At 34.0% G+C, this 57,671-nt stretch carries 48 protein-coding genes (2 of these 48 cut by a window edge); 18 read left to right on the forward strand and 30 right to left on the reverse strand.

Features of this window, described 5'->3' with window-relative positions:
• Both EG348_RS01515 and EG348_RS01520 read left to right on the forward strand, forming a co-directional pair.
• Window positions 1–377, forward strand: the 3' portion of a protein-coding gene (locus EG348_RS01515; RefSeq protein WP_123980039.1) for a hypothetical protein. Its footprint begins 19 nt before the window's first position; the window shows 377 of its 396 coding nt (coding positions 20–396); its start codon lies off the left edge, out of view; it ends in the stop codon at window positions 375–377.
• 57 nt (window positions 378–434) lie between these two features.
• Window positions 435–650: a hypothetical protein gene (locus EG348_RS01520; protein ID WP_123980041.1), complete on the forward strand. Its 216-nt coding sequence runs from the start codon at window positions 435–437 to the stop codon at window positions 648–650.
• 271 nt (window positions 651–921) lie between these two features.
• Here EG348_RS01520 and EG348_RS01525 read toward each other — a convergent pair whose 3' ends face one another.
• From EG348_RS01525 to pckA, 5 genes are read right to left on the reverse strand one after another with little or no spacing between them, the layout of a single operon-like run.
• Window positions 922–1,518 (reverse strand): methyltransferase domain-containing protein, encoded by a 597-nt coding sequence (locus EG348_RS01525; protein WP_123980043.1) that lies wholly within the window; start codon window positions 1,516–1,518, stop codon window positions 922–924.
• Window positions 1,515–1,838, reverse strand: a complete 324-nt coding sequence (locus tag EG348_RS01530; RefSeq protein WP_262696697.1) for a glycine cleavage system protein H — start codon at window positions 1,836–1,838, stop codon at window positions 1,515–1,517. The genes EG348_RS01525 and EG348_RS01530 overlap by 4 nt, the downstream gene beginning before the upstream one ends.
• Window positions 1,839–1,884: 46 nt before the next feature.
• A complete protein-coding gene (gene gcvT / locus EG348_RS01535) occupies window positions 1,885–2,991 on the reverse strand; it encodes a glycine cleavage system aminomethyltransferase GcvT (RefSeq protein ID WP_123980047.1) in 1,107 nt (368 codons plus the stop codon).
• Between the two features lie 6 nt (window positions 2,992–2,997).
• Window positions 2,998–3,378, reverse strand: coding sequence for a glycine cleavage system protein GcvH (gene gcvH, locus EG348_RS01540; RefSeq protein ID WP_123980049.1), 381 nt, complete (start codon window positions 3,376–3,378; stop codon window positions 2,998–3,000).
• Window positions 3,379–3,399: 21 nt separating this feature from the next.
• Window positions 3,400–4,992: a phosphoenolpyruvate carboxykinase (ATP) gene (pckA, locus tag EG348_RS01545; protein WP_123980051.1), complete on the reverse strand. Its 1,593-nt coding sequence runs from the start codon at window positions 4,990–4,992 to the stop codon at window positions 3,400–3,402.
• 216 nt (window positions 4,993–5,208) lie between these two features.
• Between pckA and EG348_RS01550 the strand changes: the two genes are divergently transcribed.
• The 6 genes from EG348_RS01550 (at window position 5,209) to EG348_RS21595 (ending at window position 11,888) form a co-directional block, all read left to right on the forward strand.
• On the forward strand, window positions 5,209–5,811 hold the full coding sequence (locus EG348_RS01550; RefSeq protein WP_228414818.1) for a Crp/Fnr family transcriptional regulator: 603 nt from the start codon (window positions 5,209–5,211) through the stop codon (window positions 5,809–5,811).
• Between the two features lie 173 nt (window positions 5,812–5,984).
• Window positions 5,985–6,161 (forward strand): hypothetical protein, encoded by a 177-nt coding sequence (locus EG348_RS21590; protein ID WP_164463238.1) that lies wholly within the window; start codon window positions 5,985–5,987, stop codon window positions 6,159–6,161.
• Window positions 6,162–6,681: 520 nt separating this feature from the next.
• Window positions 6,682–9,672, forward strand: coding sequence for an ATP-binding protein (locus EG348_RS01555; protein ID WP_228414819.1), 2,991 nt, complete (start codon window positions 6,682–6,684; stop codon window positions 9,670–9,672).
• Window positions 9,665–10,279, forward strand: coding sequence for a response regulator transcription factor (locus EG348_RS01560; RefSeq protein WP_123980057.1), 615 nt, complete (start codon window positions 9,665–9,667; stop codon window positions 10,277–10,279). The genes EG348_RS01555 and EG348_RS01560 overlap by 8 nt, the downstream gene beginning before the upstream one ends.
• A gap of 284 nt (window positions 10,280–10,563) precedes the next feature.
• Window positions 10,564–11,679, forward strand: a complete 1,116-nt coding sequence (locus EG348_RS01565) for a hypothetical protein (protein WP_123980059.1) — start codon at window positions 10,564–10,566, stop codon at window positions 11,677–11,679.
• 68 nt (window positions 11,680–11,747) lie between these two features.
• On the forward strand, window positions 11,748–11,888 hold the full coding sequence (locus EG348_RS21595) for a hypothetical protein (protein WP_164463239.1): 141 nt from the start codon (window positions 11,748–11,750) through the stop codon (window positions 11,886–11,888).
• A gap of 404 nt (window positions 11,889–12,292) precedes the next feature.
• Here EG348_RS21595 and EG348_RS01570 read toward each other — a convergent pair whose 3' ends face one another.
• The 20 genes from EG348_RS01570 to dnaK all read right to left on the reverse strand — a co-directional run bounded on the left by EG348_RS01570 (window position 12,293) and on the right by dnaK (window position 36,276).
• The gene (locus EG348_RS01570) at window positions 12,293–12,724 is read right to left on the reverse strand and encodes an Hsp20/alpha crystallin family protein (protein WP_123980062.1); all 432 of its coding nucleotides are present in this window, start codon (window positions 12,722–12,724) and stop codon (window positions 12,293–12,295) included.
• Between the two features lie 85 nt (window positions 12,725–12,809).
• Window positions 12,810–13,166: a hypothetical protein gene (locus tag EG348_RS01575; protein WP_123980064.1), complete on the reverse strand. Its 357-nt coding sequence runs from the start codon at window positions 13,164–13,166 to the stop codon at window positions 12,810–12,812.
• A 79-nt stretch (window positions 13,167–13,245) separates the two neighbouring features.
• The gene (locus EG348_RS01580; protein ID WP_123980066.1) at window positions 13,246–14,298 is read right to left on the reverse strand and encodes a response regulator; all 1,053 of its coding nucleotides are present in this window, start codon (window positions 14,296–14,298) and stop codon (window positions 13,246–13,248) included.
• Between the two features lie 5 nt (window positions 14,299–14,303).
• Complete coding sequence (locus EG348_RS01585; RefSeq protein ID WP_123980068.1) at window positions 14,304–15,512, reverse strand: PAS domain-containing sensor histidine kinase; 1,209 nt, start codon at window positions 15,510–15,512, stop codon at window positions 14,304–14,306.
• A 137-nt stretch (window positions 15,513–15,649) separates the two neighbouring features.
• Window positions 15,650–16,525, reverse strand: a complete 876-nt coding sequence (locus tag EG348_RS01590; protein WP_123980070.1) for a universal stress protein — start codon at window positions 16,523–16,525, stop codon at window positions 15,650–15,652.
• Window positions 16,526–16,532: 7 nt separating this feature from the next.
• On the reverse strand, window positions 16,533–17,906 hold the full coding sequence (locus EG348_RS01595) for a L,D-transpeptidase family protein (protein ID WP_123980072.1): 1,374 nt from the start codon (window positions 17,904–17,906) through the stop codon (window positions 16,533–16,535).
• 301 nt (window positions 17,907–18,207) lie between these two features.
• The gene (locus tag EG348_RS01600) at window positions 18,208–20,712 is read right to left on the reverse strand and encodes a cation-translocating P-type ATPase (RefSeq protein WP_123980074.1); all 2,505 of its coding nucleotides are present in this window, start codon (window positions 20,710–20,712) and stop codon (window positions 18,208–18,210) included.
• A 536-nt stretch (window positions 20,713–21,248) separates the two neighbouring features.
• Window positions 21,249–22,166 (reverse strand): hypothetical protein, encoded by a 918-nt coding sequence (locus EG348_RS01605; RefSeq protein ID WP_123980076.1) that lies wholly within the window; start codon window positions 22,164–22,166, stop codon window positions 21,249–21,251.
• 223 nt (window positions 22,167–22,389) lie between these two features.
• Window positions 22,390–23,304 (reverse strand): hypothetical protein, encoded by a 915-nt coding sequence (locus EG348_RS01610; RefSeq protein WP_123980079.1) that lies wholly within the window; start codon window positions 23,302–23,304, stop codon window positions 22,390–22,392.
• 7 nt (window positions 23,305–23,311) lie between these two features.
• On the reverse strand, window positions 23,312–24,232 hold the full coding sequence (locus EG348_RS01615; protein ID WP_123980081.1) for a hypothetical protein: 921 nt from the start codon (window positions 24,230–24,232) through the stop codon (window positions 23,312–23,314).
• Window positions 24,233–24,634: 402 nt separating this feature from the next.
• A complete protein-coding gene (locus EG348_RS01620) occupies window positions 24,635–26,092 on the reverse strand; it encodes a transcriptional regulator (protein ID WP_164463240.1) in 1,458 nt (485 codons plus the stop codon).
• A gap of 444 nt (window positions 26,093–26,536) precedes the next feature.
• Complete coding sequence (locus EG348_RS01625) at window positions 26,537–26,929, reverse strand: DUF6691 family protein (RefSeq protein ID WP_410494144.1); 393 nt, start codon at window positions 26,927–26,929, stop codon at window positions 26,537–26,539.
• A gap of 99 nt (window positions 26,930–27,028) precedes the next feature.
• Window positions 27,029–27,592: a YeeE/YedE family protein gene (locus tag EG348_RS01630; protein WP_123980087.1), complete on the reverse strand. Its 564-nt coding sequence runs from the start codon at window positions 27,590–27,592 to the stop codon at window positions 27,029–27,031.
• Window positions 27,593–27,607: 15 nt separating this feature from the next.
• Complete coding sequence (locus EG348_RS01635) at window positions 27,608–29,026, reverse strand: MBL fold metallo-hydrolase (protein ID WP_123980089.1); 1,419 nt, start codon at window positions 29,024–29,026, stop codon at window positions 27,608–27,610.
• Window positions 29,027–29,099: 73 nt separating this feature from the next.
• Window positions 29,100–29,894, reverse strand: a complete 795-nt coding sequence (locus EG348_RS01640) for a sulfite exporter TauE/SafE family protein (protein ID WP_123980091.1) — start codon at window positions 29,892–29,894, stop codon at window positions 29,100–29,102.
• A 72-nt stretch (window positions 29,895–29,966) separates the two neighbouring features.
• Window positions 29,967–30,599 (reverse strand): Crp/Fnr family transcriptional regulator, encoded by a 633-nt coding sequence (locus tag EG348_RS01645; RefSeq protein WP_123980093.1) that lies wholly within the window; start codon window positions 30,597–30,599, stop codon window positions 29,967–29,969.
• Window positions 30,600–31,353: 754 nt separating this feature from the next.
• Window positions 31,354–32,229 (reverse strand): helix-turn-helix domain-containing protein, encoded by an 876-nt coding sequence (locus tag EG348_RS01650; protein WP_123980095.1) that lies wholly within the window; start codon window positions 32,227–32,229, stop codon window positions 31,354–31,356.
• Between the two features lie 346 nt (window positions 32,230–32,575).
• Window positions 32,576–32,794, reverse strand: coding sequence for a cupin domain-containing protein (locus EG348_RS21815; RefSeq protein WP_262696698.1), 219 nt, complete (start codon window positions 32,792–32,794; stop codon window positions 32,576–32,578).
• Between the two features lie 279 nt (window positions 32,795–33,073).
• Window positions 33,074–33,895 carry an alpha/beta fold hydrolase gene (locus EG348_RS01660; protein WP_123980097.1) on the reverse strand — a complete coding sequence of 274 codons (822 nt, stop codon included), beginning with the start codon at window positions 33,893–33,895 and terminating at the stop codon, window positions 33,074–33,076.
• 482 nt (window positions 33,896–34,377) lie between these two features.
• Window positions 34,378–36,276, reverse strand: a complete 1,899-nt coding sequence (dnaK, locus tag EG348_RS01670) for a molecular chaperone DnaK (RefSeq protein WP_123980099.1) — start codon at window positions 36,274–36,276, stop codon at window positions 34,378–34,380.
• A gap of 309 nt (window positions 36,277–36,585) precedes the next feature.
• On the opposite strand from dnaK, the gene ppk1 reads away from it, so the two are divergent.
• The 5 genes from ppk1 to EG348_RS01690 all read left to right on the forward strand — a co-directional run bounded on the left by ppk1 (window position 36,586) and on the right by EG348_RS01690 (window position 43,905).
• Complete coding sequence (gene ppk1, locus EG348_RS01675; RefSeq protein WP_123980101.1) at window positions 36,586–38,658, forward strand: polyphosphate kinase 1; 2,073 nt, start codon at window positions 36,586–36,588, stop codon at window positions 38,656–38,658.
• Window positions 38,655–39,539 carry an exopolyphosphatase gene (locus tag EG348_RS01680; protein WP_123980103.1) on the forward strand — a complete coding sequence of 295 codons (885 nt, stop codon included), beginning with the start codon at window positions 38,655–38,657 and terminating at the stop codon, window positions 39,537–39,539. The genes ppk1 and EG348_RS01680 overlap by 4 nt, the downstream gene beginning before the upstream one ends.
• Before the next feature lie 372 nt (window positions 39,540–39,911).
• On the forward strand, window positions 39,912–40,565 hold the full coding sequence (locus EG348_RS01685) for an NAD-dependent epimerase/dehydratase family protein (protein WP_123980105.1): 654 nt from the start codon (window positions 39,912–39,914) through the stop codon (window positions 40,563–40,565).
• Window positions 40,562–40,711, forward strand: a complete 150-nt coding sequence (locus EG348_RS21600) for a hypothetical protein (protein WP_164463241.1) — start codon at window positions 40,562–40,564, stop codon at window positions 40,709–40,711. The genes EG348_RS01685 and EG348_RS21600 overlap by 4 nt, the downstream gene beginning before the upstream one ends.
• 155 nt (window positions 40,712–40,866) lie before the next feature.
• Window positions 40,867–43,905 (forward strand): choice-of-anchor I family protein, encoded by a 3,039-nt coding sequence (locus EG348_RS01690; protein WP_123980107.1) that lies wholly within the window; start codon window positions 40,867–40,869, stop codon window positions 43,903–43,905.
• A 406-nt stretch (window positions 43,906–44,311) separates the two neighbouring features.
• Here the strand turns inward: EG348_RS01690 and EG348_RS01695 are convergent, their stop codons facing one another.
• Window positions 44,312–44,560, reverse strand: a complete 249-nt coding sequence (locus EG348_RS01695) for a NifU family protein (protein ID WP_123980109.1) — start codon at window positions 44,558–44,560, stop codon at window positions 44,312–44,314.
• Window positions 44,561–44,607: 47 nt separating this feature from the next.
• The gene (locus EG348_RS01700; protein WP_123980111.1) at window positions 44,608–45,717 is read right to left on the reverse strand and encodes an Mrp/NBP35 family ATP-binding protein; all 1,110 of its coding nucleotides are present in this window, start codon (window positions 45,715–45,717) and stop codon (window positions 44,608–44,610) included.
• 132 nt (window positions 45,718–45,849) lie between these two features.
• Here EG348_RS01700 and EG348_RS01705 point away from each other — a divergent pair, with 132 nt between their 5' ends.
• On the forward strand, window positions 45,850–48,672 hold the full coding sequence (locus EG348_RS01705; RefSeq protein WP_123980113.1) for a GH92 family glycosyl hydrolase: 2,823 nt from the start codon (window positions 45,850–45,852) through the stop codon (window positions 48,670–48,672).
• A gap of 202 nt (window positions 48,673–48,874) precedes the next feature.
• Here the strand turns inward: EG348_RS01705 and EG348_RS01710 are convergent, their stop codons facing one another.
• Both EG348_RS01710 and EG348_RS01715 read right to left on the reverse strand, forming a co-directional pair.
• Complete coding sequence (locus tag EG348_RS01710; protein ID WP_123980115.1) at window positions 48,875–49,588, reverse strand: phytanoyl-CoA dioxygenase family protein; 714 nt, start codon at window positions 49,586–49,588, stop codon at window positions 48,875–48,877.
• Window positions 49,589–50,021: 433 nt separating this feature from the next.
• The gene (locus EG348_RS01715; RefSeq protein ID WP_123980117.1) at window positions 50,022–51,272 is read right to left on the reverse strand and encodes a dicarboxylate/amino acid:cation symporter; all 1,251 of its coding nucleotides are present in this window, start codon (window positions 51,270–51,272) and stop codon (window positions 50,022–50,024) included.
• Between the two features lie 222 nt (window positions 51,273–51,494).
• Between EG348_RS01715 and EG348_RS01720 the strand changes: the two genes are divergently transcribed.
• The 4 genes from EG348_RS01720 (at window position 51,495) to EG348_RS01735 (ending at window position 57,219) form a co-directional block, all read left to right on the forward strand.
• Complete coding sequence (locus EG348_RS01720; RefSeq protein ID WP_123980119.1) at window positions 51,495–51,986, forward strand: BON domain-containing protein; 492 nt, start codon at window positions 51,495–51,497, stop codon at window positions 51,984–51,986.
• 6 nt (window positions 51,987–51,992) lie between these two features.
• Window positions 51,993–52,412 (forward strand): SH3 domain-containing protein, encoded by a 420-nt coding sequence (locus EG348_RS01725; protein WP_123980121.1) that lies wholly within the window; start codon window positions 51,993–51,995, stop codon window positions 52,410–52,412.
• Between the two features lie 85 nt (window positions 52,413–52,497).
• Window positions 52,498–55,266: a TonB-dependent receptor gene (locus tag EG348_RS01730; RefSeq protein ID WP_123980123.1), complete on the forward strand. Its 2,769-nt coding sequence runs from the start codon at window positions 52,498–52,500 to the stop codon at window positions 55,264–55,266.
• Between the two features lie 96 nt (window positions 55,267–55,362).
• Window positions 55,363–57,219: a CocE/NonD family hydrolase gene (locus tag EG348_RS01735; protein ID WP_123980125.1), complete on the forward strand. Its 1,857-nt coding sequence runs from the start codon at window positions 55,363–55,365 to the stop codon at window positions 57,217–57,219.
• Window positions 57,220–57,391: 172 nt separating this feature from the next.
• On the opposite strand, the gene EG348_RS01740 is transcribed toward EG348_RS01735, so the two are convergent.
• On the reverse strand, window positions 57,392–57,671 hold the final stretch of the coding sequence (locus EG348_RS01740) for an alpha-ketoglutarate-dependent dioxygenase AlkB family protein (RefSeq protein WP_123984993.1). 329 nt of this gene lie beyond the right edge of the window; 280 of the gene's 609 nt are visible here — the last part of the coding sequence; the start codon falls outside the window, past its right edge; its stop codon occupies window positions 57,392–57,394.

The raw sequence follows: 57,671 nt of genomic DNA on the forward strand, positions 1-57,671 counted from the left end.
AAACTATTAACCAAAAAATGGCTGTAGAGTATTTAAAATTTTTCTATCCACCAATCAGAACTGAGATCACTCAATTAGCAAAACAAAATAATTTCGCCGGAGTAATGCAGGCGACCATCAACTATCTAAAAGATCTTTTATCAGAGTCTAAGATTAACATCATTGGACATCATATTAAATTGATGGAATTCATTTACAAAAAAGGAAATTCTTATGTAAAAGATATGATTGAAAACCTTTTTGTAAGATCTTTTGAAAGCTTTAAAAAGCACACTAAAATCCAATATTGGAATGATCTTTACAATTATATGCCTGTAAAATTTCAGGAAATATATGTAGACCAGCAAAAGAAAGACGAAATATTCTTTGGTAAATAAAAATTAGATTTAAAACTCCCTAAACGTTTTGTTTGGGGAGTTTTTTATATTTATACAATGAAAATAAAAATTGCTTTTCTTCTTGTCTTTCAAATATATTTTATTAGCGCTCAGCTTTCTAAAAAGGTAATAGAATTAGCAAAACCATTAGATACTATTAATTATGCTGAATCTTCGCACATAGGTATTGGCGGGGAAGCAAGTGAAATTTATAATTATTTCAAAAAACTATCTAAAACAGCCAATAAAGATGAGCTGTACTTCTTTGCATAGAATGGAAGCAATTCGTTAAGATTCTATTCGAGTCTAGAACTTTTTAAAAGAAACAGATAAAATTGACAAAAATAAAAATAAGATCGTACTATTTATAAGGGGTATGAACTCTTTTTAAGATGAGATGAATGTTTAAAAAAGTATTACTACAAAAAAATTGTAGTAATACTAAAAAAAAATATACAATATTCAGATCTATGTATTTTGTTAATATACTCTGAGCAACGAATCCTTTCAATAGCTGAAATTTTCTGAATTGTTTCTATCATTATCATGAAATTTTCTTCCAAAAATTCAATAATCCATTGCAGGCAGTACCTGTTAAATCAAAACTGCTGGGAATTTCGTCCCATTTACTCCAATAAGTAGCCAAACGTGTTCCTATAGGAGTTTTATCAAGCTGTCCTTTTACATACTCTGAATAGTCATAATATAAATCCCTGTCCGGCAGCACCGTATCATCGATTAAACATGAGGTATCTATATTTTCATAAAAAGAATTAAAAAAGTAGAATGCATCATAATCCAAAAAAGAGATTTCATTGATATTAGAATGTATAAATTCTACATTCGTAATTTTATGCCTGTCAGCTATTTTTTTTGATATTTTGGTAAGAGAGGCTCTTTGCTCGACCCCAAAAAACATCCCTTTGGTAGAAGCCGCTCCGACCAGACAGAATTTTCCGGCACCTGCACCAATATCCAATACTTTACTATTCGGCTCTTCGGCGAGGTATTCGGCTGCCATTCTGGCAATAGCAATGGGTGTCCAGTGACGATTTGCTAATTCTTTTATATGACTGGGATACAGTTCATTAAAAGTACTGTCTTTAACATCAATATTTAATTTGAGTTGTTCAAAAATCATTGGGTAAGTTCAATATATTCTTCATAATTTAAAAATTCGCCTTTACTGATATCTGCTGAAATGCTTAAAAACCAATAGCTATACGGATCTGTGTTGATATGAGAAGGTTTTTTATTCAAAATAGTATTCACAGCTATAATTTCACATTCACAAGGAGAAATAAGAGGAAAAGTTTTATTAATTCCATAAACCGCACCCCATGAAACCGCTTCTTTTATCTTGCCTTCCGCATTGAATTCAACAAGGTCAATCTCTCCTATTTCCTTCTGAGCGAAATCAGTGATACCTATGCAAAAATCATACAATCCAATTTTTCTCATCCATAAATGGTTTTTTGTATAGTAAAGGTTTTTAGGAGTTAACATATTAATCGGAACTTTTTTTTATGAAAGGTGTTCTTACAATAATCGCCTTGACAGGTTTGTTTCTGATATTAATGAAAATTTCATCCCCGATATTTGAATATTCTGTAGAAATATATCCCATACCTATCGCTTTTTTTAATGTAGGCGACATAGTACTGGAGGTAACAACTCCAATCACTTCACGGTTTAAATTCCAAATTTCGTAACCATGACGCGGAATGCCTTTATCCTCTATTTCGAAACCCACCAGTTTTTTGGTGATTCCTTTTTCTTTCTCAATTTTTAAGAAACCACTGTGAACAAAATCTTTCGTAAATTTTGTGATCCACCCCAATCCTGCTTCTAATGGCGAGGTAAAATCATCAATATCATTTCCGTATAAACAAAAACCCATCTCCAAACGCAGTGTATCTCTTGCTGCTAACCCGACAGGTTCTATATTCTCCTCATTTCCTGCCTCAAAAATAGTTTCCCACAAGTGGGCTGCGTATCTGTTTTCTATATATATTTCAAAACCTCCTGCTCCGGTATATCCCGTAGAAGATAGCAAAACATTTGGAATACTGGCAAATTCACCAATTGTAAATGTATAATATTCCAGATCTTTTAATTTGATATCGGTCAGTTTCTGCAGAACCTTTACAGCTTTTGGCCCCTGAACAGCCAATAAAGAAATAGAGTCTGAAATATTGATAATTTCTACACCAAAAGAATTGTTGGAAAGGATCCAGCTCAGATCTTTTTGAATGTTGGAGGCATTAACCACCAACAAATAATCATCCTGCCCAATCATATACACCAGAAGATCATCCACAATTCCGCCTGTATCATTAGGCATACAGCTATACTGTACTTTTCCGGGAATGAGTTTTGAGGCATCATTGGACGTAATTTTCTGAATTAAAGGCAAAGCCCCTTTCCCCTGTATTGAGATCTCTCCCATATGAGAAACATCAAATACCCCTACTCCATTTCTTACAATTTCATGTTCATGGTTCACACCTTTATACTTAACAGGCATTTCATATCCTGCAAAGTCTACCATTTTCCCACCAAGGATATGATGTATCGCGTTGAATGCAGTTTTCTTGGTTTTTATAGTTTGCATACTCTCCTATAAATTTATTAAACATTTATATGTGTCCGATCTCAACAGCCATTCAACATCAAAAATATTCTCAACTTTAATCTTGATCATCCAGCCATCTCCATAAGGATCAGTATTGACCAATTCAGGGTTGCCTTCCAACTTGGGATTGATTTGCAGTATTTCTCCCGCAATAGGCAGAAAGAGGTCCGATACAGTCTTTACAGCTTCAACAGTTCCAAATACTTCATGTTGTTTTAAGTTTTCCCCAAGAGTTTCGATTTCAACATATACAATATCACCTAGCTCATGTGGGGCAAAATCAGTAATTCCTATATACGCTGTATTATTTTCCAATCTTACCCATTCGTGGTCCTCTGTATACAAGAGGTTTTCAGGAATTTTCATTTCTATCGTTCTTTATTTAATTTACTTACTTTGCAGAACAGGACCTCCATTAATAATCTCTTGACCTGCAAAAGACTCAAAATCTTTAAAATTCTCTGTAAACTTTGCTGCAAGACCCAAGGCCATTTCATCATATTTAGATTGGTCTGTCCATGTATTTTTGGGATTTAGGATTTCCGATGGTACTCCATCACATTGTAAAGGTATATGAAGTCCAAACACATCATCCATTGTAAAATCCGCATTCTCGAATTTTTTTTCCAATACTGCAGCAATCATTGCTCTGGTATAAGCCAGTTTTATGCGTTCTCCTGTACCATAAGCTCCTCCGGACCAGCCTGTATTAATAAGCCATACATTTACCTTGTTATCTTTAAGTTTTTTTCCTAACAGTTCAGCATATTTCGTAGGATGAAGAGGGAGAAAAGGTTTCCCAAAGCATGCTGAAAATGTAGTCTGTGGCTCGGTAATTCCAGCTTCAGTTCCGGCTACCTTCGCCGTATATCCTGAAATGAAATGATACATCGCCTGACCTACCGTTAATTTTGAGATAGGAGGCAATACTCCAAACGCATCGCAGGTCAGAAAGAAAATATTATTGGGTATTCCGCCAATAGATGGAAGTATCGCATTGTCTATAAATTCAATTGGGTACGCGGCTCTAGTGTTCTCTGTTACAGAAACGTTTTCATAGTCAACAATGTCAGTCCCTTCCAAAAAACGAATGTTCTCAAGCAGAGTTCCATACCGTATCGCAGAAAATATTTGAGGCTCTTTTTCTCTACTCAGACCGTAACACTTTGCATAACACCCACCTTCAAAATTAAAAACATGATCATCATCCCATCCATGCTCATCATCTCCGATCAGCTTTCTGGATGGATCTGCGGAAAGTGTAGTTTTCCCAGTCCCCGACAGTCCAAAAAATACAGCGGTGTCACCTTCTGTTCCTATATTAGCGGAACAGTGCATCGAAAGTACATTCTTCTCATGAGGGAGTAAATAATTCAATACTGTAAAAATTCCTTTTTTGATCTCACCAGTATAAGCACTTCCTCCTATAAGAATCACTTTTTTTGTAAAATTGATAATCGTAAAATTATGTTGAAGGGTTTTGTCAATCTTCGGATCCGCTTTAAAGCTGGGAGCTGCAAGGATCAACCATTCATGCGTAAATGTTTCCAACTCCTTTTCACTAGGCCTCAAAAACAGATTATTAGCGAATAAACTCTGCCATGGGTTTTCTGTAATAACTCTTATGTTAAGACGGTATTCTGATTTTGCACAGGCATAAACATCCTTAATATAGATATCCTTATAAGACAGATGGCTGGCAACACGGTCATATAGGCGATCAAAATCTTCTGGCAGAAAAGGGTGATTAATTTCTCCCCACCAGATTGAATCTGCGGTTTTTTCATCCTTAACAACATATTTGTCTTTAGGAGAGCGCCCCGTAAACTCACCTGTATCACAGGCCAGTGCTCCTGAGCTAGCTATAATCCCTTCACCATTTCTTAAAGTCTGGGATATTAACTGAGGGGCTGATAAATTCCAAAAAAATTCTTTAGTAGGTACAATGCCGATATTCTTTAAGTGATCAATATACTCCATCTCAAAATCAGTATTATTTATTATTTCAGCAAAAGTAGACTGTTTATTAGGAATTTATAATGATCTATCTCTCTATAAAATTTGATTTAAGTCAAGTTTCACTTAGCTTAAAATAGCGTATTTTTGTAACAAGCTATGATTTCAAAATTTCTTTTCAATAACCAATATCTCTTTGACGAGCTTCCCCAGTATGATAAGGAGATGCTCAAAGCAACGATGCAGAATAAGAATTACCGGAAAAACGAAGCTATTTTCACCGACGGAACAATGCCCAGCGGTATTTTTTACTTAAAAACAGGTAAAGTAAAGAAATATAAAGTGGATAATGACGGCAGAGAGCAAATCATCTATATTTATAATACCGGAGAATTTTTTGGGTATTCCGCTATTTTAAGTAACGAATCTTATGGAGACACTACACAGGCTATCGAAAGTTCTGTCATTGCTTTTATATCAAAAGAGGATTTTTTAAAGATCCTTGATCAATCAGTTGTGTTTTCAAGACTGCTTTTAAAAAGTTTGAGTCATGAGTTCAGTGTGATGGCCAATCTGATGACCGTTCTTTCCCAGCGCACGGTAAGAGAAAGGGTGGCACTCAGTTTACTGATTTTGCACAAAAAATATAAATTGAATGATACAGAAGATACTGCGTTTATTACCCTCTCCCGAACAGACTTAGCAAATATGGCAGGAACGGCTAATGAAACTTTGGCACGTATACTTCATGATTTCAGGCAGGAGGATCTTATCCGCATGGAAGGACGTAAAATACAACTGCTCAATATTAATCAGCTTACTCACATAGCAAATTTTTATTAATGCCCACCATTTTCAATTAAATGATACTAATACAATATTTGTTAGCTAAATATCCTTATTTTCTATAGGATTATTAATCACATAGTTTTGATTGGGTAAAACATTTAATGGCATTAAAAAAGTACTGTATCTAAATTGGCATAATATTCTTATTCTATAAAAAAAATAATAGTATGAATACAATAAAAAAATTAGGTTTATTAGCGCTAACTGGATTATTTGTTTTTTCTTGTGCGCCACAATTAAAATCTAACGGAAATCATGGACTTCCACCTGGACAAGTAAAAAAAATAACCGGAGCAAAATCTGCTAAACAATATGCACCTGGTCAATATAAAAAAAATAAATAATAGCTAATATTTTACTTGAGCAAAATTTCATTTACGTTTTCTGGATTTGTGCAGACACCATATTAATCACATGAAAATCAGTGAATTAATTTTTTTAAAAATTATAAAAGTAATTAAAGTTAAGAGATATAAAACGTTGTTCAATTAAACAACGTTTTATATTAACTATGAAATAAATTTATCTTAAAATATTATCGGAATTTTATGAAATAATTAAAATAAAAATTAGTATTTGTCTATCTGACATGAATACAATCCTATACTATATCGCTATATTTATTGATATTCACTCCAAAGAAATAGTCTTCCAATGCAGCTATTCCATAGTGATAGTTCCCAAAAACATATTCTCAATACAACAATTCCAATCATAGAACCACTGATTTTCGCAGAAACGGCTTCCAAAATTCTTAAAATAGTAAAAATTCATTTATTGTTATTTTATTATCATTTTTTTCATCTATATATTTGCTTCACCTTTAAATGATAAGATTTGTATAAAAATATTATTCTCTTAATCTTGATTTTTATTTTTTTTAAAGTTTCCAGTCAGAAATATAATATCCAATTATACAACACAGATAACGGGCTTCCACAAAACAGTGTAAAAGATATTATAAAAGATAGATATGGATTTATATGGCTAACCACTGAAAATGGAATTGTAAGATATGATGGAATTAATTTTTTAGTTTATAAGAATTTTCCATTAAACAGTCAGCGCTTCACTTATTTCTATGGTTCTACTAAAAAGGATAGTATTTTCACTAATGGTGACTATGGCAATACAATTCTATTGAATGAAAAAAAGCCTGTAATATTTAAAAATCATAAAAACAATCAAAATTTTATTTCTCACGAAAATAGTGATTACCTACTGTATTGTTCCAATTACAATTATGGTGCTTCTCCAGACATCAACTATTACATAAAGCTACAAAAAGGAATGTATTATATAAAAGAAAATTCTTTGTTATATAAGCCCTATCTAGCAAAAAAAAAGGAAAATCTTGCAATAAAAGTATTCTACAAAAATATTATCAGAATTTTCGCAATTGATGAGTCTATATTTTATTTAGATTTTAAAAATCATAAAGTAAATCAGATAGAAAAAGGAAAAATTATCAATAATTATAATATTCCACTACTTACCGATATCAAAAGTAAAATTTTTTGGAGCCAAATCAATAATCAAGTTTTTATTCTTAATGAAAATACTCTTTATACCTGTTATTACAAAAGCGGACAGCTGAAAATAATCAAGCTAATCCAAATGAATGACGATATAAGTAAAGATAACCTGAGCAGCATCTACTACGATAATTTTTACAAAAAACTATATCTTGGGAGTAGTACAGAGGGACTTCAAATCATAAATTTTTCAGAATTCTCTACTACTAAAAATAACTCATCGCCATCCGTATTTTATTCCACCCTACCTTATAATAACAATTCAGTAATATCTCCTATTGGTGAGGTTTATGATAGAAATGGACTGGTAAAAAACTTTCATTTTAAAGATGCTATTTTCTTTTTCATGACTTATGATGAAAAAGAAAATATTATTGTTAGAAAAGAAGGAGATGCAATAATGTATAAAAAAGAAAAATCTTACACCGATCTTGCTTCTATCCCGATAAAGGATTTTTTTTTAACAGATTTTTTCTTCGACGAAAATAAATACTATGCACTGATTGTAAAACCTAAAAAAAAAGGTACAAAAGGCTATTCCGGAATACTTGCTGTATATAAAGGGAAATCATTTTCTTCAATAGATAAAAAAATCATTTTTAATGATGAGCCTACAAAATTTATCCGTCTTGACCAGAATAATATCTTGGTTGGAACTATAAAAGGTTTGTACAAAGTATCACTGAAAACAAATAAAATATACAATCTAAATGCCAAAAAAGATATATCCGTCCGTAATATCATAAAATCTAAAAATGGGCATTTTTGGATAACAACGATAGGAAAAGGTTTCTATCTGCTCAGAGGAAACCGACTGATTAAAATGCCTTATGATATTAATGGCAACATTTCATCATCACATACAATTTTGGAAGATATGAATGGTTTTTTTTGGATACCTACCAATAATGGGCTCTATAAAACATTAGAAAGCCAACTTTTAAAATATGCTGATGATCAAAAATATAAAGTAAATTATTATCGATATTCAAAAGATTCAGGTTTTAATACTAATGAATTTAATGGCGGAGGTAATATATCCGGTAATCAGTTAAAAAATGGCGAGTTCGTTCTTCCTTCATTAAATGGTCTGGTTTTCTTTAATCCTCTTAAAGTTAAAAGTTATTATCCCCAAAATATATACATCGAAAGAGCTTTGATTGATAATCGGGAGCTTTATTTTAAAAATAATTTATATATAGATCAGGAGTCTGACCACACTGAAGTATTTATTGATGTTCCCTATTACGCAAGCCCTGATAATATGATAATAGAGGCCAAATTAAACGATACTCCTCAAAAAAAATGGCAGCTTATAGGTAAAGACAGGAAATTCTATATTTCTAATCTGGGATACGGAAATTATACTTTCATTGTAAGAATGCTTGTTAATAACCGTGGAAAATATGTCTATAAAAAAATAAATATTATTATTCCACCTTATTTTTATCAGACTCTTTGGTTTAAAGTGATAGCAGTTTCCATCATGTTATTGCTGTTGAATTTTCTGATAAAATGGAGAATAAGCTTTCTTAAAAAGAAAAATTATGAGTTGGAAGGAATTGTCAACCTTCGCACAAGAAACCTTTCCGACACTGTAGAAAAATTAAAAGCGACAAAAATACAGCTCCATAACGAGATTGAACAACAGAAAAAACTCATTGGTACCATTACCCATGATATTACTACTCCAATAAAATTCATTGCTCTCACCGCAAAAGAAGTGCTGGAAAATAAAGATTTTAATAAGCATCGGGCGGAAAAGATACTTACTTCTATCTATAAATCATCGGATCAGCTGTATAATTTTACAATCACTTTAAAAGAATATGCCGACATCTACAGTCATAGGTCTGATACAACAGAATCTTATTCTCTCTATAAACTTATTGAAGAAAAGATAATATTTTTTAATACCATCGCGGAAAATAATAATACTGTAATTATAAATAATGCAGATCCCTCTTTATGTACGCAGATTAGTAAAAACATACTAGCCGCTATTGTTCATAATCTACTGGATAATTCTGTAAAATACACACAAAATGGCATTATAACAATAAATAATACGATTGAAAATGAGAACACTATATTACTGATAACAGATACAGGTATCGGTATGGATGATCATAAAATAGAATACTACACAAGACTTCAGGATAATATCGAAAGTGAAAAATTATTATTACAAAAATATGGTATGGGGTTGCATCTCGTATTACAATTATTACAAATGATTGAAAGTAAAATTGTTTTTAAAAAAAATGAATCACAGGGAACTTCTTTCAAACTAATTCTAACAAATAAAAAAAATGACTAAATATATTCTTATAGCCGATGATCATGACATTGTACTGGCGGGAACAAGTTTAATTTTAGAATCCAGAATAGAAAATGTAATTATCCATCAGGCTGAAGATTACCCGGAAGCTATTGATAAAATTTCTAAACAAAAATATGATCTTGTTATTTTAGATATCAATATGCCGGAGAGCAAAAATAAAAAAATGATTTCTGAAATTAAAGAGCTTGATCCTACTATAAAAATCCTCATATTTTCTGCCTATGAAGAAGAAATAGCTGTGCAGTATATAAAAGAAGGAGCCAATGGATACCTCAGTAAACTCAGTAAGGTTGATAAAATCTCGGAGGCCGTAAAAAAAATATTCTCCGAGGGCTATTATTATCCATCAAGCATTGTAAACCAGCTTTTACAAACCTCACCCTTGGATTCCATAAAAAATCTTTCAGAAAGGGAATATGAAATTTTTATTTTAATGGTAAAAGGATATGGTAATTTAGAAATCTCAAATACGATGAATATCCAAATGACAACGATTAGCACCTATAAAAAAAGAATCCATAATAAATTAAAAACTAACAACCTTGCAACCCTTATTAAACTTTACGAGACCTATATATCCTAATATGATAAACTAAATGGTCAGAAATTTATTTTATGAAATTATTAAAAACAAAGCCGCTTTGATAATTTAATAAAATAAGCAATTATTTGGATCAATATGTAAAGAGCCATGTAGAAAATTTTCTACATGGCTCTTTCTTTTATTCTACATAGTGTTAATTTTCTTGTAGAAGTATTTCTATAATTTTACATCATTATAAAGTATACATAAAGTGTTCAACTGATATATCCTATATACCATAAACAAAGGATTAATAGATTACCAAACAACTAAAAAACTAATAAATGCACAAACATTTTACAACATTATTAAAAGTAGTAGGATTTCTAACTGCTTCTATTGCTTTTGCACAAACAGGAAATATAGGAGTGAATACTGCAAATCCCGGATCTACAATAGATATTAACGGATCTTTGGCCGCAAATTATACTGCAGTAAATACGACACCTTATAATTTGACTGCAACAGATTTTTACGTTTCGTATAATGGTATATCAAATGCTGTATTTAATCTTCCATCTGCTATAAGTGGTATTGGAAATTTCAAAGGGCGCATATACACAATCAAAAACAATACAAATTTTACAATAACAGTAAATCCCGCAAGTTCAGAGTCTATCAATGGAAACACCAATCTTTCAGTACCTGAAAATCAAAGTGTACAATTGATCAGCACCGGCCTTGCCGGAGCTAGTTCTACATGGGAAATTGTCTCATTGGGCACTTCTTTAACAGCCAATAACGGCCTTACAGCTTTAGGTGGTCAAATGAAGCTTGGCGGTACATTGTCTCAAGCTACAGATATTGCGACAGCGGGAAATAACCTAAGTATAAACGGAACAGGAAAAGTTTTAGTAGGCACAAATATTGTTCCAACAGGCGCTGCAAATGCTAAATTCATTATCGATAATGGTACAACGAACGGTGCTTTACAAATTAAAGACGGCTCACAGCAATTAGGATACGTATTAACCAGTGACGCTAATGGTTTAGCAACTTGGTCATCTACTGTTACTACAGCATTTGCTAATAATTGGACCGCTTATACAGGAACATTGGTCAATCCTTTTACAGGACCAACAGGTGGTGGAGGTTTAGCTACAGGAATATCAGTAACTATCCCGGCCAAAGGTTGGTATTTTTTCCGCAGTGGCCTAGCTATTAATTCCGACTGTAACGATTATGCCTTTTACATTAATGGTATTGGAGATGTTTGGAGAAGCTATTGTGGTTCTAATACAGCAGCTTTTATGTTTCCCAGAGATCAAAATCGGGTATTATACTTCGCAACACCAGGAAACTATGCAATCTTGGCTGGCAAAACTAATGGTATAGTGCCAGTTAGTTTCAATGGTGGTAATCCTGTGTTCTATTTGGATTTTGTAAAGTTTCAAAACTAGTATTTAGATTCATTGCAAGAATGTATACCTAGAGTGGAAAATTTACAGTTCCTGCCAACGGATACTATATGTTCTATCGATCAACACAATTTGATAATGCTGGAGAAACTCTTTGTATGGCTTCCGCAGCAACAGCAGCAGCCGTTAATAGCGATAGTATCTACCAAGTAGTTGATAGTTCTTTTTATGGTTACAAAATCGTTAATTAAATTTTAAACATAATATATAGTTTATTACAATACTGAGATCCCAAGGTTCTAATAACACAATGAAAACAAAAAATATGTAAACCCTCATTTATATGTTTTTAATTAAAAGTAACTATCATAAATTTTGATGGTTATTTTTAATTAAAAAAAATGGCATTTAAAAATATCCATATTGCTTGAAAACTGTAGAGATAATAATTCCAAATAAGTCATATTATGCTAATTTTACAGAATTATCTGCCAATATTTTGAAAAATTCCCCTCTCCTTTTTTTAGGATATTTATGGCAACTCCATTTGAATTTTCACCCTTAATACTTCTTGTGCACACAATCTATTTTGACTGATACTTTGAATAATCTCCTGAATGCGCCATAGAGTTGTATGAATTAATACTGAAAAATTTTAGCGTATTTTGATCTCTTTTACTTCTTTTTTATCCAGATTAGTTTTACTAATAGTAATATTTAATAATCCCCCTTTATAATTGGCTTTTATGTGATCTAAAGTAATATTGTCGGGTAAACGGAAACTGCGGGCAAATGAGGAAGCTGAAAATTCTTTTCTTACATAATTTTCTTTTTCTTCTTTTTTCTCTGCACTGGTTTCAGCACTAATGATCAGTGATCCGTCTTCAACCGCTACTTTGAAATCTTTTTTCTTAAATCCCGGAGCTGAAACTTTCACCTTATAGACACCGTTTTTGTCAATAATGTTAACTGTTGGTTCTAATTTAACCAACTGATTAACACCATCATCATTCTTCCAAAAATCTTCTACCAGAGATTCTAATAATTGAGATTGATCTGATGGATTGGCTTTTTCTAAAGTTTTCATAATACAATTATTTTAAGGTTTATACTCCAAAGGTATAATGTAAATAATTTTTAAATCATGACTGTCGTTGCGTTTTGAAATGATGTTAATCACTTTTTTTCCAGGCATCGAGAATTTCAATTATTGAGGAAATGGCTAATTTTGAGTCTGGAATGATAATATATTTCAATCCGGCATCCTGAATTATTGATACATCCACGGGAACCTGTTCCTGGAAGCTGAATATAAAATATTTGATACCAAAGGATATAAGTTTCAAAATAAGACTATTGGAAACCAGCTTTTCCTGATCAATGATTATGGCAGTATCTTTTGCTTCTGCAAAATGGACTGTCGTTTCACTTAAAGGATCTACTATAATCGTAATTTTATGCTTTTTACGATTAGCCAAAGCAAGAAGCTTTTTATCTTCCTGGCTGATATGATAAACGATGACTTTCATACTGTCTGTTCAATCTTCAAATGTATTGAACAGCATAGAACTTACAAATGCATGAAATCATCATAAAAAGTGATAGAGATTAGTTTTTAAGCTTTTGAAGTCTTAAAACATCAAGTATGGTAATCTTCCCGGCACTTCTATCTATTAAATTTTCTTGTTTAAAATCACTGAGAATTCTGCTTACTGTTTCGATAGCCATTCCAGCCATAGAAGCGAGATTTTCTCTTGAAATTTCAAAATTTTCAGTGTGAGGATGTTTTGTATGAAGTTTAAGTAAAACTTCTGCCATTCTTTTTCTCACAGAAAAATACGCAAGCTGCAATAGCTGCTCTTCATGGGTAATAACATTTTGTGCAAGAATTTTAATAAATTTCTCCGCTACATCAGGATATTTATACAGTAATTGGTCAATTACTTCTCCGGGAACCGAACAAAGTGTAGCATCCTCCAATACCTTAGCCGTCTCTTTATATTCTTTTCCTGCAAATAATGAAGTGAGTCCAAAATATTCTTCCGGACTATAGACTCCTGTCATGAGTTCTTTCCCATCTTCCGTCATTTTTGTTGTTTTCACTGAACCGGATATAATTAAATAGACAGCATTTGCTGCATCACCCTCATAGTATATAATCTGCTTCTTTTTAAAGGACTTCACTTTTCGTTCATCAAAAGCTTTCTTTAGTTCATCAAGTCCGTGTGAACCCTGAAATAAATTTGTCATTTGAGTAAGAATATTGCTGTAAAGGCTTTTCTGACGTTCTTTCTTTTTCAATCGGCTTTCAATAGCACTGAGGAGTTCTATGTCATCAAAAGGTTTGGTAAGATAGTCATCAGCACCCATTTCTATTCCTTTTCGGACTTCTACCCGATCGGTTTTTGCCGTTACAAAAATAAAAGGAATAAGTGCAGTATCCTCTCTCTTGCTTAAAAGATGTAAAACCCCATACCCGTCAAGCTCCGGCATCATAATATCACATAATATCACATCCGGGATATGTTTAATGGCCAGATCTACTCCCTGTTTGCCATTAGAAGCCTGAAATACTTCATAATTGGCAAGCTGAAGAATCTCTGAAGTACTTTCGCGGATATCATCATTATCTTCGATAATCAAGAGGCGTGTTTTTTCCATTGGAACTAAATTGGAGTATTATTAACTGACTTTTTCTGAAATGATAAGGTAAACTCGGTACCTTTACCTGATTTACTTTCAAAAAGGATCCTACCATCCATAAGATTTACATACCGCTGCACAATATTGAGCCCTAACCCAGTTCCGGGAATATTTCCTATATTATGCGCTCTAAAAAATGGCTGAAAAAGACCGGATTGATCTTCTTCAGGTATTCCTATTCCATTATCTTTTACTGAAAACATATATTGATCTTTATTTATTTCTGTAGAGAATTCAATCAACGTATGTTCTCCTGAATATTTTATAGCATTGCTTATTAAATTCATTAAACAATTCCTTAATAAATTTTGATCCAAATTTATTTCACTCTCTGATCCTGTATGCTGATAAATAATAATTTGGTCCTCTTTGGTTATGAGTTGCATTTCTTCCGTAAGTTCTTCTGAAAATTTAACAATATCAAATGAGTCATATTGAGGTTTTACAATCCCTGTATCCAATTTTTCTAAGGAAAGAAAATCATTGAGAATGGAATTCAAACTGGCAATTGCATTTTTTATCTTATGAAGATGTTTTAATATTTGGATATTGTCTGAAGTTTGAAGATATTTTTCAATAAGTACGGCAGAAAGCTGCATAGAACTTAAAGGAGTACGAAATTCGTGCGATGCCATTGAAACAAAACGGCTTTTCATCCGATTGAGTTGTTTCTCTTTTTCCAAGGCCATACTAGCCTCTTCTTTTGCTTTTTCCAATTCATGAAGTATTTTTTTTAGGGATTTTGTTCTATTCTCTACCAATTCTTCCAGCTCGCCGGCGTATTTTTTAAGAGATTCTTCCGCTTCTTTTTCTTTAGAAAGATCGTGTATAAAACCTGTATAGATCACCCTATCCTGATATTGCACTTCGCTTACAGCAAGCCTGAAAGGAAATTGTGTACCATCTTTTCTCAAGCCCCTAACTTCCCTTCCTTTTCCAATGATTTTCTTTTCTCCAGTATCCTGATAATGAATAAGGTAACCATCATGCCTGCCTTTATCGGGTTCCGGCATCAGTACTGAAATATTTTTATCTACTAACTCTTCTTCTTTATACCCAAATATTTTTAGCGCAGAGGGATTCAGACTTTCTATTCTGCCTCTGTTATCAATGGTTATAATACCATCAATCGCTGTTTCTATAATAGCATGCAAAAGTTTAGTATTTTCCATAATCCATATCTTAAACCATTATTTAAAGTTATGAATTTTAGTACACTAAAGGCATCTGAATGTGAAAGAATGTTAAAATATTAAACTTTTATTAATTATTATCAATAAACAATATTTAAAAAAAAATGAAATTTCATTTAAAAAAACAGCTGATCAATTTCCGGAATGATTAATAGTGGAATTTCTAACTCAACAGCCTGTCTTGCAGCATGACTGCTTTTAGTAAATCTTTCGAGAAAACTCCTGTGGTCATGTCCCATTGCCAAAATATCAATCTCTTTATTTTTCAGGATATCTAAACCGTAATCTATATTTTCGCTGTAAATACAGTTATAACAAACTTTACCATCAAGAGCCTTTAAAAAGACTTCTTTTTTATGTTCATAAGAAGTATCCTGAATCACATCATTATTGCTCTGAATAATGTGAGTAATTAAAAGTTCGGCATCAAAGTATTGGGCAAACATAATCAATGATTGAGCTATTTTTATATCTTTTTTATTCAGATCTGTTGCAAAAGCGATCTTTTTTATTCCCTTATATTTATGGTTTTGAGGAATTAGAAGGAGCGGATGTTGTGTATTTTCAATCATTTTAAGACTGTTGCTTCCAAAAATAAACCGGGCAAGCATCCCATCTCCCTGCATCCCCATTACAATAAGCAATGTTTTATTATTGTCTGCTGTATTATTTATTAACTGCACAGCATCACCTCCCTCGCAAGAGTAATATATAGACGGATGATAAGGAAAAGCCTCATCTCCCCATAAAGTTTTCTCTTTATCTTCAAGTACTTTTACCAATTTTTTCATCTCCTTACTGTTTTCATCCTGTAAAGCCGGATATTCATATAAGGCCCACGCAGTCTGTCCAAGCATAGGACTATCAACCGGCAGTGCAAAGGCATGGCACAAATTAATATTACATTTTAGCTCATTAGCCAGATGAAGTGCATACAATGCAGCATTTTTTGCGGGCTTTGAATAGTCTATAGGTACTACAATCGTTCTCATAATTCTATTATTTATCTTGGTTAAATTTATTTTCGAGTGAATCATCAAAATGGTAAATGTCTTTATACAGTACAGGTTTTCCATCTTTTATCAGGCAGGTCAGATAAGTAATAATGATGGGAACCGGTTGCTTTAAAACAAAATCTTTTCTTTGGTACTCAGCCATTGCATTTTCTAAAACAGGAATCTTATGTTCCGAATGATCATATTTTAATATGAGAGATGCGAGCTCTTTGGCATTTTCAACACGAATGCACCCGTGACTCAAAGCTCTATCATCTTTTTTAAACAATTGTTTCTGAGAAGTATCATGAAGATATACTCCATAAGAGTTATCAAATCTAAAAACCACTGCTCCCAGTGCATTATCACATCCGGACGATTGTCTTACACTATATCTGTGAGGATTTTGGCGGATCTCTTTTAGTTTTGACGAAGTTATTTCAACTTCATTACCTTGTTTATTGTAAACTGAATAATGATGATCTTCCAGATACCTGCTGTTTTTTAAAATTTTTGGAAGCATTTCTTTTATAAATATACTTTGGGGAACTCTCCAGTCAGGGGCTGTTGTAAAATAAGTAACACTGCTTTCCAGGACCGGAGTTTTGGTAGTAGGTTTTCCTATAATTACTTTGAAATCAAATACACTGTCTTTCTGGTGAAATTCTAATGTATAGGAAGGAATATTGACTAATATATACGCTTGATCTCTTGTATTGATCCATCGCAGGCGTTCCATATTGATAACAATCTTTTCAATTTCAGGTTGAGGAGCCAAGCAATCGTTTTCTTCATAGAGTCCATTTAAATAATTTTGAAGGTCTGTATAAGCTTTAATCTTAGGCTGAACTTCAAGGATCACCTTAAGAAAATCTGTCTGCTGTTTTGCAAATAGTAATACTTCCTCTGAGCGAAATCCATTAATATCCTTAGTATCAATATATGCCGAGTTGTATGAAGGATTGTATTTTCCAAAATGCAGATTATTAATAAACGTTATTAAGGCATCTGTCATCAGAATATCGAACACAGCTAACTCTTTTTGATTTATTCCTACAGGAGTATCTCTCAATTTTCTTAATTTCTGAAGAGAAATTGCTTCCCAATGATAATCAGATAAAGTGAGTCCGAATCGGTAGGAATACGTCAGTAACAACATTGCTAGTTCAGGTTGATCTGACTTCTGTTTATCATTTATCCAAGCATATTCATAGTCATTTTTGGTATAAAACTGAATGATTGATTTTGGGTAATGCAGCTTAGAGAGAGTAACGCTATCTTTAAGTGAAGAAGCAATCTCATTAGTCATTTTCAAATCCTGAGCCCGGGTGATAATTGCACAGCAAAGAATAATTGTGAAGGTCAAAAAAGCTTTCATGAGTAATAATTTAGCAGTGTAAATTTCCAAATTACTGCCTTGCTAAATAATGACTACTATCACTAAAAATAATGATTCCAGCTATAATTTAAGTTTCATCAAAGCTCTCCAAAAACTTAATATAAAAAGCTTGAATCTTGTATAAAGGGTTGAATTGAAGAACTGACCAACATCACTAGGGTTCCATTAAGATACTTTAGGGTATTCTAAAGAGCCCTTTTTAGTTAAGTTTCATTGTCCTGAATTTATTGCTTTTAAATAATGACTTTGATTATTTAAAAATATGATATTACTAAATATCCTAATTTTTCCTTTTCCTTTTTACATATTTATAAATCTCAAACCATAAAACAGAAAGAGTTGCAATGAAAACAGCCATCCCCAATTCGCTTATACTAAGCGCCGTTACTTTAAAGAATAGAGAAATAGGTTTTACATATAATATGACTAAAAGCATCATCATGACTGAGGCAGAAATGCCAATAAGTAAAGGATTACGGTTTCTAAAACTTTCCAGCACACTATAAAAGAATGACCGGTTGACAAAGCTCAGTAATATATTGGCAAAGATTAAGGTACTGAATACCATTGCCCTTGTCTTTTCTTCACTACCACCCTGCTGAACTGTAAACTGATACGCAAATAGAACTCCTAGGGTGATTATCACCCCTTGTACAATACTGATTCCCAGTTCATTTAAACTTAAAAAAGTGTCTCCAATAGCTCTTGGAGGCTGTTTCATAGTGTTTTTTTCCATTGGTTCATTTTCATAAACAATAGAACAAGTTGGTCCCATGACTAACTCGAGGAATATGATGTGAACGGGGGTAAATATGTGTGGAAATACCCATCCTAAAAATAAAGGTAAAGACACCGTCAGAATAATCGGAATATGGATGGAAATAATATATTGGATCGCCTTTTTAATATTGGTATAAATTCTTCTACCTGCAGCAATTGCAACAATCAGTTTTTCTAAATCATCATTAGTAATTACCAGCGCTGCAGCTGATTTAGCGATTTCGGTTCCTTTATTTCCCATTGCTACACCAATGTGGGCAGCTTTTAATGCTGGGCCATCGTTTACACCATCTCCAAGCATGGCTACCACTTCACCTTTCTTTTTCAGGGCATTTACTACCGCAAGTTTGGCATCTGGAAACATTCTGGTAAACAAAACTGTACGTTCTGAAAGTTCCATTAGCTTTTCTTCAGAATGGACTATAATATTACTACCATTGATTGCAGGAGCATCATTTTTAATTCCAGCCTGAAGCGCAATTGCATTCGTTGTATCTTCATTATCGCCAGTAATGACTTTTACCTTAATTCCTGCATCATAAACACTTTGAAATACCTCTTTTATCCCTTTTTTTGGGGGATCATAAAACACAGTCAGCCCTAAAAATTCAAAATCAAAATTCTGTTGGCTTTTTGGAAAGCTGTTTCCATCAAAATGGGACTTAGCAACTCCCAAAACACGATAACCTTGCTGTCCAAATGTTTTGACAATATCTCTTATCTTATTTTTTTCCGCCTCTGAAAGATTAGAAACGCTAAGAATAGCTTCGGGAGCTCCTTTAGTAGCGATGATTCTGTCTTTATTTGTATTTTCAAAAAGATGGGTCATCATTGGAGGCTTCCCTTCAAGCGGATATTCATGAAACATCCTGTATTCTTTTCTTATATCATTGTTTTGAGTCTGTTCATACGTTTTGTGTAAAGTGATTTCCATAGGGTCAAAAGGGACTGGCTCACTGCTCCACATTGCATAATCAATCAGTTCTTTCAATTCGTCAGACTCAAATTCCTTTTCTTCATAAATCCTGTCGGAATGGTAATCATACAAATGTTGAAGCTTCATTGAGTTCTCAGTAATGGTTCCTGTTTTATCGGTACAGATAACCGTCGTACTTCCCAGGGTTTCTACAATACTGCTCCGCTTAATAATAATTCCCTGACGCATCAGTTTCCACGCACCCAAAGCCATAAAAGTTGTAAAGGCTACAGGAATTTCTTCAGGCAATACTGACATTGCCAGTGTTAATCCACTAAGTAGACTCGTAACCAGATCTCCGGTTTTAATATAGCTGAAGATGCAAACCATCAAAAAAATAACGATACCGATAACTGCCATCCATTGTACAAACTTCCGAATCTGGATCTGCAATGGCGAAATTTCTTCTTTTATATTCAGTATTGATTCTCCAATTTTACCAACACGTGTTTCTTTTCCTATTTTATCTACTTTAAAAACAGCCAACCCCGAAACCGTAACTGTTCCGCTATAAACAAGATTATCCTCAGATTTGTTATCTTTAAAAACTGAAAAACTTTCGCCGGTAAGAGAAGATTCATTCACGGAAAAATCATTACTGTGTACAATTACTCCATCAGCATTGATAATCCTTCCTTCCTCGGTGATGCATAAATCACCTACAACAATTTCATGTGTCGGAATTTCTACTGCCTTTGAGTTTCTGATAACCGTACTTAAAGGTTCGTTGAGTTTCTCAAGTTCCTCTAAAGCTTTCTTACTGCGGTTATCCTGATAAAAAGAAATAGCTGTCACCGCCAAAATTGCTACAAACATAAAAGCAGCCTCACCATAATCTCCCACAATCACATAAATGAGGGAAATAATGATAAGCAAAATAAGCATAGGTTCTTTTAAAATATCAATAAGCAAATCAAACCATGTATTCTTACGTATATTCTCCAAGCGATTATATCCATATTGTTTTCTGGAAGTTTCTACTTCATCTTTTGTAAGACCTCTAAGACCTTCAGGTAAGTTGTAAGACATATCAAATAAATAGGTTATCTAAAAATAAACAATTATTTATATACAAATTGAATTTCCATGCCTGACCAGTATCAGGTTTCATCGTGATACTGATCATAGTATATTCTGGAACGTTTCCGGAATTTTGAATGATCAATTAAGATATAATGAAAACAAATGCCGAACTACAAAAAAAGGTTCTCTTCTGCTTTTCTAAATAATAAAGACCTTCATTATAAGTTCCAACCTCAAGTAAAACTTTAGCAATATAAATACAGCTAGTCACTTTTCCTTTTAAATAATTGTTTTTTTCAAAGATCTTGAGGGTGTTGTTTGCTTTTTTCGGTGATTCACTAAACTTTATTTCTTTAAAGTTTTTGAAGAAATTTTCAAGTATTAAGTCTATTTATTTCTCATTATTTGCTTTCGCATGAAAAAATGATATATTTATAAAAATAATATATATACAACTTCATATTTTATATGAATAAAAGTATTATTGGCTACCTCAATATTTTTCACCCTGAAAATCTAATCCCAAGTTGAAAGAAGATTCATTAAGGTACAGATAACTGCTGCATTGAAAAATTCCTATTTTCTATCAGTGAATTTGGTACTGCTATCCGAACACTTGTTGTAGGAAAATCTCCCGCGCCATAGTTCATTGTTAAATAAACACGGTCTCCCGCATTCAAATGGACGATGCAATTAACATTAATCGGTGTATTACCCAGCTGAGCGATAACATCCATAATGTTTCCTCTGTTTCCACCTATTATATTAGAGATTGCCGTACCATTTTTGGTGATATTGAGGTTAATTCCGGTCCACTGGGAAGTACCGGATAAGGCTCCCACACTACCGAAATAGGCATAGCCTTCTATTTTGTAAACACCTGATTCCAATATCTGCCAGTAATCCCCTGCATCATTCCATGTTACTGATCCGCCCTGATTGACAATCATATCACCTAATGCAAAAGGAACAATCTGGGGGATGCTGTTATTAAAATTTGTGAAAGCAGTTCCAGTGTATGTTACCTGGTCAGTAGCTCCAAGTGCAGCAATAGTTGATGTGGTTTTATCAATAAAGGTAGATAATTCCCAGGTTGTTCCAGAAACAGTACCTCGGCTAATCAACATAGCATATCCAGCTGGATTTAGTTTAAAATTAGCCACTCCAGAACCTGTCTGGTTATCAATAAGCTCTGTCCCGTTGGCTGCGATAGTAAGCTGTGCACTGCCGGTATTTTTAATGTAATAGACCCTTCCTTGTATATTTCCGGCTGCCGGTGCAGCAGCAGTGGCAGCAGGCAAGGTAAATGTAGCGGCTGTACTTCCGTTAAATGCCATGTAATAATCGCTAGCTCCTAATGTCGTCGATGCAGAAGACAATTTATACTGTCCTGCAAAAGATCCATTGACAGTAAGTGTACTTCTTGGTATAGTAGTATTTATTCCAACTTGCGCATGCAATAATGCAGTAAATACGAATGGACTTAAGTAAAGTAATGACTTTTTCATTTTTTTTAATTTTTGTGTGTTTAGAATATTAAATGCCTGAATTGAAAAAATTAATCTTGTGTTATTTTTGAAACTCTTCAATATTACTCTGTTTAAGAAAAAGAGTAGCAGGAGTTTTTAAAGGAATATTTTGGTTTATATTGTTTTTAGAACCTTATTAAGGTATTTGCCTATTTTAAAGTTTGGTCACAATTAGGTAACCGTAATTATCACTTCCATTGGGTTGATTCATAAAACATGACTGGGTACTGTAGCTGTCTCCTCCTGCATAGTTAACAAATAAGGCCACTTTTTCATTCGCAGCAGTACTTTGATAAGCTACAACAAGCTTTTGTGGATTTGCATAAGCATAACTACTAGTATTAATTCCTCCCGACGCATTTCTTCGGGCTATTGCATAATCCCTGGAAATTGTATTAGTAGAATAAACAGAACTTCCGCTACCAGCAGTTGCAAATAGTGTATTTATAGCAATTTGCCCGGTATTGGAAGATGTTGTTGATAACCCATTACAGTATGCGGTTTGATACATCTCAAAAAGATAAACACCAAGTTCAGGGATTGTTAAATAGCTTATATTACTTACAGACTGTGCATTGACAGTTCCTGAGGTATCTGTTCCGAATCCAAAACCCACTGTATTGCCTTGGACATCTGTCCCGGCCGGAAAAGGTATATTGGTGTAAACATTGGTATTGTAAAGCGAAAAATTACCGAAAGACAAACTCCGTTTAAAATAAAAGTATTGAGTTGATGTAGGTTTAACTTTAGCTGCTCCCGCATCATCAACGGCCAGCGGACTATATGGAGATGACAAAACAGGTAAATTTTCGTGCTTTATATCGGTTTTTACATGCAATAAATCAGTAGGTGAAGAAGTTCCTATATTAATACCGGTATTTCCGTTATTGTGAATTTTGAATAATTCCGAATTATCTGAATTATTAATTCTTAAAGCTTTAGTACCCAACGTATTTCCATTTGAAACAATATCTAAAGCCGCTGAAGGATTACCTATATTAATCCCCATTTGTCCCCACGCCTCAGTACAAACTGAAATGAGAGCTATAAAAAATATTCTTTTCATCATTATTGAATCATAATTTAGAAATATTCATTGTTATTTTATTGGATAAGCCGGCAGGTGTGGCTAATGAGCAAACATTTGAAGTAAAAGTATCTCCAAAACCATAATTTACAAAAAGTGCTATTTTTTCGTTTGCTGCCGTTGTTTCAAATACTAAAAAAACAGTGTGGGGAATTGCAAAATTGTAAGGACCAGCAATTACAGTACCTGTGTCATTTCTTCTGGGTAAACCATTATAGCGTACGACTGCCTGCCTGTTGTAACTGGTACTTGCAGAATTTGCCTTGAATAAAGCCGTTCCTATTCCCAGCATGTTACTTGATGAGTCTGCAGGGCTTCCGGTACAGGAAGTATAATAATTTAAATTTATTTTGTAAATACCAGGATCCGGAAATGAGATATACCTTACATTTGAGGATGAAATGGCAGTACTGTTTACATTTAAAGTAGCTGAAGTATCGGTACCAAATCCAGCAATGATGGTATTAGTAACAGATTGGGCAGAAGTAAGTGGAATACTGGTATAAACTCCCGTATCTGAAAGTGGAAAACTAGATGTTGTAACGGTTGATGCCATCTCCATATAAAGATATTTGGTAGGTTCCGGGACATATGTCCCAACTGTTCCATCACTCTTTATAGCCAGAGGAGATACACTTCCGGAAACAACGGGAAGATTCTCATACCTTATACTTCCGTTAGTATGCAGCTTTGCCGTGGGATTAGTAATATTGACTCCAACATTTCCGTTGTCAAGAACAGTAAAAATTTCTGCTCCACTGGAGTTGTTTACTTCAAGTGCTTTAGTTGCATTTGTGTTTCCTTTAGATTTAATATCTAAAGTAGCTGTGGGATTAATTTCATTAATACCTACTTGCGCAAGTACAAATACTGACATCAGTACACTTGTAAAAAATATTATTTTTTTCATTCTATGCTGTTTTTAGGGTTAGTAAAAATAAGGGTGACATTCTAGAAAATAAACAGTATGGTCTAAATTCTATCGTATAAAATATCTTTTATGCGACATATATCGAAGACAGAAAACATACCTTCGTTCATAAGATAAATGACCGGGATACAGTAAAATTTTTTTTTTTCATCGCATTACATAATAAGTTAGTGTTTATCAAATTTTATAACAAATAGCTGTTCTGAATGAACGTAAATAGAATGCTGTTTGCTTAAAATTCTCGTAACAAATCTATAATAATGCTTTAAAAAAATTCACACTGCATTTGCACTGCACTATGTAACAAATTAATTAACAGTGTTTTAAAATAACATCTCTTTGTTTGAGTTTTTAATATTTTAGTTTAAATAAAAGAATTCATTAGTGTTCCATAACCCATTTATTAAAATCTATATCTCCGGAAAGGTTTAACTTTTTCCGTAATCGATATTTTTTCGATTCAACAGTCCTTAATGAAATATGGTCATACTCCGCTATTTCTTTATTAGAAAAGTTTAATTTTATAAAAGCACATAATCTCATATCATTTAAGGTCAGATTATGATATTTTGAAGTAAGATTATGATAAAATTCTGGATGTAATTCTTTAAACCTGTTCATGAAAGAAGGATCAGAATTTCTAGCAAGATGAATCAACTCTTCATATGTATTATCCAATTTTCGTTTAAATTCTTCTACCTTCTGGCTTATTAAATCATCTTTTAGTTTCTGCCGGGTTTTATACCTATTATAAATAAGGTAAATTACAATACCGCTGATAAAAATAATAGTGAAAATAATGTAATAAAGATTACGATGAGCTCTTTTCTCATTTTCTTCCTGCTCAGTAAGCATTTTTTCGATAACAGTATTAACTGCTGCATCCTTTTCTTTTTGTAAACTATCATTCAATTTAGAATATTTTGATAAATATTCATTTTCCATATCAAGGTCATTAAGTCCCTTATATGCTTCCGCAATTAATTTATAGGATTCTAATTCTCTTCTTCTTAGCTTGGCTTTTTGAGTAATTTTTAAAGAATTCAAGAGATAGTCCAGAGCTTTACCATAATTCCGTTTCTCTATGTTTAATCTGCCAAAAGCCCGCAAAACATTGGCTTTACCCTCAAGAGGAATCTGCTTTGTGAACAGTAAATTGTTAGCCTTATTAATGTAATATTCCGCAGAATCAATATTATGGTCTTTGTAATGCCTTTCTGCAATAGTAATGTATAGCATAGGCATTGGAGACCTCATGCACTTATGTTCAGTACTATATACAGAATCCATCATACCCAGAAATTCAAAACTTGATCTTTTCCAGTCATAAATAGAATAAAGTCTTTTTTCCCGTTCTTTCGTGTTTTTGATTTTTTTTGCAAACTCCAAAGCGATATCAAAGTACTTGATGGAATGTTCATATAATCCCAATGAATAATAGTTTTGACCATAAGTATTATGTAAATACGCCTGCAGCCCGTCATCCTCATTTTTACTAAGCTTCATTGAAGCTATTTCAATAAATTTCAAACTTTCCTGGTTTCTTTTCATTGCATTAAGAACATTGGCAATATTGATATACCCCCTTATTTCACCCTTACTATAGTCTATGTTTTTACTTTTTTCAATAAATTCTCTCTCTTGCACAACCACTCCATTGAAATTACCTGCCCTTAACAGCCTATTAAAGGTATTGATTTGCATACTATCAATTTCATTGACTGTGGATTGGGCTTTAAATTCAAAAACAAAAAAAAGCAGAATAGAAAGAAGTACTTTGTCTAAATTTATTTTTTTAATGATTGAGCGATCTATCTTTTTGAGTAGACGTTGTTTCATAAACATTACATTTTTAAAAGGAGCAGACATATAATGAAATATGTAAATCTACTTAATTAATATGTAAATAAAATACAATGAAAATAGTTTTTTAATTAATTATTTACAACAATACATACGTATATGTAAATATAAATCACCACAATTATAAAGCTGCATAAAATGAAAGATATTTAGCAGATCATTCTCTTCATATTATTCATTAATACAATCTAAAAGTGAATATTTAATGAGTCTAATGAGTAATTAATAGGTTTTTGTATCTTCTTTATTACTGTTCCTCTTTCAATCTCTTAGTCCTTATCAAATATCAAATTTTCTATTTATAGAAGTTTGTCTGTTTGGTTACCACATCCGAATGACTCTGCAACTACATGAAGTAGACATTTATTCTCTAGTTTCTACTTCATATAGTTGCAGAATTTTCAAACGACATTCTAGAAATCAATGCGGCAGCTTATCTCTGAAATATCCGTACGCCCAGGTTCCGAAAACAGCACTCATCAAAGTAATAATAACAGCAAAAGCTCCTGTTCCGATCTGTGCAAAAAGAGGTCCCGGACAAGCTCCTGTAATGGCCCAGCCAAATCCGAAGATTAAACCTCCGTAAATTTGTCCTTTGTTAAAAGTTTTAGGAGCAATTGAAATTTTTTCTCCATAAATGGTTTTTATTTTGAATTTTTTAATCAGCCAGACAGAAATCATTCCCGTTAGAACTGCACTTCCAATCACTCCGTACATATGAAATGATTGAAAACGGAACATCTCCTGAATTCTGAACCAGCTGATGATCTCGGCTTTTACAAACACGATTCCGAATAAAATTCCTACGATCATGTATTTCAGATTGTGAAGCCATTCGATTCTATGGGTTTCGTTTGTACAAAAATTGTCTTTATTCTGTGTATCTTTTTGTTTTGTCATTGTTGCATCAGTTTAATGTGAAAGAATAATCGGCAGAATGACATTAGCCATTAAAAAACCACCGATCATAAAACAAATTGTTGCCACCAAAGACGGCCATTGAAGATTGGAAAGTCCCATGATAGCGTGTCCACTTGTACATCCTCCTGCATAACGGGTTCCAAAACCGACCAAAAATCCGCCGCCGACCATTGTGATGATACCTTTTAAGGTTAATAGGCTTTTAAAATTCATTAATTGAACAGGAACAAGGTTGCTGTAATCTGTAATTCCATAGGCTGCCAATTCGGTTTTAAGATTTGGACTAACTGCAATTTCTCCCGGATTCATCAGAAAATGGGCCGCAATCATTCCGCCAAAGAAAATTCCGAGGACAAAAAATAAGTTCCATGATTCTTTTTTCCAGTCATATTTGAAAAAATCGATATTAGCCGGAATACATGCTGCGCAGATATGCCGTAATGATGAGCTTATCCCAAAAGATTTATTACCTAAAATCAATAGTATAGGAACGGTAAGACCGATGAGCGGACCTGCAATATACCACGGCCAAGGTTCTTTTATAACATCTAACATTGATTAATTTTTTATTTAAATTGAATTTAACATTTTACTTTGGCAAACAAAATCACTTTTGGGAACACCGGTTTGTAAGATGGCATTAAAGCCTCCTTCAATTTCGGTAAAATTTCTGAAACCTCTTGCCTGAAGAATACTTGCCGCCATCATGCTTCTGTAGCCTCCAGCACAGTGAAGGTAAAAATGTTCCGTCGATTCAATATGGCTAATCCATTCATTGATATAAGCTAAAGGCTTATTGTAGGATTCATCCACGTGCTCTGCCTGGTATTCGCTTTCTTTTCTTACGTCTATCGTTATTACATTTTTATCCTTGATTTCATTTTCAAACTGCTGCGCGGAAATTCTATTTACAGTATCAGTTTCTTTTCCGTTGTTTTTCCAGGCTTTAAAACCGCCATTCAGAAAACCTAAAACATTGTCGAAACCTACTCTACTCAATCTTGTAACCGTTTCTTCCTCGTTGTTTTCATCGGTAATTAATAAAATTGATTGTTTTACATCTACAATCAAAGCTCCGACCCAAGGTGCAAAATCTCCGTCTAGTCCGATATTAATGGATTGAGGAACAAAACCTTTAGCAAACTCGTCATTATTTCTCACATCCAGAATTAAAGCTCCTGAATGTTCTGCTATTTCCTCAAATTCATCAGGAGAAAAAGAACGAAGACCTTTAGATAGCACTTCATCAAAACTATCGTACCCTTTTTTATTCATCGCTACATTCATCCCGAAATAAGCTGGCGGAGTAAGAAGTCCATCTGTAACGGCTTTTATAAAGCTTTCTTTATCTTTTTGGTTGAGCGCATAATTGCTCTTCTTTTGATTTCCTAATGTGTCTACTGTTTCTTTTTGCATATTTTTTCCGCAGGCAGAACCAGCTCCGTGAGCCGGATAAACAATAATTTCATCGCCCAGAGGCATAATTTTTTGGTATAAACTATCGTAAAGAAGTCCTGCCAACTCTTCCTGAGTCATGCTTGCAGCCTTCTGAGCCAAGTCAGGACGACCAACATCTCCCAAAAATAAAGTGTCACCGCTAAAAAGTGCTTTTTCCTTCCCATTTTCATCGATTAATAAAAACGACGAACTTTCCATCGTGTGTCCAGGCGTATGAAGAACTTTAATTTTGATTTTTCCGATTTCAAAGATTTCTCCGTCTTTAGCAATGATAGCTTCAAACTCAGGATTTGCCGTTGGTCCATACACGATTGACGCATTGGTTTTTTTGCTCAGATCTACGTGACCGCTTATAAAATCTGCATGGAAATGGGTTTCAAAAATATATTTTAATTTTACACCATCTTTTTCGAGTCTTTCAATATACGGCTGGGTTTCTCTGATAGGATCAATGATTGCTGCTTCATTTTGAGAAACGATATAATAAGCTCCCTGAGCCAAACATCCTGTATAAATTTGTTCTATTTTCATTTTATTATTTTATATACTGCAAATTTCTATTTTTCATTTTCCTACTACAGCCACTTTTGTTACATAAGAATTGTTAAAGAAAAAGTTCCTTAATGATAATATAAATTCCCATCACCAGAATAAACCATCCGAACCCAGGTTTTAGTTTTTTGCCATCAATTTTTTTGGATAATTGTGCTCCAATGAGGATGCCAGTAATTGCAATTGCAGAGACTGTTCCCAAAAAACTCCATTCGATTTTAAGATGATTCATTGATGAAAAAAATCCGATCAGCGAATTCAAAGAAATAATGACTAGAGAAGTTCCGATAGCAACTTTCATAGGCGTTTTTAACAGATTGACCAATGCTGGAATAATCATAAATCCGCCTCCTGCACCTACCAAACCAGTCAGAATACCAACAATTGAGCCTTCTCCTGCGGCCAAAAGTATTTTGCTTTTTTCAGAATGAACGGTTTCAGTTTTCAATTCTAAACTTTTCTGTATCATTTTATAGGAAGAGACCAACATTAAACCGGCAAAGATTAAGAGTAAAAACATATCTTTGGTAATCACCAAATTGTTGATGTGAAATACTTCGTCAGGAATTAAAGGTAAAAGGTAATTCCGTGTCAGAAAAATGGAAATAATGGACGGGATTCCGAAAACTAAAGCTGTTTTCAGATCAACCAGACCTTTTTTAAAATAAGAAAAAGAACCTACCAAACTGCTGATTCCGACGATGAAAAGGGAATATTCTGTAGCGAGAAAAGCGTCAATACCAAACAAATATACCAGAACAGGAACGGTAAGAATACTGCCGCCACCACCTATTAATCCTAAAGAAATACCTATAAAAACCGATGCTACATATCCAAAAATTTCCATTTTTCAACTTTTATGAAGCAAAAATGGATATATCCGGTAATCTGTACCGCTACTTTTGTTACACAACAAAAGTTAAATAGAATCGGAAAGGGTGATCTTGTTTCTTCCAAGTTTTAGTTTTCCGGAATCTTCCAACTGTTTCAGAAGTCTTGACACTACCACTCTAACTGTACCAAGCTCATTGGCAAGTTGCTCGTGAGTAATGATGATGATCTTTGAATCAGACAGTTTTGATTTTTTATGAAGCAAATGTAATAATCTTTCATCCACTTTTTTGAAGGCAATAGCATTGATAATATCCAGCAATTCTTCAAAACGTTTATGATAAAGCCTAAAAATATAATCCAACCATTCAGGATACTCTTTGATGAAAAGCGAAACTTTTTCCACAGGTAAAAAAAGAATCTCGGACTCTTCTTCTACCTCGGCTTTTACAATGCTTTTTTCATTGTGCATTCCACCAAGGAACGACATAATACAGCTTTCACCTGCTTTTATATAATATAGTAAAATCTCGCGTCCGTCTTCTTCCGTTCTGATGACTTTTAGCAATCCCTTCATCACAATCGGAATGGAACGGATGGATGCATTTTCATCCAAAATGATGTCCCCCTCCTGATACGTTTTCCTGATACCGTTTTGGTAAAGCTTATCGATTAATTCTTGAGAAGAATTGAATTCGGAAGATAATATAGTATGTTCCATTGAAGCAGAATATACAACGAATCTACACTTATTTGTCGAATTGTTATATATGATTTTTAAAGATTTCCTAAACTATTTGAGTTTTATAATATACTCGAACTATTTTCACACCTCCAAATTCAGTTTAAGAAAATCCCTTATATTGCACTGATCGGAATCAGATGGAATCAATAATCTGTCAAGTTTTCTTGTTTCTCCCATATTACGCTAAGCACCTATATTTGAAAGATATATGAACATGTTTTATTAAGAAATTCTAAATCATTAATTTCTAAAAAAGTATTTATTATTTTATTCGGTACAGAATATTCATAAGTGAGAGGTAGAAAGTTTTTATCCCAATCATTTTTTGTAATAAAACCAAATTCATTTTTTAAGAGAATATCTATATATTTTACAAACTCTTGTGAACTTAAATAATATTATTGATCTTTCATTATTGGTGATGTGATGTACAGCAAAGTATCAGAAAATAGAATGAAGCTTTCTTCTCAAAAATGCTTCTTACCTGATCATCATCAAAAGAAAAAATTATTGTAGTGTAAATTGCTGATGTTTTGACAAAGGTGAATACTTTGATATATGATCTCAAATATGATATACCATGCTTATATCAACAATTTGTTCATTGTAATTGATTTACTAAATCGAAAAAGGTTAGCTTAAAATCTAACCTAATTTGGTTATATTTTATTTTTTGATAAAGCTATATAATTTGGCATTGAATTTTTCCAATTCTTAAATGGATGGCTATCTAAAATTGTTTTCTAAAACCAGTAGGTGAAATCCCTGTATGTTTGGTAAAAAATCGAACAAAGTAAGCATCGTCTTCGTAATTCATATGATATGCTATTTCTTTCACACTCATTGTAGTATGTACCAAAAGTCGCTTGCATTCAAGTACAATACGGTTTTTTATAATTTCGTTAGAAGTCTCTTTACTAACTAATCCTATCTTTTTACTTAGATTTTTTGGGGTAATGCAAAGAAGATTCGCATAATCTGCAACAGTATGAAGCGTTTTATAATGCAGTTCTACCAATTTACTGAATTTTCTTAAAAACAGAACATCAGTCTGCTGTTCTTTATCCGATAACTGATGCTGCTGTTTCCAGATACGTGTAGATTTCAAGATAATTAATTTTAACAATGTTCTTAGCATTTCTTCCGTACCGGAATCTTCGTTTTTCAATTCTAACTGAATATCTCGAATGATTTTTTGCATTTCATCCGACTGTTCTTTGTCTAAATTTATAAAGGGTATTTCAAATACATTATTGTACAAAATACCATCACAGGCTACTTCCTGATCGTGAATTTCCACACAATAAAAATCTCTGTTAAAATGCATAAGCTGCCCTCCAATAGTTTCACAAGGCTTTAAAATGACATGAGGATTAATGAATAATAAGGTGTCAGTCCTCATTTCGATCTCCTGAAAATCCACTTGAACAATAGCACCTTGTGGAATAAACAGGACTTTGATATGCTCATTAATTTTTGATAAAGAGTCGTTCTCAATGGAGGCTTTACTGAATTCTAAATTGCCAAATTTTTTGTATGAAAATTCCTTAATCATTTTAGGATCTGAAAGATTATTGTTAATTCTTACTTTACATATTTGCAGCAAAAATAAGAAATTAAAAGGCTCCAATCATCCTAATCTTCGTAGCTTTATTTCGTCTTAATTCTCATTTCTTTCATTCGCAATCCAAATGTTCAAGAAAGGATCAATTATTCCTACTGAAAACCCTAAATAAGATTCTGGTATTAGTTTTATGGTCATTTTCTACACATTTTCCAGTAATGAAGAACTGATCTATTTACAAAAAAATGGGTAAATTCTAACCTTAAAAGTTAAAAATTACCCATTGACAGTTTATTAGCATCCCCCAATGCACCTATTCTAACCTTTTAAAATGAAAAGATATACTTAATTCGCAATAGCCTTTGATAAGTTTTAAGTGAATTCTAGATTATTTCTTGAATACAAGAAGCGGCCTATTCTTCTTAACGATATAAGTGGCAAGCTCAGAAGCTTTAGTTTTACCAATATTCTTTGCGGAGTGATTCTTTCCGGCAGGAACAAAAAGTACATCACCAGCTTTAAGGACAACAGGCTTTTCGCCCTCTAACTCATATTCAAATATGCCTTCGAGCACATAAATAACCTCTTCTCCTGGATGTGAATGCATACCGACAGCTGTCCCTGGCTCTAGGTCTATGCGTGCCTAGATAGTTTCGTATCCTACAGCCTCAATATTATGCCTTTGAAGGTCTGTACGCTTCACGCCGGATTGTTGTGCATCTGCGGTACCTGATATTAATGTTGTAAATAATCCGATTGTTAAAATTAAATTTTTCATGATCTTTAAATATTTGTTTGTTGTTTGATATTACAAATTTGGCTTAATTATTAAGCCCTAACAATGGAAGGCTTTCGCTTTGAATTGTATTTTTTGTCTCTGTTGTTTTTATTCTTTTATAAATGATAAAATGTCTTCATTAATTACATCTGCATTGATTGTTGGCATACCGTGAGAGAAGCCAGGATAAATAATCAGTTTACTGTTTTTTAAAATTTCTGCAGATTTTACTGCTGTGGTCTCATAAGGTACAATCTGATCGTCATCTCCATGAAGAACCAAAACAGGTATTTCCAAACTTTTTAGATCTTCAGTAAAATCCGTCTCAGAAAATACTTTGATACAATCATATTGAGCTTTTATACCGCCCATCATTCCCTGTCTCCACCAATTATCCTGTATCCCCTTCTTGATGGTCGCACCCTCTCTGTTATAGCCATAAAATGGTACTGTAAGATCCTGATAAAATTGTTGTCTGTTGTGAAGCGTACCATGTCGGATATCATCAAATGCTGAAAGAGGAACTCCATTGGGATTATTTGCATCTGCAATCATATAAGGTGTGATCGCACTTATCAAGACTACCTTATTCACTCTACCCTGCCCATATTGCGCTGCATATCTTACAGCTTCACCTCCTCCGGTTGAATGCCCAACATGGATAACATCCTTCAAATTCAAAAATTCAACCAGTTCTGCGACATCTGCTGCATATGTGTCCATATCATTACCCTTATAAGTTTGAGTAGATCTTCCGTGACCTCTTCTGTCGTGGGAAATTACCCTAAAACCTTTATCCAAGAAAAACATCATTTGTGCATCCCAGTCATCAGATGATAATGGCCATCCATGATGAAAAAATATTGGCTGTCCTTCTCCTAGGTCTTTGAAATAAATTTCCGTTCCGTCTTTTACTGTAAACTTGTTCATGTCTTTACTATTTGTTTATTATTAATTGTTTTTGATGTTGCAAAGTTGGGTTAATTTTAATGCCGTATCAATGGATGCTTTTCTCTTTGAATTGTACTTTTTGCCCAATCATATTTTATGAAGATTTAAAACAAAAACAGTTTTTTAAGAATGAAAATCGGTACCACTCAATAATTGAAGAGTTGCAAATGTGTGACGGAAACAGTGAAAAGTAATATTATTTTTAATACCGTCGCTTTCAATCCATTTCTTCAAGGGGTAGAGAAACCCATGATGGGGCAGGCAAATCTTCAAATACTAACCTTTCAGGATTTTAAGGCTCTCCCCATAACTGAAATACTTGAGATGATATTAGAGTATATTTTACTCCCTTAGTTTTTTTCTGAGTAAAGTGTAATATCAGAATCTAAAAAACGAAAAAACCGCCTTAAACAATCGTTTAAAGCGGTTTTATAATATTTAGCTATTTTTGCTAATCAAATTTATTTTACTTCTTCGAAGTCTGCATCCTGTACATCTTCAGCACCCCCTGCATTTGCATTACCTCCAGGGTTTTGAGCTCCTGCTCCTTCTGCCTGTTGTCCTGCTGCATACATTTCTTCTGAAGCTGCCATCCAAGCTGCATCTAAAACTTCTGTTTTAGCTTTTACATCATCACCATTTTTAGCTTCGAAAGCTGTTTTCAATTCTGCGTGAGCAGCTTCGATTGCTGCTTTTTTGTCAGCTGATAATTTATCACCAAACTCTTTCAATTGCTTTTCAGTCTGGAAGATCAATCCGTCAGCTTTATTGAAAATTTCAACTTCTTCTTTTCTCTTCGCATCAGATGCAGAGTTTTCCTGAGCTTCTTTTTTCATTCTTTCGATTTCTTCGTCAGAAAGACCTGAAGAAGCCTGAATTTTGATAGACTGCTCTTTACCTGTACCTTTATCTTTAGCAGAAACGCTAAGGATACCATTCGCATCAATATCGAAAGTTACTTCGATCTGAGGAACTCCTCTTTGTGCTGGTGGAATATCAGTAAGATCAAATCTACCGATCTCTTTATTATCGTTGAACATTGGTCTTTCACCTTGTCCTACTCTGATGCTTACAGCCGGCTGGTTGTCAGAAGCTGTAGAGAATACTTCAGATTTTTTAGTTGGGATCGTAGTGTTTGATTCAATTAATTTAGTGAATACAGAACCCATAGTTTCGATACCTAAAGAAAGTGGAGTAACGTCAAGAAGCAATACATCTGTTACGTCTCCTGTAAGAACTCCTCCTTGGATTGCAGCACCAATTGCTACTACTTCGTCAGGGTTTACTCCTTTAGATGGTTTTTTACCGAAGAATTTTTCAACTTCTTCCTGAATGATAGGGATTCTTGTAGAACCTCCAACCAAGATTACCTCGTCAATATCAGAGATAGAAAGACCTGCATCAGAAAGCGCTTTTTTACAAGGCTCCATAGATCTTCTTACTAAGTCTGCAGCTAACTGCTCGAATTTAGCTTTAGTTAAAGTCTTCACTAAGTGTTTAGGACCTGTAGCTGTAGCTGTGATATATGGTAAGTTGATTTCAGTTTGTGGAGAAGAAGACAATTCAATTTTAGCTTTTTCAGCAGCTTCTTTTAATCTCTGTAATGCGATTGCATCAGATTTTAAATCTACACCTTCTTCAGCTTTGAACTCGTCTGCCATCCAGTTGATAATTACATCATCAAAGTCATCACCTCCTAAGTGTGTATCACCATTTGTAGACAATACTTCGAAAACTCCGTCTCCTAAATCTAGGATAGAAACGTCAAAAGTACCACCTCCAAGGTCATATACAGCGATCTTCTGATCTTTATGAGCCTTATCCATACCGTAAGCCAATGCAGCTGCAGTTGGTTCGTTGATAATTCTTTCTACTGTAAGACCAGCGATTTCTCCTGCTTCTTTAGTAGCCTGTCTTTGTGCATCGTTGAAGTATGCAGGAACAGTGATTACCGCTCTTGTTACTTCTTGTCCAAGATAATCTTCAGCAGTTTTCTTCATTTTCTGAAGCGTCATTGCAGAAATTTCCTGTGGAGTATATTCTCTATCGTCAATTTTAACTTTTACAGTGTCATTCGGACCTTTTACAACTTCGTAAGGTACTCTTGAAATTTCACTTGCATCATCTTTAAAATGAGTTCCAATAAATCTTTTGATAGAATATACTGTCTTTTTTGGATTCGTTACAGCCTGTCTTTTTGCAGGATCTCCTACTTTTCTTTCACCATCTTCTGTAAATGCTACAATAGAAGGTGTTGTTCTTTTACCTTCTGCATTAGGAATTACAACAGCGTCTTTACCTTCCATTACAGCAACGCAAGAGTTTGTTGTTCCTAAGTCAATTCCAATTATTTTACTCATAATATTTATATTTTTTCTATTTTTAATTATTAATTACAATCTCTATTTCTCAATATCTGTACCATATAGTTTTTTGTGACAAATTGACATATTAAAAAATAAAACCCCGATATAATCGAGGTTTAAAAGTAGATAGTAGGAAATTTTTTCACTTTTTTCTAAATAAATTTCATAGAATTAATACATTGTTTGTCATGATAAGTCTTTATCTACTTATTTTTAATATGATGAAAATTAATCAAAGTTTAACCTAGAAAAGTAGTTGAAAAGCATTTGATTTATTATTTTTGATAAATTATAAACTAGAGAATGTCACTACACTTTAATCCGAGAGATATCACATGGCTTGCCTTTAACGAAAGAGTTTTACAGGAAGCGATGGACGAAAATGTGCCTTTACATCTTAGAATCCGTTTTTTGGGGATTTTTTCCAACAATTTAGATGAATTCTTCAGAGTGCGGGTTGCCGGATTAAAGCGTGCCATGGATTTTAAGGAAAAAGTGATCGCCGAATCTTTCTATCAGCCACCTTCCAAGATCCTTCAAAATATCAATGAAATTGTTATTAAACATCAGCAGAATTTCGATAAAACCTGGAAAAAAATTCAGGCTGAAATGGCCGATCAAAAGGTTTTCATTAAAAATTCTAAAAACTTAACGGCAAAACAAAAAGAATTTGTCAGAGAATATTTTGATGATGTTGTGGAAGCCAATGTTATTCCTATTCTTCTTCACGAGAACACGCCAATGCCTTATATGAGAGATAAAAGTCTTTATTTGGGTGTTGCGATGAGGAAAAAAGACTGGCAATATTCCAGTAATTATGCGATCATTGAAATTCCGTCGCGTTTTGTGGGAAGATTTGTATTGCTTCCGACAGAAGATCCTGAGGAGAAAAATGTAATGCTTTTGGAAGATGTAATTACATTCAACTTACCGCATATTTTCTCTTATTTCGGATATGACGAATTTGCAGCGAATGCTTTCAAAGTGACAAAAGATGCCGAAATGGATCTTGATAACGACATCAGAACCAATTTCGCCGAAAAAATAGAAAAAGGAATTAAAAACAGAAGAAAAGGAAAACCTACAAGGTTCGTTTTTGATAAAGATATGGATAAAGCATTGTTGGAATTGCTTATCCGTAAACTGAATTTAACCAAGAAAGACAGCATCATTCCGGGAGGAAAAATTCATAATTTCAAGCATTTCATGGACTTTCCTGATGTTTTTGAATCATATGCAAAACCGGTAGAAAGAACTTCCTTTTCACATCCCGCTTTTGAACATGGCGAGAGAGTGACAGATGTTATTCTTGCAAAAGATATTCTTCTAACTTTTCCTTATCATAAATACAGTCCGGTAATCGATCTTTTGCGTGAGGCAGCAATGGATCCTGATGTAAAATCAATTCAGATCACGGCATACCGTCTCGCAAGCAGTTCAAAAATCATTAATGCATTGATCTACGCTGCTAGAAATGGTAAAGAAGTTACGGTAATGCTTGAACTTCAGGCAAGATTTGATGAAGAATCCAACTTAAAATGGAAGGAAATGCTGGAACCTGAAGGAATCACTGTTTTGGTGGGAATTCCTGATAAAAAAGTTCATGCCAAGCTTTGTATCATTAAGAAAAGAGCACAGAATAAAACGCTTCAATACGGTTTCGTAAGTACAGGAAATTTTAACGAGAAAACAGCTAAAATCTACGGTGATCATTTATTAATGACATCAGACCGTCATGTGATGGCAGATATTAATAAAATTTTTAATGTATTAAAGAAGCACAAAGAAGATTATTTACCTGTTTTGAAAACCTGTAAAAATTTATTGGTCTGTCCACAATTTATGCGTGAGAAGATTGTTCATCACATAGACAAAGAAATTGAAGAAGCCAAAGCAGGACGAAGAGCGGAAATGATTATTAAAGCCAATTCGGTGAGTGACCGTGCTTTAATTACAAAATTATACGAGGCTTCTATGGCCGGTGTTGTCATAAAAATCATTGTAAGAGGTATTTATTGCGCTGTGAATCAGAAAGATTTTAAAGAAAAGATAAAAGCGATCAGCATTGTGGATGAATATCTGGAACACGCCAGAGTCATGTATTTCTACAATAAAGGCGCAGAAGATATGTATATTTCCTCAGCAGACTGGATGACCAGAAACCTTGACTACAGAATTGAAGCTGCAGCCAAAATCACCGATAAAGATCTGAAAAAAGAATTAAAAGAAATTCTCGACATTCAGTTGAGAGATAACGTAAAAGCTCGTATTTTAGACAAAAAATTGAGCAACGAATACATCAGCAATGAAAAAGAAGAATGCCGTTCTCAGATAGAAACTTATAAATATTTAAAAGCTAAAACAAGCAAAAAATGAAGATCGCAGCTATAGACATAGGAAGTAATGCAGCCCGACTTTTAATTAATGAAGTAAAAATCAACAACAATAAGCCTGAATTTATTAAGCTTAATCTTTTGAGAATCCCTCTGAGATTGGGGATGGACGTTTTTACATTAGGAAAGATCGGTGAAGAAAGAGAAAAAATGGTGATCGATTCCATGAAGATTTTCAGTGATCTGATGAAGATTTACAAGGTTGAACATTACAGAGCCTGTGCCACAAGCGCAATGCGTGATGCAGCCAACGGTCAGGAAATCATTGAACATGTAAGGGATGCTTCAGGAATCAATATTGAAATCATTTCCGGAGACGAAGAAGCTACTCTGATCTACGAAAACCATGTTGCAGAAGGTTTAGACAAAGAATTTGCCTATTTATACATTGATGTTGGCGGTGGTTCTACCGAGCTTACGTTCTACGAAAACGGAAAAATGGTATATGAAAAATCATTCAATATCGGAACGATTCGTTTGCTGAATAACCTGGTTACTTTCGAGAACTGGAAAGAAATGAAAGAAGAGATCAAGAACAATATTTCCAGCGAAAAACCTATCGTTGCCATCGGTTCTGGAGGAAATATCAACAAAGTTTTCTCTATGAGCAAAACCAAAGACGGAAGAGCTATGACACTTTCTCATCTTAAAAAGGTATACAAAGAGTTTAACGAACTTTCTGTAGAAGAAAGAATGACAAAACACAATCTTAGAGAAGACAGAGCCGATGTTGTGGCCCATGCATTGAGGATTTTCAATAACGTTATGACATGGTCTGATATCAATCGAATTTTTGTACCTAAAATTTCTGTAGCAGACGGACTTATCCATAATATTTACAGTCAGTTGCACGATAAAAAATAATTAAAAATTCACATATTATAGTAAAACCAGTCATTTTTTGGCTGGTTTTTTTTATAAAGATGTGAAAGTTATTATTATTCATTACCAATTACTCATTATTTATATTTTTAGAAGCTATTTCCCGCTCTCCGCACTCGCTATTTATTAGGTTTCGGCGCGGCGGCTTTGCCGCCGCGCCGAAACCTAATAAATGAGCTCAAACAAATGCTGCGATCGGGGCTAAGGTTTTAGTCGTCATTAGAAATATTCTCCATTGATGATCGAAACTCTCGAAGCCACCACAATAAAAAAAATTTCAACAATAACATATTTTTTGTAATTTCCTTAAAGTAAAAACAAATCCGGAAACGTCATTATTTTATAACATAAAAAATGAGCTCAATCAAAATAATTCTTACAGGTGCTACAGGAATGGTAGGCGAAGGCGTTTTACTGGAATGTCTTGAAAACTACAATATTTCCGAGATCCTAAGTGTAAGCAGAAAACCATCTGGAAAAACACACGCGAAACTAAAAGAGTATTTAGTTCCAAATTTTCTTGCCATTGATGTAAATGATGAAAATTTAAAAGGTTACGATGCCTGTTTTTTCTGCGCCGGAATCAGCAGTGTGGGAATGAATGAAGAAGATTACACCAAGATTACATACGACACAACCTTACATTTTGCCAAAGTGCTTTTAAAACTAAATCCGGAAATGGTTTTCAACTACGTTTCAGGAGCTCATACCGACAAAACAGAAAGCGGAAAGCTCATGTGGGCAAGAGTAAAAGGAAAAACAGAAAACGATTTGAAAAAATTGGGTTTCAAAGATGTCTATAATTTCCGTCCCGGATTTATGAAACCTGTTGACGGACAAGTAAATGTAAAATGGTTTTTCAAACCTGTGATATGGCTCTTCCCTATTCTTTTACCTTCAAAATCGTTAACCTTACATGAAGTCGGCAGAGCGATGATCAATGCTGTGCAAAAAGGATATTCTACATCAGTTTTAGAAATTCAGAACATTAAAAACTTAGCAAAATGAGAGCAATGATAAAAAGGATCATTTTAGTTATTTTCATACTACTGATCATTACGGCAATTTCAGGATTTTTGTATACGCAAAAGCATTCTTTAGAAAACGTATCATCTATAAAAAAGGTAGATCATACCGAAAAAATTGCGAAATAAACTCCAAACTTAGTTTCCACCATTATTAATCACATCCTTAATCTTTTTAAATTTTTATTTAATTTTTATTACGAATTATTAATCATTTCTTAAGATTCTATTAAAACCATTACAGACTAGAAAGTTCATTTTTGCATAAATCTAATTAAGTAAAAATGGTTAACAATTACCTTTTAAAAGGGTCTGCAATTGCCGCATTCTTTCTTCAGGGCGGACTTTTCGGGCAGACACTTATTCACTACTGGAATTTTAATAACAATGCTTCAGCAAACGCGATTACCGCTCCGACTTCCACATTGGTAAACGGTTCTCTTACCGCAGTAACAAGTGGAACAACAGAAGTCGATTTCGCGGGAGGAACCGGACAAAACTTCAATACAGAGAATCTAAATGCCAGAAATGGTGACGTTCCCGGAACGCATTTAAGATATAATTTCCCAATTAACGGAAACTTACAATTCAACCTGCCAACTACCGGATATAACAATGTCGTAGTCAAATTCACGACAAGAAGATCCGGTTCGGGAGCAGGAACACAGACTTGGTCTTATTCAACAAACGGAACAACGTTCATTCCTTATCAGACAGTTTCTCCTCTGGATGCTAATCCGCAATTAATTACTTTCGATTTTTCTGCAATTTCAGGCGTTGCGAACAATCCGAATTTCAAATTAAAAGTTGAATTCTCAACGGGTACAGGAGGAAACGTTGGAAACAACCGTTTTGATAACTTTACCGTAGACGCTGCTGCAACAGGCGGTGCAGACACTACTCCACCCACGGTAGCTTATCTTCCGACAAACAGCACAAATAATGCTTCCACGACTGTAAATCCTACGATTTCTTTTAATGAAAATGTAAGATTAACAGACAATTCCGCGATCAACGATTCTAATGCACAAACTCTTGTAGATTTCCGTCTTGGAAGTTCTACAGGCACACAAGTTCCCTTTACAACTACTTTCAACAACAACAAAATCACAGTAATCCCGACTGCAGGTTTAGTTCCCAATCAGACTTATTATTTGGCTTTAAAACCGAATATGGTAGAAGATACCAGCGATAACGCAGTTACGACAACTACGGCTACAATTTTCACAACAGCAGGAACTTCGATTTCTTTAGATAAAAACTTTATTAAAGTCAATGAAAATGCGGGAAGTTTAGCATTTAAGATTAATATTAACAATCCATCTACCTCAACAGTGAATTTGGTTGTTAAACCTGCACCTTTCAGTACGGCAGACAGTAATGATTTTACTTTAACGAATCAAACGATTAATATTACTCCGTCAACAACAAGTTATACCGTAAATATTCCTATCACTGATGATACATTGGAAGAACAAAGTGCTGAGTATTTCGTTGTAAGCCTTGAAAATCCAGTTGGCGCAACCATTTTAGGAGATAATAATGCTACAGTTTATATTGTTGATAATGACAAGCAGGCTCCGGTTCCTTCTCAACAAATTCAATTAAATTATATTGGAAGTTTTGATCCTTCAGGAAACAGCACAAGTTCTACGGAAATTGTCGTTCACGATCCTACATCTCAAAAATTATTCACAATCAGTTCTCTGACTGATGTTTTTGATATTATTGATTTCAGCAATCCTACTACTCCGGTTGTTACTAAAACCGTGAATATGGCCTCTTACGGAGGAATTACCAGCATCGCCGTAAAAAACGGAATTATTGCAGTTTCTTCACCTAATGCCAACCCGCAACTTAACGGTTCTGTTGTTTTCTTTGATATTAATGGAAACTTTATGAAACAGGTTACGGTTGGAGCTTTACCGGACATGATCACTTTCACTCCGGACGGAACCAAAGTTATTACAGCTAATGAAGGTGAACCAAATGATGCTTACACCGTAGATCCTGAAGGAACAATCAGTATCATTGATATTTCCGGAGGTGTTGGAAATCTTACTCAAACTAATGTTTCAACACTAAATTTTAATGCTTTTGATTCTCAACTTTCGGCTTTAACTGCGACAGGATTAAGAAAAGTAAGAACGAGCAATACGCTTTCTCAAGACTTGGAACCTGAATATGTTACGGTAAGTTCCGACAGTCAGAAAGCTTGGGTTACGCTTCAGGAAAACAATGCTGTTGCAGAAGTTAATTTAGCCACAAAAACCATCACAAGTATTTGGGGATTAGGCAAAAAAGATATGAGCCTTCCTGGAAACGGTTTTGATGCTTCTGATAATAACGGCGAAATTTTGATCGCCAACTGGCCGGTGAAAACCTATTACACTCCTGATGCTGTTCAAAACTTTAAAATAGGAAACACCAATTATATCGTAACCGCCAACGAAGGTGACGAAAAAGACCTTTCCGGTTTCAGTGAAAGAACGACTGTTGGAGCTAATGCTTATACTTTAGATCCAACCATTTTCCCAAATGCAGATATTCTAAAAGCATCTCATAATTTAGGAAGATTCAGAGTTTCAAATGCGACAGGAAATACAGACGGAGATGCAGAATTTGAAGAGATTTCTGCGTTGGGAGCAAGATCATTCTCTATTTTCAATGCAGATACAAAACAGATCGTTTATGACAGCGGTGACAGATTTGAAAGATATATTGCAGCTAATTATCCATTAATTTTTAATGCTGATAACGAAGCAAACGGTGCAAAAAACAGAAGCCGTGCAAAAGGCCCTGAACCGGAAGGTGTAGCGTTAGGAACAATCAACGGTCATACTTACGCATTCATTACTCTGGAAAGAACAGGTGGCGTAATGGTTTACAATATTACAGATCCTAATAATCCTACGTTTACAGATTATAAACATTCTCGTTCTACTTCGGCTTACGGAGGCGACAATGGCCCGGAAGGAATCACCTACATCGCTCCTCAAAATACAACAACAGGAAAAGGCTATGTGATTATTGCCAATGAGATCAGCGGAACTTTGTCGATGTATGAAGTCGCAAATTCTGCAACGTTAGGAACAGGAGAAATAAAAACTGAAAAATCTACCTTTAATATATTCCCGAACCCTGTAGCAAAAGGAAATACCTTATATTTCAACAGAGCTCAAGGCTACGAATTGTACGATATGTCCGGAAAATTAATCGGAAAAGAGAAAAATGCTTTAACAATTGATACTTCCAAACTTTCTACAGGAGTTTACTTGGTAAAAACTTCTGAAGGACAAGTAAAAAGAGTTATTGTAAAATAACATATATTATTTAGTTGATTGCAAAAGGCTTCGGAATTGTTTTCCGGAGCTTTTTTGTTGCTGGGAAATTGATTAGTTTTAGGTTTTGATATTTAAAATGAAAACAGATTTTGAGAGCTTAATCGAAAAAGCCCATAAAGCAAAGACTCAAACCAATTATTGGAATCAGATTATGTTACTCAGACAATTTGTGAATGAAGAAATGATTTTGAGATGTTTTCAATTAATTGATTCATAATAGTTGCAGAAATAAGATATTAATGAAGATTGGCTTGAAGATCTTAAAAAACTGTATAGAAGTATTACAGTAAATACTAATTTTAAATAATTGATTATGTATAATTTAGTGTAAATAAAAAAGACAGGCCTAAAAAACCTGTCTTTAAAAATATCTCAATTTTATTTTTTACTCTACGTTAATTACTTTCTGAATTTCCGGAGCATGTTGTTTAATGGTAGTTTCGACACCTAATTTAAGGGTAGAAAAGTTTAGAGAACATCCGGAACAATTTCCTAAAAGTTTTACATAAACCGAGCTATCTTTCACATCAATAAGCTCAATATCTCCGCCATCTTTATTCAAAAACGGACGAATACTATCTAAAGCCTCCATTACTCTTGTTACAGTATCTTCGTGTGTTATATTTGTTTCCATATTTTTTTCTTCAGTTCAATTCGGTTTTTCAAAGGTATTGAAAATAATTATTTTTTTGCTTTTGGCGAGCATCCTGCCATTGTTGTGATCTTTACCGCTTCTGTTGGAGGAAGATGTTTATTTCTTTCTACCAAGCTTTCAATCATTTTACGGGCAGTTTCTGTATAGATCTCTGCAATTTTAGAGTTTTCCTGTAAAGCTGCCGGTCTTCCGACATCTCCCGCTTCTCTGATGCTTTGAATCAAAGGAATCTCGCCTAATACAGGAATTCCTAGATCATCAGCCAAATATTGTGCACCCTGGTTTCCAAAGATATAATATTTATTGTCAGGCAATTCTTCCGGCGTAAAATACGCCATATTTTCGACTAATCCAAGAACCGGAATATTAATACTTTCCATATTAAACATCGCAATTCCTTTTCTAACGTCAGCCAAAGCCACGTGCTGAGGTGTACTTACAATCACCGCACCCGTTACAGGAACCTCCTGAATGATTGATAAGTGAATATCACCCGTTCCCGGAGGAAGATCAATCAATAAAAAGTCTAATTCTCCCCAAGCTGCATCTCTGATCATTTGGTTTAATGCTTTTGAAGCCATTGGGCCTCTCCATACTACCGCCTGATTTGCTCCTGAGAAATATCCTATTGAAAGCATTTTCACACCATAATTTTCGATAGGTTTCATTAAGCTTTTCCCGTTTACATCTACAGAAACCGGCTTTTGACCTTCTGTATCAAACATTGTAGGAACAGATGGACCGTAAATGTCTGCATCCAATAAACCTACTTTAAAACCCATTTTTGCCAACGTAACTGCAAGGTTTGCAGCAACTGTAGACTTACCAACACCTCCTTTTCCGGAAGCAATGGCAATAATATTTTGAATTCCAGGAATTTGTTTTCCTTTGATCTGACTTTGCTGAATTTCGCTAGGCTCCGGAGAAACTATTTTAAGTTTTAAATTAATCTCTTCTCCAAATTCACTTGCAAAAGCTTGCTTCATTGCTGCTTCAAGCTTCTTTTTTTCGTGCATCGCAGGAGAATGAGCCGTCATGTCGATATAGACATCATTACCCATTACCTGAAAATTAGTCACTAAGTCATCTACTTCTATCTCTTTAAGGAAATCCTGAACCTTTTCTTTCGTCAACATAATATATTGCTATAAATTATTCACAAATTTACGGAAATTTTAGCTATTTAGAATAAGTAAACGCAATGATAGATATTTTCTTTTGTGCAATCAAATTTTGTGGTAATTTAGGGCGATTTTAATTTTTACATGATGAAAAAAATATTAATTGTTCTTTCAGTAATTATTGCTCATAATCTATTTTCGCAAAATTATTCGCAATATGTAAATCCTTTTATTGGAACCGGCGGTCACGGACACACATTTCCGGGTGCTATTGTTCCATTCGGAATGGTACAGCTTTCACCCGATACAAGAGTGGACGGAAGTTGGGACGGTTGCAGTGGATATCATTATTCAGACTCTGTGATCTATGGTTTTTCTCACACGCATCTTAATGGAACCGGTGTTTCTGATTACGGAGACATTATGCTGATGCCTACAATGGGAAATCCAAGTTTGGATAACAAGGAATATTCTTCAAAATTTTCGCATAAAAACGAAAAAGCTTCGGCAGGATTTTATTCCGTTAAATTAGATAAAAACAACATCGATGTTCGACTGACAACAACAAAAAGAGTCGGTTATCACGAATATACTTTCAACAGTGCAGGAAATGCAAACATTATTTTAGACCTCAACCACAGAGATAAATTGCTTGAAGGCGAGGTTAAAATAATTGATGATAAAACAATCGAAGTTTTCCGAAGAAGTGAAGCTTGGGCAACCAACCAATACATTTACGCAAGAATTGAATTCTCAAAACCTATGTTCGAAACAAAAGTACTTGAGGCACATGATTCTCTGCCAAGAGGTACTATACAGCCCAGCAACTTTTATCATGGAACTCAAGTAAAAATCGCTTTTTCCAATAAAGTTAAAAAAGGTGAGAAAATTCTTGTAAAAGTAGCAATTTCACCAACAGGTTATGAAGGTGCAGGAAAAAACATGTTAGCTGAAGGTAAGTCTAATGATTTTGAAACCATCAAAAAACAAGCTATTGCCGATTGGGACAAAGAATTATCAAAAATTGAAGTTAAATCTTCCGATAAAGATAAACTGGCGGTTTTCTACACAGCAATGTATCACGTTTTCACGCAACCGAACATTAATATGGATGTTGACGGAAAATACAGAGGTCGTGACAACAAGTTCTACACGGCAAAAGACTTTAATTATTACTCCGTTTTCTCGCTTTGGGATACTTTCAGAGGAGCACATCCTTTGATGTCTTTAATTGACAGAAAAAGAACGGCAGATTTCATCAATACTTTCATCAAACAATACGAACAGGGCGGAAAACTTCCGGTTTGGGAACTGGCTTCCAACGAAACGGAGTGTATGATCGGTTACCACTCGGTTTCTGTGATTGCAGATGCCATGGCAAAAGGAATTACAGGTTTTGATTATGAAAAAGCATTTCAGGCTTCTAAAAATTCTGCAATGTTGGATATTTTTGGTTTAAATGCATACAAACAAAATAATTATATCGCTATTGATGACGAACATGAAAGTGTTTCTAAAACGGTAGAATATGCTTACGATGACTGGTGTATCGCCCAAATGGCTAAAATTTTAGGCAAAAAAGAAGATTATCAATATTTCATGAAGCGTTCTCAGAACTGGAAAAACCTTTACAATCCAAAGAACGGATTTATGCAGCCTAGAAAAAATGGAAATTGGAACGAGCCATTTGAACCAAGAGAAGTTAATAATAATTATACAGAAGGAAATTCGTGGCATTATTCTTATTCTGTTCAGCAAGATATTCCGGGATTAATTGCGGCTCATGGTGGAAAGGAGAAATTTGAACAATTTATTGATGCTATTTTTGCTGCTCCAAATACAACGACAGGCAGAGAACAGGTTGATATCACAGGGTTGATGGGACAATACGCTCAAGGAAACGAACCGAGTCACCACATTGCTTATTTATACAATTATGTTGATAAGCCGGAAAAAACGGATGCAAAAATCAAATATATCCTTGATAATTTTTACAAAAATACGCCTGATGGTTTAATTGGAAACGAGGATTGCGGACAGATGAGTGCATGGTATATCTTAAGTACAATGGGTATTTATTCCGTAACGCCGGGATTGCCGGAATGGCAGACTACCAAACCTTATTTTGATGAGGTTAAAATTCATCTGGAAGACGGAACAACAAGAACAATCACAAAAAATACAGGCAGAGCTGAGCTTAAAAAATTAGGTTTTGAGAATGCAAAATCATTCAAGGATTATAAGTATGATGAATTAACAGCTACACCAGTCATCAAAGCTGACAGAATTTTCGATTTTTCTACTAAAATTGAGATTACAGCTTTAAACCCGAATGATAAATTGTATTTCATGACCATGGATGAAGGTGATGCGAATGTAAGAAAGACTTTCAAAGTTTACAAAGAACCGTTTACCATCAGTAAAACCACTCAGGTTTCTGCTTATGCTGAAAGAAATGGGGAGAAAAGTTCAATTGTAACAGCCAATTTCAATAGAAGACCGAATAATTGGGACATCACAGTGAATTCTAAACCAACTCCACAATATACAGCCAGCGGAAAATTATCATTAATTGACGGAATCAATGGTGATGTAAATTGGAGAAAAGGCGAATGGCTGGGCTATCAAGGTCAGACTTTTGAAGCAATTATTGATATGAAATCACCTCAACAGATCACAAAATTGTCTTCAACTTACCTTCAGGACAGCAAAGCATGGATCTTGATGCCTAAAAAAGTAGAATATTACGCTTCTATGAATGGAAGAGATTTTATTCTTCTAAAAACGGTTGATAATACGGTTGATCCGAAAGATGAAACAATCCAGACCAAAGATTTCGGAACAGATATTCTTCCAACCGAAGCTCGTTATATAAAAGTAAAAGCTTATCATTTCGGAATTCTTCCTGAGTGGCATCAGGGCGCTGGCGGGCAGGCTTACATCTTTATTGATGAGATTTCTGTGAAATAATTATTAAATTTTATTCTAAATAATAAACCTCTTTCAGCTTGAAAGAGGTTTTGTTTTTTTATTTTGTAATAATCCATACGGATTTAAAACAGTTAGTATTAGCGATGTCATCCTGAGCGAAGTCGAAGGATCTTTAATAGTAATGAAAAAGATTCTTCATTTCGCTGCGCTGCATTCAGAATGACAAACTTTACGCTAAAATTTAATTCATTCTCTCAGACCAATTCAATTCTTCAGGAAGTTCTTTATCCGAGAATTCGATATGAATAACTCTCCTTTTCTTACCATTTGTTGTTCTATTTGAACCATGAAGGATTAGAGGTTTCATGATCATAACTCCGCCTTTTTCTACATCACAGATTTCTTCGGTTTCAATACTCCAATCTATCGTTTCCGGTCTGTAAATTCCTTTTGCGTGAGATTTTGGAACCACTTTTAAAGCTCCATTATTTTCATCCGTATCATCTAAATGAATTCTGATCGTGTAAACATTTTCAAGAATATCCAGAGGTGGCTGAACTGCAAACTGATTCTGTTTAGTCGTCCAAGGTCCGAAATTTGGAAGATTAACTTTTTTATCCACAGAAATTGTCAGATCCTGATGATAAGCAACATACCAATTGGATTTTTCAGGTTTATCAAAATAAATACTTTTTACAGTAAAATATTTTTCACCGAAAATTTCTTTGATGATTGTTTTAATATTTTCATTAAAAATCAAGTCTTTAGCATCAGGAATTTCTTTTAAAAACTGTCTTATGGCAAAAAGATCCTCCGATTTTCTGAAGGTTTCTTTTGAGGTATCTATATTTTCGAGAACGTGAATTATCTTATTAATTTCTTCATCAGAAAAAATATTGTTGATTACCGTGAAACCATTTTCCGTAATTAAATTTTTATGATTTTGTAAATTCATTTAATAAATTTGATTTTTTATTGAATCTATTTAAAATGCAAAGATCGCAAAGATTTTCTTTAAAATTATTGAGAATATTTTTCGTTCGCAAAGGCGTTTCACTCAGCAAAGGTTGGAAAATTACAGAAATTTGCCCTAAAATTTGTCATTCCGGAGGAATCTAAATGCCAATATTAAAATTGCTGTAGAGATCCTTCCAGGATGACAAACCGATTGTTGAATTGATTATGAGATTGCTTCACCTTCGGTTCGCAATGACAAATTTTGAAAGAAGGACAACTACCCTAGCCCCGATTGAAATGAAAATCCTTTTTTGAAAAAAAAGATTGTAATGGAAAGCGGGAATAGCTTCAAATAAAAAATAAATGGTCAATAATGAATCTTTAAAAAATTCACTATTGACCATTCACTTTGCGTAAGCAAAATTGATGTTTTACATATCACCACCGTGATTTTCCAACTGCCCTTCCCATTTTGAAACCGCAGATGTTGCCAAAGCATTTCCTAATACGTTGGTCATACTTCTTCCCATATCACAGAAATGGTCGATTGGCAAGATTAAAGCAATTCCTTCCGGCGGAATTCCAAACATTGAGCAGGTTGCTACGATAATTACTAATGAAGCTCTCGGAACCCCTGCAATACCTTTTGAAGTCAACATTAATACTAAAAGCATAGTAATTTGTTGTCCGATTGTCATTTCAATTCCGTAAATCTGAGCAATGAAAATTGATGCAAATGTCATGTACATCATACTTCCATCCAGATTGAAAGAATATCCTAAAGGTAAAATGAATGATACTACTCTATTATTACACCCGAATCTTTCTAATTCTTCAACCAATTTCGGGAAAACAGCTTCCGAACTCGTTGTTGAAAAAGCGATTAATAAAGGCGCTTTGATTCTTTTTAATAATTCAAAAAGACGGTTTCCTAAGATCAGATATCCAACCAATAATAAAACCAGCCAAAGAATTGCTAATGCAAAGAAAAAGTCTCTTAAATAAATGGCGTACACTTTAAAAATTTCGAAACCATTGGTTGCGACGACAGCTGCGATAGCTCCTAAAACGCCAAGCGGTGCAAACCACATGATGTAGCCTACCATTTTCAGGATTCCGTGCGCTACAATGTCGAATAATTTAATAACAGGTTGAGAATATTCCTCGCCCATATTTGCTAAAGCAACCCCGAACATGATCGAGAATACTACAATTTGTAATACTTCGTTTGTTGCAAAAGCTTCAAATATACTTTTAGGAATTACGTGTTTTACAAAATCTTCCATTGAAAAACCTTTACTGCTTTTCAATAATTCTTCGGCAGATGCCGCATCCTGAATTGGAAGTTTGGTTACATGTCCCGGTTCCAGCCAATTTACCAATATCAAACCAATAAAAAGAGAGATCAGGGATGCCGAAATAAACCACAACATCGCTTTTGTTCCTACTCTTCCGATCATTTTGATGTCGCTCATTTTTGCAATTCCGACTACCAATGTTGTGAAAACCAACGGAGCAATGATCATCTGTACCAATCTGATGAAAACTGTCCCAAGAAGTTTTATGTTTTTAGAAAAAGGTTCTGCGCTTTCCGGATATTGCAAATGCACAAATCCACCAATACCCACACCAATAATAAGCGCAACGATAATTGCTATAAAAAGTTTATTTTGTCCTTTCATAAAATAGTTCAAGTTTCGCAAATATAATAGTTTTTAAGTTGGCACAGGATTTTTATTAAGACTGTAATAATTTTATGTTAAATTAACAATACATTAAAATTAATAGCCTGATTTATAAAATATTGTAAAAAAAGTTGGAAATATTTATTTAATTTTTATCTGTTTGGTATAAATTTTATTATTACATTTGATTGTATTAACAACATTAATAAATATACAACTATGAAAAAAACTATCGCAATGGCTGCATTGGCTATGGCAGTATCTTTCGGAGCTATTTCTTGTAAAAAGAAAGTTTCTGATGCAGACCTTCAGACTCAAGCTACAACAATCGTAACATCTAATCCGAACGCTTCTGTTGAAGTAAAAGAGGGTGTTGCTCACTTAAGCGGAACTTTCGCAGATCAAGCTTCTAAAGATGCAATGATTGCTCAATTAAAAGCTGTAAAAGGTGTAAAAGAAGTAATGGATATGTCTACTATTGCAGCTCCAATGCCCGCTACTCCTGCAGTTGAAACGACTTCAGCGGTAGATCCTGCAGCTCAGAAGAAAGTTCAGGACGCTGTTAAAGATTTCCCATCTGTAAAAGTTGAAGTTGTAAACGGTGAATTAACGCTTACAGGAAATGTTTCTTCTCTACAGGCTAGAAAAATCAAAGAATCTGTAGATGCTTTGAAAGTTGGAAAAGTAAATTATAACTATACAGTAAAATAATTAGAAATGAGCACATTACAAGATAAATATTCAAGCGTAGTTTCTGCAGCTCAGTCAGCAGGAATTTCAGGTCTTCAAGTTCAGGAACAAGATGGAATCCTTTATGTTTCAGGAAGCGCTACAAACACAGCTGCAAAAGATGCTGTTTGGAATGCTCTAGGAGCAATTGATTCTACTTATTCTGCATCAGATATCAACATCGATGTACAGGTTTCTGGTCTTGCTGCTGGTGCGGCTCTTACTGTTGCAACAGAAGATTCTAACCTAAACATCAGACAAGAGCCTTCTACGGAAGCTGCTGTTGTTGGTAAAGCTGCAAAAGGTTCTAACGTAACTTTGATCGAGCAGACTTCTGATGATTGGTGGAAAGTAAAAAATGCTGATGGACAGGAAGGTTATGCTTATTCAAGATATTTGAAAGCTTAAAAAATAAGTTTAACTCTATTTAACGTATAAACATCCCATTACAGGGATGTTTTTTTTTATTTTTGTGCCTTTAATAAAAACACGAATGAATAAAATTCTATTCTTACTGATGTTTGCTTTCAGTATTGTAATTGTAAAAGCGCAAAAATTTAGCATCGACGGAAAAGTTTCAAATTTTGAAAAAAAACCGATAGAAAATGCTACTGTTTATCTTCTTAAACAAAAAGATTCTTCAATTGTAAATTACACAGCAACAAATAAGGAAGGTAAATTTTCATTAAAAACTGATGAACTCAATGAACCTTCAATATTAAAAATTGATGCCGAAAAATTAATTTCTTATACTAAAAATATTGAAAAACTCGACAAATCTTTGTCTTTAGGAGACATTGAACTCGATAAAAATTCAATCACTAATATTGATGAGGTGAAAATTACCGTATCTCCAGTAAAAATCAAAAAAGACACGATAGAATTTAGTGCTTCAGCGATTAAAGTTCGCCCGGACAGTAAAATCGAAGAACTTTTAAAACAAATTCCCGGCGTTGAAATCGATAATGACGGAAAAATTACTGTGAATGGCAAAGAAGTAGATCAAATCATGATCAACGGGAAACCTTTCTTTGATAAAGACGGAAAAATTGCCCTTCAAAACCTTCCTGCAGATATCATTAAAAACATTCAGTTTACGACAACAAAGACAAAAGAGGAAGAGCTGACCGGAAAAACAGCAAAATCAAACAATGCCACCATTAATTTTAATATTGACGAAAAGAAAAATAAAGGATTGATCTCCAGACTTACGCTTGGATATGGAACCGACAAACGATATGAAGGAAGCGGACTTTTAAGTTATTTTAAAAATGACACCAAAATCAGCATTCTAGCATCTTCAAATAACATAAACTCACAAGGATTTTCCAATGATGAGGTTTTTGACAGCATGGGTCACGGAAGAAACTCATGGTTGATGCAGGGCGGAAGTGTAAGAACCGTAGGAAGTACTACTTATTATATGGATCGCAGCAACGCTAAAGGTATCCAAAAATCCACGACGATAGGACTAAATTATAGCGATAAATTTGGAAAAGATGCAGATTTAGAAAGCTTAAGCCTTATGCACTCCAATAACAATATTGAAACACGATCCAAAGTTTCGAGAACAACCTTGCTTCCGGATTATACATTAACAACCAACTCAGAAAGTAATGGTGAAAATGAAGCTAAACAATATAATTTCGATACTGCAGCAAAGATAAAACTGGATTCTCTTACAAGCATTTATATTTCACCAACATTCTCCAGATCGGAAGGTTTTAGTTTTAATAATTTAAAATCAAACACGTTAAAAGATAATACTCTACTTAATAAAAGTGATTCCTATACAAGTACAAAATCTGAGAACAATACTTTTAGCCCCAACATTTATTTTTCAAAAAAATTCAAAAAAGAAGGAAGAGTTGTTTATGCGAATATAGATACTAATATTTCTGAATCAAAAAATGATAATCTGAATATATCACAAACACTCTTCTATGAAAGTACTGAGCCAAATGATATCAGAAATCAACTTGCCAAAAATAAAAACCAAAGCAATGATTATCGTTTCAGTGCAGGATATACAGAACCTATTTCTGATTCTGCAACGGTTACTCTTAATATGAGTTATAGCTCAAAACTAAGCCGTGACATCAGAAACGTCAATGATTTTAATGATAATACAGGCCAATACTCAGATTACAATATCCTTTTATCAAATAATATGAATCAAAAGGTCAATCAAATCTCTCCTGAATTATCATTTGCACTGAATAAAAGTAAAGTCAATATGTGGGGGTCTTTTAATGTTGATATTTCAGACATGAAAGTAAATTCTATTTATAATGGAACTCAATATGACCTTCACAAAAACTTTATTCTCCCCAATTATAATGTTGGTCTTAATTATGAGTTTTCAAAAAGCAAAAGATTAAGCCTCTACAATTCTGCCGATTACACCATCCCGACTGCAGAGCAACTTACCCCTTACGAGGATTTTTCTAATCCGCTAATTGTCTATCAGGGAAATCCAGAACTGAAAAACACCTGGGCAAATAGAACCTATCTTTATTTCAACAATTCTAATCTGGTGAAAAATATCAGTTATTACATGAATGTTGGGTTTACTTACAGTAATAATGACATCATTAATTATTCTTATTATGATCAGTCAGGAAAACAGTTTGTGACCTACTCCAATGTGAGTGGAAATAAAAATTTCAACCTTGGAGGAGGTTTCACCAAAACCTTTAAATGGAAAGAAAATAAGCTGACCATCAACCCAAGATTCAGCATGAATTTTAATTACGGCACCGGATTTATTAACAGCCAGCAGTTCAAAAGCAATAACTACAATATTAATCCCGGTTTGAATCTTATTTATGAGATCAAAGATAAACTTACCATAAAACCATCATACAGACTGGGTTATAACATCTCAAATTACACCAATTACAGTATTGATAAAGTAGAAACCGCCAATCAAGCCTTAAAACTTGAACTTACGAACTATATTTTTAAAAGCAACCTTGTTATCGGAAATGATTTTGAATACAATACAAACTCAAATATAGCCCCCGGATTCAAAAAAGACTTTTATTTTTGGAATACAAGTCTGGGATACGCATTCTTCAACAAACAACTTACTGCAAAAGTGAAAGTGTATGATGTTTTAAACCAAAATCAAAGCGTGAAAAGAACAATTGCAAATGCTTATTTTGAAGATCGCGAAGATTTGATTTTAAAACGTTACATCATGTTTTCATTAAGTATGAAACTCAACAAATTTGCTGGAAAGAAAATGACAGGTAAATAGATCATTAATAGTAAATGGTTGGAAGTTTTTCCAGCCATTTCTTTTTTAAGTTCGGTTAAAACTTTTTTATTTTTAAATTAGCAACAAATTTAATTCATGAAGATCCCTATTTCAATTTTATTTATTTTCTTTTTCATTTTTGGAAATTCACAAAATACACAGCCGACTGATTCATTTGTAAAAGATAATTTCACAAAGAAAGAAGTTTACATTCCGATGCGTGATGGAACGAAGCTTTTCACCGCAGTCTATATTCCAAAAGATATTTCAAATAAGAAAAAATATCCTTTTTTAATGCAGAGAACCTGCTACAGCATTGCTCCGTACGGTGAAAATGAATATAAAACCAAGATTGGCCCGAATCAATATTTAATGAATGACAAATACATTTTTGTGTATCAGGACGTTCGTGGAAGATATATGAGCGAAGGAACTTTCACCAATATGACTCCGCAAGTGGATCATAAAACTAAAAAAGATGTGGACGAAAGTACAGATACTTACGACACGATCGATTGGTTAATAAAAAATATTAAAGACAACAACGGAAAAGTTGGACAATTTGGAACTTCATATCCCGGATTTTACACTGCTGTTGGGATTTTAGCTGAACATCCGGCATTGGTTGCATCTTCCCCACAAGCTCCAATTTCAGATTTCTGGAATGATGATTTTCTTCATAATGGGAGATTTATGTTGGGGTATTTCAGAACGTTTCCTGTGTTTGGAGTTCAGAAAACTAAAGCTGAAAACAAAGCTTGGTATTCAGATTCAATGATCAAATCAACGTCTGAAGATGGTTTAAAATTTTACAGAGAAATGGGAACCTTGAAAGACGGTTACGAAAAATATTACAAAGACAATTTCTTCATGACCGAAATAATGAACCATCCCAACTATGATGAATTTTGGCAAAAAAGAAGTCTTTTACCTCATCTTAAAAACGTAAATCATGCGGTAATGACCGTTGGTGGTTGGTTTGATGCTGAAGATCTTTCAGGACCTTTAAATATTTACAAAACCATTGAAAAAACAAGTCCAAAAGCTAAAAATACTATCGTAATGGGACCTTTCTCACATGGCGGATGGGGACGCGAAGAAGGAAAACACTTCCACAATCAAATTTACTTTGGTGACAGCATCGCCACTTATTATCAGAAAAATGTTGAAACTAAGTTTTTCAATCATTATTTAAAAGGAGATACAAAAAAAGATGCCGGGCTTCCGGAAGCTCTGATGTATGATACAGGAGCCAAAAAATGGAGAGAATTTGCGAATTATCCTCCGAAAGAAGGACAAAAAGTGAATTTCTATTTATCAAAAGGAACGTTGAATAAATCTGCAGGACAAGGCTCTTCAGAATATTATAGTGATCCGAATAACCCTGTTTTAAGTTCAGATAATCTGAAAGATTTTAATGGATTTACGCCCAGAAATTATATGTCCGAAGATCAAAGATTCGCAGAAGGAAGACCTGATGTTTTGACCTTTACAACAGATGTTTTAACAGATGATATGACTTTCGCGGGAGAAATTATGGCAAAATTAAATATTGCTTCCACTTCTACAGATGCAGATTTTGCAGTGAAATTAATTGATGTTTATCCTGAAGATTTTAAACTAGCTGAGAAAAAAGACGGCGTGATTTACGGAAATTATCATCAAATGGTAAGAAGTGAAATTATGCCTGCAAGATTCAGAAATTCTAGAGAAAAGGCAGAAGCTTTGGTTCCAAATAAGAAAACGGCTGTGAACTTTAGATTACAAGATGTTGTTCATACTTTTAAGAAAGGACATAAAATTCAGATACAAATCAGTTCAACTTGGTTCCCATTATTTGCGATTAATCCACAGAAATTTATGGATAATCCGAATTTTGCAACGAATGAGGATTATACGAAAGCGTTTATCAAAATTTTTGACGATAGTGCGATTGAAGTTGAAGTACTATAATAATTGAAACGGCTGTTCAGAATTTGAACAGCCGTTTTTTTGTATAAACTCAACCACAAAGTTTGTCAGTACGTAGGAATCTAAATAAGGATTTTTACAATTCGATCTCTACAAAACGAGTATAGATTCCTACGGAATGACAAACTTTGTGGTAAATTCTCGCGTTAAAAAATCAGTCCTCAATCGTTCTAAAAGTCAAATTTACTCTCGGAGTTTTTACTTTTGTAGTCGGCGGAAGTCGATGAAGCCAATGGTCTTGTGTTGTGCCTTTCATCACCAGTAAACTTCCGTTTTCTAAGAATATTTCTACTTTTTCTTTGGTTATTTTATGCTTAAATAAAAATTTTCTTTCTGCTCCGAAAGTCAGAGAAGCAATTGCTCCGTGTTTTTTCAAATCTTTTTCTCCATCGCTGTGGTACGCCATTCCTTCGCTACCGTCGTGATATAAATTC

It is taken from the genome of Chryseobacterium sp. G0201 (assembly GCF_003815655.1).
Lineage (GTDB): Bacteria > Bacteroidota > Bacteroidia > Flavobacteriales > Weeksellaceae > Chryseobacterium.

Excerpts from the sequence above, each read along its gene's own strand:
- EG348_RS01550 (WP_228414818.1), top strand. The coding sequence starts at position 5,209 with ATGCAGAATAAGAATTACCGGAAAAACGAAGCTATTTTCACCGACGGA.
- EG348_RS01690 (WP_123980107.1), top strand. The coding sequence starts at position 40,867 with ATGGTTAACAATTACCTTTTAAAAGGGTCTGCAATTGCCGCATTCTTT.
- EG348_RS01730 (WP_123980123.1), top strand. The coding sequence starts at position 52,498 with ATGAATAAAATTCTATTCTTACTGATGTTTGCTTTCAGTATTGTAATT.
- EG348_RS01565 (WP_123980059.1), top strand. The coding sequence starts at position 10,564 with ATGCACAAACATTTTACAACATTATTAAAAGTAGTAGGATTTCTAACT.
- EG348_RS01645 (WP_123980093.1), bottom strand. The coding sequence starts at position 30,599 with ATGGAACATACTATATTATCTTCCGAATTCAATTCTTCTCAAGAATTA.
- EG348_RS01575 (WP_123980064.1), bottom strand. The coding sequence starts at position 13,166 with ATGAAAGTCATCGTTTATCATATCAGCCAGGAAGATAAAAAGCTTCTT.
- EG348_RS21600 (WP_164463241.1), top strand. The coding sequence starts at position 40,562 with ATGAGAGCAATGATAAAAAGGATCATTTTAGTTATTTTCATACTACTG.
- dnaK (WP_123980099.1), bottom strand. The coding sequence starts at position 36,276 with ATGAGTAAAATAATTGGAATTGACTTAGGAACAACAAACTCTTGCGTT.
- EG348_RS01530 (WP_262696697.1), bottom strand. The coding sequence starts at position 1,838 with ATGAGAAAAATTGGATTGTATGATTTTTGCATAGGTATCACTGATTTC.
- EG348_RS01620 (WP_164463240.1), bottom strand. The coding sequence starts at position 26,092 with ATGAAACAACGTCTACTCAAAAAGATAGATCGCTCAATCATTAAAAAA.
- EG348_RS01700 (WP_123980111.1), bottom strand. The coding sequence starts at position 45,717 with ATGTTGACGAAAGAAAAGGTTCAGGATTTCCTTAAAGAGATAGAAGTA.
- EG348_RS01685 (WP_123980105.1), top strand. The coding sequence starts at position 39,912 with ATGAGCTCAATCAAAATAATTCTTACAGGTGCTACAGGAATGGTAGGC.
- EG348_RS01725 (WP_123980121.1), top strand. The coding sequence starts at position 51,993 with ATGAGCACATTACAAGATAAATATTCAAGCGTAGTTTCTGCAGCTCAG.
- gcvT (WP_123980047.1), bottom strand. The coding sequence starts at position 2,991 with ATGCAAACTATAAAAACCAAGAAAACTGCATTCAACGCGATACATCAT.
- EG348_RS01590 (WP_123980070.1), bottom strand. The coding sequence starts at position 16,525 with ATGAGAACGATTGTAGTACCTATAGACTATTCAAAGCCCGCAAAAAAT.
- EG348_RS01705 (WP_123980113.1), top strand. The coding sequence starts at position 45,850 with ATGAAAAAAATATTAATTGTTCTTTCAGTAATTATTGCTCATAATCTA.
- EG348_RS01640 (WP_123980091.1), bottom strand. The coding sequence starts at position 29,894 with ATGGAAATTTTTGGATATGTAGCATCGGTTTTTATAGGTATTTCTTTA.
- EG348_RS01660 (WP_123980097.1), bottom strand. The coding sequence starts at position 33,895 with ATGAACAAGTTTACAGTAAAAGACGGAACGGAAATTTATTTCAAAGAC.
- EG348_RS01580 (WP_123980066.1), bottom strand. The coding sequence starts at position 14,298 with ATGGAAAAAACACGCCTCTTGATTATCGAAGATAATGATGATATCCGC.
- EG348_RS21590 (WP_164463238.1), top strand. The coding sequence starts at position 5,985 with ATGAATACAATAAAAAAATTAGGTTTATTAGCGCTAACTGGATTATTT.
- ppk1 (WP_123980101.1), top strand. The coding sequence starts at position 36,586 with ATGTCACTACACTTTAATCCGAGAGATATCACATGGCTTGCCTTTAAC.
- EG348_RS01635 (WP_123980089.1), bottom strand. The coding sequence starts at position 29,026 with ATGAAAATAGAACAAATTTATACAGGATGTTTGGCTCAGGGAGCTTAT.
- EG348_RS01570 (WP_123980062.1), bottom strand. The coding sequence starts at position 12,724 with ATGAAAACTTTAGAAAAAGCCAATCCATCAGATCAATCTCAATTATTA.
- EG348_RS01735 (WP_123980125.1), top strand. The coding sequence starts at position 55,363 with ATGAAGATCCCTATTTCAATTTTATTTATTTTCTTTTTCATTTTTGGA.
- EG348_RS01525 (WP_123980043.1), bottom strand. The coding sequence starts at position 1,518 with ATGATTTTTGAACAACTCAAATTAAATATTGATGTTAAAGACAGTACT.
- EG348_RS01560 (WP_123980057.1), top strand. The coding sequence starts at position 9,665 with ATGACTAAATATATTCTTATAGCCGATGATCATGACATTGTACTGGCG.
- EG348_RS01600 (WP_123980074.1), bottom strand. The coding sequence starts at position 20,712 with ATGTCTTACAACTTACCTGAAGGTCTTAGAGGTCTTACAAAAGATGAA.
- EG348_RS01615 (WP_123980081.1), bottom strand. The coding sequence starts at position 24,232 with ATGAAAAAAATAATATTTTTTACAAGTGTACTGATGTCAGTATTTGTA.
- EG348_RS01715 (WP_123980117.1), bottom strand. The coding sequence starts at position 51,272 with ATGAAAGGACAAAATAAACTTTTTATAGCAATTATCGTTGCGCTTATT.
- EG348_RS01520 (WP_123980041.1), top strand. The coding sequence starts at position 435 with ATGAAAATAAAAATTGCTTTTCTTCTTGTCTTTCAAATATATTTTATT.
- EG348_RS01595 (WP_123980072.1), bottom strand. The coding sequence starts at position 17,906 with ATGAAAGCTTTTTTGACCTTCACAATTATTCTTTGCTGTGCAATTATC.
- EG348_RS01610 (WP_123980079.1), bottom strand. The coding sequence starts at position 23,304 with ATGATGAAAAGAATATTTTTTATAGCTCTCATTTCAGTTTGTACTGAG.
- EG348_RS21815 (WP_262696698.1), bottom strand. The coding sequence starts at position 32,794 with ATGCATTCACATCCAGGAGAAGAGGTTATTTATGTGCTCGAAGGCATA.
- gcvH (WP_123980049.1), bottom strand. The coding sequence starts at position 3,378 with ATGAAAATTCCTGAAAACCTCTTGTATACAGAGGACCACGAATGGGTA.
- EG348_RS01680 (WP_123980103.1), top strand. The coding sequence starts at position 38,655 with ATGAAGATCGCAGCTATAGACATAGGAAGTAATGCAGCCCGACTTTTA.
- EG348_RS01720 (WP_123980119.1), top strand. The coding sequence starts at position 51,495 with ATGAAAAAAACTATCGCAATGGCTGCATTGGCTATGGCAGTATCTTTC.
- pckA (WP_123980051.1), bottom strand. The coding sequence starts at position 4,992 with ATGGAGTATATTGATCACTTAAAGAATATCGGCATTGTACCTACTAAA.
- EG348_RS01710 (WP_123980115.1), bottom strand. The coding sequence starts at position 49,588 with ATGAATTTACAAAATCATAAAAATTTAATTACGGAAAATGGTTTCACG.
- EG348_RS01630 (WP_123980087.1), bottom strand. The coding sequence starts at position 27,592 with ATGTTAGATGTTATAAAAGAACCTTGGCCGTGGTATATTGCAGGTCCG.
- EG348_RS01625 (WP_410494144.1), bottom strand. The coding sequence starts at position 26,929 with ATGATCGTAGGAATTTTATTCGGAATCGTGTTTGTAAAAGCCGAGATC.
- EG348_RS01695 (WP_123980109.1), bottom strand. The coding sequence starts at position 44,560 with ATGGAAACAAATATAACACACGAAGATACTGTAACAAGAGTAATGGAG.
- EG348_RS01585 (WP_123980068.1), bottom strand. The coding sequence starts at position 15,512 with ATGGAAAATACTAAACTTTTGCATGCTATTATAGAAACAGCGATTGAT.
- EG348_RS21595 (WP_164463239.1), top strand. The coding sequence starts at position 11,748 with ATGTTCTATCGATCAACACAATTTGATAATGCTGGAGAAACTCTTTGT.